This window comes from Rhodococcus sp. PAMC28707 (assembly GCF_004795915.1).
In the GTDB taxonomy this organism is placed as follows: domain Bacteria; phylum Actinomycetota; class Actinomycetes; order Mycobacteriales; family Mycobacteriaceae; genus Rhodococcoides.
Genome location: NZ_CP039253.1, coordinates 4648601 through 4706271, shown reverse-complemented (window position 1 = coordinate 4706271; position 57671 = coordinate 4648601). Strand labels below are relative to the sequence as shown.

The window sequence follows — 57671 nt, the reverse complement described above, 5'->3', positions numbered from 1 at the left end:
CAGATTTTAACCCTTGAGGACCTGCCGAGAATGTGGATCAGGAATCGAGAAGCGGGATAGCGCGACCCGCAGCTACTGTGACGACACATACGCCGCGACAGCTACCTGCTCTGGAGATGGAGAACCGAACGCATGGTCACGAAGAGAGGTGCGAATTCGCATGGACTGCATGCCGCCGATGCTCACGATCTCATCCGAGTTCAGGGCGCTCGAGTGAACAATCTCAAGGGCATCAGCGTCGATATACCCAAGCGCAGGCTGACCGTCTTCACCGGCGTTTCAGGCTCGGGCAAAAGCTCGTTGGTGTTCAACACGATTGCCGCGGAGTCACAGCGGATGATCAACGAAACCTACAGCGCGTTCGTTCAGGGCTTCATGCCCACACTTGCTCGGCCCGACGTCGATGTCCTCGACGGTCTGACGACGGCGATCATCGTCGATCAACAGCGAATGGGTGTGGATCCTCGATCGACTGTGGGCACCGCCACAGACGCCAACGCAATGCTTCGTATCCTTTTCAGCCGGCTCGGCAAGCCACACATCGGTTCGGCGCAGGCGTACTCCTTCAACGTTGCCTCGATTTCCGGTGCGGGCGCCGTCACCGTCGAGCGTGGTGGCCGACAGACGAAAGAACGGCGCAGTTTCAGCATCACCGGCGGAATGTGCCCACGGTGCGAAGGCCGAGGGTCGGTCTCCGACTTCGATTTGTCTGCGTTGTTCGACGCGGCCAAATCCTTGAACGAGAACGCAATTACCGTTCCCGGCTACAGCATGGACGGTTGGTACGGCCGCATCTACCGCGGCTGCGGCTTCTTCGATCCGGACAAACCGATCGGCAAATACACCAAGAGAGAAATGAACGATCTGCTCTACAAGGAGCCGACCAAAATCAAGGCAGAAGGCATCAACCTGACGTACACAGGACTGATCCCACAGATTAAAAAGTCCTTCCTGGCCAAGGACGTCGACGCGATGCAACCCCACATTCGTGCTTTCGTGGATCGCGCAATCACTTTCGCCACCTGCCCAGACTGCGACGGCACCAGGCTCAGCGAGGCTGCTCGATCATCGAAGATCAAGGGCAAGAACATCGCCGACCTGTGCGCGATGCAAATCAGCGATCTCGCCGAATGGGTCGGTAGTGTGAAAGAACCGACGATGACGCCGCTGCTGACGTCCTTGAGCGGGATCCTCGACTCGTTCGTCGAGATCGGGCTCGGGTACCTGAGTCTGGACCGGCCGTCCGGCACCTTGTCCGGTGGTGAAGCGCAGCGCACCAAGATGATTCGTCACCTCGGTTCCTCGCTCACCGACGTCACCTATGTCTTCGACGAGCCCACGATCGGCCTGCATCCACACGACATCGCTCGGATGAACGATCTCCTCCTGAGGCTTCGCGACAAAGGCAACACGGTGCTGGTTGTCGAGCACAAACCGGAAACGATAGCGATCGGTGACCACATCGTCGACCTCGGTCCCGGCGCCGGCAGCGGGGGAGGCGAGCTCTGTTTCGAAGGGACGGTCGAAGGACTCCGCGCAAGTCGAACCATCACGGGCAGGCATTTCGACGACCGGGCAGCACTGAAGGATTCCGTTCGGGCTTTCACCGAGGTGGTGGAAATCCGCGGTGCGACGTCCCACAACCTTCGATCCGTCGACGTCGATGTGCCGCTCGGAGTTCTCGTCGTCGTCACCGGCGTCGCCGGTTCGGGCAAGAGTTCGCTGATCCACGGATCGCTCTCCGGACTGGAGGACGTTATCGCGGTCGATCAGGGATCGATCCGCGGATCCCGACGCAGTAATCCAGCTACGTACGCCGGGGTTCTCGATCCGATTCGGAAAGCGTTCGCCAAGGCCAACGACGTCAAGCCTGCTTTGTTCAGTGCCAACTCCGAAGGTGCATGCGCGAACTGCAACGGTGCAGGCGTCATCTACAGCGACCTCGCAATGATGGCTGGGGTCGCCACCGTATGTGAAGTGTGTGAGGGCAAGCGTTTTCAGGCATCGGTGCTGGAGTACTTCCTCGGTGGCCGCAATATCAGCGAAGTTCTCGAAATGCCGGTGGCCGAAGCCGAGGCATTCTTCGGCGAAGGCGATGCGAAGATACTGTCCGCACACAAGATACTGAGCAGACTCTGCGATGTCGGCCTCGGTTACGTCAAGCTGGGTCAGCCTCTGACCACGCTGTCCGGTGGTGAACGGCAGCGCCTCAAGCTCGCGACCCACTTGAGCGAAAAGGGCCGAATCTACGTACTCGACGAACCGACCACCGGTCTCCATCTCGCCGACGTCGAGCAGTTTCTCGGCCTACTCGATCGCCTCGTCGACTCCGGTAAATCGGTAGTGGTGATCGAACACCATCAAGCTGTGATGGCGCATGCGGACTGGATCATCGATCTCGGACCCGGAGCCGGACACGACGGCGGCAAGATCGTTTTCGAAGGTACGCCCGCAGATCTCATCGCCCACCGAACCACGCTCACCGGCGACTACCTGGCGCGGTACGTCGGCAACTGACCGACGGCAGAAAAAGATGCGCAGTTCTCAGGGGATATCAGGCCAGCCACGCTCGGATGGGATGGAGCCATCAGCGACGGCTTTGGCCAGTTGAGCGTGGTCTGTGGTGTTCTGGTCGGCGTAGGCACTAGCAAACGTGACCATTGCTTCCTCGACCTTACTGCCACCGCCGAGATAGTCCGCGATAGCTGCAGCGTCACCGCTGCGAGCGTGAGCGCGCGCCAGGACGTTGCCGCAGGCTGCTGCAAATTGCGCAAGGCTAAGAGCAACGACCTCACCTTTGGGGATTACTTTGCCGTCGCGGAACTGCCTGACGTAGAAGTCCAAATCGAGGTTCAAATTCGCGTCCTGAAAAGATGTCCATCCCACGAACATATCGGTGGCGCTTTGGATCATTCGCTGTCCGTGCACCACGCGTGATCCGTGATTCTCGTACCTGCTCTTACCCAGAAATTGTTCGTACACCGATGGCCCTGCTTGTTTGATCTGGAGCAGCAATGGGTCACCGCTTCGGCGTTCCTCCAGCAAGGTCAGGAACACCCGCATGCCGACACTTCCGACGCCGACGACTTGACGTACGGCGTCGACCACGTCGTAACGGGTGAGCAGGTTGTCGAGGTGGTCGGGGATGGAGTCGTAATACTTGCGCATCACGTCGTGCAAGATTTGATCCGCCGCGTCGCCGAGCCGGTGTACTCGATACGGAGGATCCTCGGTTATCACCCGGTGGCCGTCGACCAGAGTGGTGAGCTTCTTCGAGGCCACCCGGCCTGTCCGCTTTTTGGCACGCTTCTCGATGAGCGCATCCATTTTACCCTCATTGTCGGTGGTCGCATACTCGACCAACTGGTCGACATCGATTTTGTCGTACCAGACGTCGATCTGCGGCATCGTTGCGTAAGCTTTCATGTGCTTGCGATAGCTGCGGTACCCCGCTCGAACCGACTCTCGTGCACGCTTTTCCGTCACGCCGTTGTCTCGGGCAAGCACGACGACGCTCGCGAGAAAACGTTTGAGGTCCCACTCGAACGGCCCGGGTAAGGTCTCGTCGAAGTCCCGCAGATCGAAGAGGAGATTTCGCTCGGGAGAGGTCCACAGACCGTAGTTGAGAATGTGTGCATCGCCGCACATCTGGACCATGATCCCGGTATTTGCGGTGGAGGCGAGGTCGGCGGCCATCACGGCCGCGGCCCCACGGTAATACGTCCAAGGAGAATGGCTCATTCGCCCATGTCGGATGGGGAGGAGGTCCGGTGCTCGAATATCGCTCTGCGCCAGTATTGTCTGCAGAGGGTCATGGCCGCGAGTTGTCGAATTCCAGCTTCCAAGCTCCCGGCGCGATACCGAGGCACGCGCAGCACGCCCTGAACCCGAATGCTCGGGTGACGGTGCATCTACTACTGCGGGAGTCCGGCTCGGCGTTGACCGTGTGCTCACGGGCACTCCTTCGTCATCATGTGCGGTGGCATCGTTCAGGCGTATCGAGTTCACCAGAGACCGAGATACTGCCTCGGCATTCGAGCATGGTCCTGTTCCGGTCCAGGCAGCATCACCCGCCCAGGATGATTCTGCTTCACCACCCGCGGTGGCGTGGCGGGGCATAATGAACCGATGGCCCTTGCCTCACACGGACGCTTCGAATATTCGGCAATCACAGATCGTCCACAGTTCGAGTGGCCTGGTGGCGCTCGCCTTGCGGTGTACGTCGCTGTCAACTGCGAGCACTTTCCCTACGACGACGGCCCCCCAGGCCTCGGCTACACCCCGGATATGGATCAACCGAACACCTATAATTGGGGGTGGCGTGAGTACGGTAACCGTGTAGGCGGACTCCGTATTGCAGAAACTCTGGAGCGGTGCGGGCTACGGCCCACACTGTTGCTCAACACCGAAACATACGATCACGCACCTGAGTTGCTCGACGCATTTCGTGAACTCGACGCTGACTTCGTAGCCCACGGTCGAACCAACGCGGTCCAACCGAACCAACAGGACGAGACCGACGAGCGCCAGACCATCGACGAGGTCTATCGCACGATCGAACGACTCGAAGGGATACCGCCCAGAGGGTGGATGAGTCCCGGCGCCAATCCGAGTCGCGTAACCGAGGACCTCCTTGCCGAGCGCGGATTCGACTACACACTCGACTGGCCGATCGATGATCAGCCGGTCTGGCTTTCCACCCGCGGCGGACCGTTGCTCAGCGTTCCGTACCCCCACGAGGCCAACGATCTACCGGCATTCGTTCACCATCACGGCACAGCGGACGACTTCGAGAGAACGATCATCGATTCATTCGAAGAGCTCAAGGACAATTCAGCCGATCAGTCCGTGGTGCTGGCCATCTCGATTCACACGTTCCTGACCGGACAACCGTATCGACTCCGTCGTTTTCGCGCTGCACTCGAACACATGACGGCGAATTCCGACGGCGTTTGGTTCACGACGGCAGGTGACATCGCTGATCACTTTCGCAGCGTCATGCCCCCGAAATAGCACTGAACCTTGTCGAACCGGTGGAGGAAACCGATCCGACAAGGTTCAGATGTCGAGAACAAGCCTGGTGCTACTGGCGCGATACTGCGACTCTGGCGATATCGGCGGGGTCGATCTTCACGACCATCGTAGAAGACGGTGACGGTACTGCCCTTGGCGAGACCGCCTCCGTCATAGGCAAACTCTGCGCGCGTCTGGTGGTTGCCTGATCTGATTGCTTGTTTGTTTGTGGTGGAGGCAAATTCGGTCATTCGAGCAAGTTGCAGACCAAGGATGCGTGCCCGTTCTTGATGTAGAGCGCCCAGCCACCGAATCCGCCACCTCGAGCGATGATCACGCACTCGATGGATCCGTCAGATGGTGTCTCTGTCGAGCCCGTGACACTGAACGAGCGGTTCTTGATGTCGAGGACGTTGGAGAATTGTCGAATCCGATAGATGAAGTCAGCACACAGGTTTGCCAGTGGGGGATAGGTGACCCCAATGGGACGCATAAAGCTATGCACACCTGCAGCCCGAGTCTGGTATATCCCGGTCTCGGGCTGACTTCCCTTGCCGTAGAGGCGTTTCAGTCAGTCCTCCAGGAAGCGACTGCCCAGATTACGACAATATCGATGGCGATCACCAAAACCGACCACCATGGGTAGTAGGGGAGCCACAGAAAATTGGCGATGATCGATAGCGCTGCGATCACAATGGCACCGACTCGGGCCCAGACAGCTCCACTGAACATGCCGATTGCAATAAGCGCACCGAGTACACCTACAATCGTGACGATCCAACCCCACGTGGTGAGATCGAATTTGTAGATGTACTCAGGTCCGGCGACAAACAATGCGTCTTTCGATATCGCCGAAATACCTTGTAGCACTGTCAAAATCGACACAGTAAGCAGCAGGATTGCGGCGGCAAATGTTGTTCCGGCTGCAAATCCTTGTTTTACGGGATGGCGATCGTGTTCAGCAGTCATCACATTCCTCTATCCTCGCGGCAGCGGTTGTCGAATTCGAGTGTGAGCCGTCCTGGGCTGAAAATACTCACCCACTGCGGATGAATCACCGCCGCGCAGTAACCCGAGGAAAGTTCACGTCTGGACCCGCGTGCTGGAAAAAGAAGATCAGAAGATCGGCTGATGACGCGTGCGCGACTCGCCAATCATAAGAAAAACGGACATTGCAACCAGTCAAATCGTCACAGTGACGATTTGAGGGCTGGGAGTCCGCTGAGGGGGATGGACTCCGAAGTAGCGCCCGGGAGATTCTATGGTGATGCGGGGTTTCATGAGACTGCACGTGGGCCATGCCGTCCGTGCGACATCATTGCCTCACGGACGGCGCGCATCGAGTGAGGTGGCCAATCCCTTTGTGCGCGTATCGTATTTGCGAGACTCGATATACGGTGCACGGGCAGCTGGTCGACGCCGCACCAATGCGGATCACCGACCCAAGCAGTTCATGCGCTGACCTGCGATTCCTGCATTTTCACCCAATTTGCCGATAATCAACATTATGTCAACTAATACGTTGGGCTTTATCCCCCGTCGAGAATGTTGTCGCTTCGTGTGCCAGTCGATACAACTCGCGAGCTCTGCATGGGTCATGCAGAGCTCGGCAGACGACGGTCGGTCGGTGGACCATCGATGCATGACCGTTGCGCGATGGCTGTACCTAGGCGCCGGGTCGGTCGGCCCAACGAATCGCTTTGCCGCGCCTGTTTCACTGCCGCCGTGCGTACCTACGGCCACAATCCCCCAGACTTGCGATTGAAACGGCTCTCATCGGAACTTCATTTCGTTGCCACTCAGGGACAGACAGCGGTCAAGAAATCTTGACGCTAGCCGTGACAAGAACAAGCAGTAGGACTCGACGGTAGTTGATACTCAACTGTCAGGCGGGGGCCGTCGGGTTCTTCACTCTTGGCCGCAAGTTATAGCCGCCGTACCACTGGTGCGCGGCCTGCTTGCTCATGCCGAGAACGTCGCCGATCTTCGACCACGGCACCGGCGGGCTTGCACTGCGTAGTCGCTCGATGATGGCGTAGCGGTCGGCGATCATCTTCGACGCCAGGAAGGCGTTGATCTCGAGCGCATCGAAATCAGAGACGGCCTCGATGCGACGCCGCTCGGCGTCGGTGATCCACTTTCCAGCATCCTTACGACCTAGATCTCGCACACCTTCAGCGAGCTCGACCGCTGCGAGGGCGGCGTTGTATTCGTCGTACATCGCGGTCAGTTCGGCTGCGGTAAGTTTCTTCTCGGAATCCATATCGTCAACATATATTGACGAATTACGTTCGCCAAGACATCTTGACGTCGGCAAGCAAGAAGTGTCTTTTACTCGAGCGGCACGGTCGCTTCCGCCGGGACGAGATAGCCGGTCCTAAGAAAACCTGGTGCCACTGGTAACAGATCGCCCTAGGCGGACGTGTTGGTGGTCGACGGCAATATTCATGCACCTTCGACGTGTCGAGTGTGTACATGGACAACACCTACACACTCGTGCGAGCATCGGAACCCACGTGCAGGCACCGAATTACCAACCCACTCCACTGGTGTAGCGGGCAATCGAAGTCACCCACTGGCCGTCCACACGTAGCCGAGGGTGGGGTCAGGGCTGATCGAGTTTGATGACCAGACCTCGGTCCCCGTCCACGCGAACCCGGTCGCCGGTCTCGAGCACCTGCGTTGCCACCAACGTATTGACGACGCACGGTAGCCCGTACTCCCTCGCCACCACAGCGCCGTGAGAAACCGCGCTGCCGATATCGGTGACCAGAGCGGCGATGACGGTGAAGTACGGCGTCCATCCCACGTCGGTGACCGGGGCGACCAGAATCTCACCACGCTGCACTTCACGCGCGTCGACTATCGACTTGGCAACACGCACGAAGCCTTCGACCGTACCCCGGCTGGCGGGCCGTCCGACGATCTCGTCGTCGGTGAAGCTGCGCTCCGTCCGGGCAATGAGAGGCGACGGCCTCCCCACAGACACATCGTCGAACTCGAGGAACCCCTGGAACGCGAGTGCTTCACGACGCTGGAGACCGCGCAGCACGAGATCGGCAACGTCGTGCGGACCGACGATGTGGTTCAACTCTGTGCGGTCGAAGAAGAACACCAGATCAGGGTCGGGTAGACGTCCAGTACAGGCCAGCAACTCCCCCAGGTGGCGGTAGCCCAGCTTTAGCGCATGGGCCATCAGAGCCATCTTCGATTTCGTCTCCTCGCGTCCCCGCGCGCCGCCCTGCGCCAGGCGGGCGAGAAGTCTGACGGTCGACGATGTGGGCGTCCGAACCTGAGAGAACATCGGTCCGCGAACAGCCTGATCGAGAGATGAGCGCAGCATGACCTGCATCATCGATCCCAGCCCTTCCGGGTCCTCGGCCCAAGATGGGTCTCTCATGCACAGCTCACGGTATCCGCGGTGACCGTAGCGAATCAAGAACTGTCGCAACGCTATACCGCCGGCGCTGTCTGTAGTCCGCAATCCGTCGACCGCATTGCCCGGCTCCGCGGCCAAGAATCTCGTGGTGGCCTCGTCGTCGGTGGCGACGGTGTTCACTACCGAGTCGAGATTCTCCAGCATGAGCGCGCTCTCGACATCGGAGGCGCCGGCCAGAAGGCGGGTTGCCTCGGCTCTGCCCTCGTCCTCACTGCCTCCCTTTTTGACCGCCTGCTTCATCAGAACGCTTTCGAGGATGTTGGCTGCAACCGCTGCGCGTGACGACGACCTCACATGAGTCAGCGTAACGTCACAGTACTGCTCGACGCCGAATTCCAACTGCCGCATCACGTCCCGTGGTTCGTCACTGGTCGGTACCCGGAATCCGGCGATCTGGTCGCCCAGGCGTCTGATCGCCGGACCGGCGGATAGTGCATACGCGGTGAGCCGGACCGTATTGCCAAGTTTGCGAAAGAAAGGCTTGGTCGGCTTGGGCTTCAATTCGTCGACCACCCGACCGCAGATCGATGTGGAGAACTGCTCCAGCGAATTTCCGAGTAGGCCCGAGCTCAGCGCCGTGCCCTCGGTCAGATTCAGGAACATGTGTCCATAAAAATATCCGACCTGAAGCCACGGTTTCTCGTAACTCGGTTGTGCCCGCGCGACCACTTGCAGCCTTTGCATCGCATGGTCGATGGTGTAGCCGGATACCGATGCGGTCAGCGGGCAGAAGGCACCCGGCATCATCTCCCCTATGTTGCAGCGCGTGTACACGTGATCGGCGCCAGCAAGTGGCGAGTCCATCTCGTCGAGTTCGCCGGGCAGCGCAGTGATCGGCCTGGCCTGCAGCCACCACAGTGTGCCGGACCGGTCGATCGCCCATTCGAGATCCATGGGCCTCCCCCAGTGTTGCTGAGCGCGTAAAGCATCGGAGCGAATGTCGGCGATCTCCCGGTGCGCCAGAACCGGCACCTCGCCAACCTCGTGCACGACGGGGATTCCGCGGGAATCCAGGAGTATGTGGTCAGGAGAAGCCGTACCGTCGACGAGCTTGTCACCGAGTCCGGCGATGGCGTCGATCACCATGACGTCGCGCCGGCCGGTGGTCGGATCCGCAGTGAACACGACGCCGGCGGCGCGCGCGTCGACCATCTGCTGAACCACCAGATGCATGATGGACGCTGACTCTCCACTGTAGGACGAGGCTCGCTCGGAATTCACCGAGGCGGTGCACGTGCACACTGCCTCGGTGAATTCATCGACGGAGTCGACACCGAGCACAGTGTCGTATTGCCCGGCGAAGGACTGGTTGGCACCGTCCTCCCCGACGGCCGAAGACCGGACTGCCACGGGGGTCGTGCCGTCGACGGTCATCTGCAAGAACCGCTGTGCTGCAATAACAACGGAACCCTCCTCGGAGGCATCGGCGACGACGAATCCCACTGGCACCGATAGTCCGAGACGCCGCAGTTCAGCGAGCCCAGCGGCCTTACCGCCGTAGCGGTCGTCGCTGACGTCATCGAACTCGACAGTTCTCAGCGTCATGGTTTTCCTCCCAATGAGTCTACGATCTCGGCGAGCGCGTCAACCTCGATGGGGCCCGGTTGATACAGGCAGATTCGGTCCGACACGCCGTCGACACGGTCGCGGATGTGCGCGGCGATTTCGGCTGGAGTGCCGCAGGCGGCGATGGTGTGCAGTATTCGATCATCGATCAATGTGGCCATCTCCTGCCAACGGCCCTGCTTGGACATAGTGTTGAGTTCCGGCTGAAGATCGCCCCAGCCGTGGGCGTCGAGCACCGGCCGGTATGCCGGGGTGGAACCGTAGAACGCCAACAGCATTCGAGTCGAGGCATGGTCGTCGTCTCTTCCAGTGTCGACCGACACGATGATCTCGGGCACCACCTCGAAGTCATCCTTGCTGCGACCGGCAGCAGCGAGCCCTTCACGTACGGCCGGCATCGTCCTCTCGTGAAGGAACCGCTTCGACCCGAAAGGCATCACCAACAGACCGTCGGCCACTTCTGCGGTGGCTTTCGTCAACCGAGGCCCGAGTGCGCCGAGGTAGATCGGCGGCGGACCGAACGGGTTCGGACCCGGTACGAAGGTCGGCGTCATCAAGGTGTGTCGGTAGTATTCACCGCGGAAGTCCAGTCGTTCACCGTCATTCCACGTTGCGAAGATCGCTCGCAGCGCCCCCACCATTTCCTTCATCCGCGCGACCGGCCGATCGAACTCGGCCCCATAGCGCTTCTCGATCTGCGCGCGTACCTGCGTGCCGAGCCCCAGGATGAAACGCCCCTCACTGAGCAGTTGCAGATCGTTGGCTTGGTGGGCGAGCTGAATCGGGTTGCGGGGAAACGCGATCGCGACGTTCGACATCACGTCGAGACCCTTCACCGACGAAGCCAGCACCAGCGGGGTGAACACGTCGAAAGGCCCTTCGAAGGTGAACACGCCGGATGCACCGGCTTCCTGCAACACTTGTGCGCGCTCGACCGCGTCGGTGGGCCCGAACAGCGCTGTCATGATTTTCATCGACGTCGCCTAGTTCGCTACGTCTGTCCAGTCGGAAAAACCTGACGGGTGGTGCGGGCCGATCACCCCGTGCTCGAACAAACCCGCGCCCTCACGGGTAGTCCCATCTTCTTCCGTGCACACGGCATGGCCGACATGGTCGATGAGACTGAACGGCGCGCGGGCGATCACCTCTGGGTCCGACAGGTCGAAGCTGACGCGTTCGGCGAACGGCCCGTCCTTCCAGCTGCCATGTGACCACGAAGAGTCCCCACCGTAGCCCGACCCGAAAGCGATGGGCGCAAACAGCTTCGATTCGACATCAAGTCGGATTCGCTCTCCGGCACGATTCATGAACTCGACGTGGACGCCCTTCGGAATCCTCGTCCCGGACAGGTAATCGACGGTGGCTCGCACTCCGTCGAGTTGTTCGACGCGGCCGTCTCGCCAGCGTCGCGTGCAGTCGTACAGGTTGCGATGGCCATCGGGATCCTCTTGCAGGATCAGGAACAGTTGGTTGTCGTCGAAGGCCAGTGGAAGGTAGAGCCACCACAGTCCACGGAAAGTGGCGTCCGGCCGACCGGACGGCTCGGTCTCACCGACAGGTCGGATCCCCCAGGATCGGTCGCGACTGGCCACACTGCTGTCATGATCGACTTCCAACCGTTCGCCGTCGACATCGATCCAGCCTTGCCAGGAGCCGACCTGCGCGAAGCGGCACGCCTGCAACGTCACCCGCCGCTCGGTGAGCATCTCGTGCGGCTTTTCCAGGGCGGCAGGGAAGAGCCCGCGCCACGTGAGATCTGCGGAAATGCCCTCAGTCGGCGCCAGTGTCAGGTGCATCTCCTGCAACGGCTCGATGACGTCGAGACGGTAGCCGTTGACGTTCTGGTTAAGGCGGTCATCGTCGATGCTGTCGCTGAGGTGTACTGCGGTCTGAGTCTCGCCGCGCCGGACGACGAAGTAGGCGTCCTTGACGCCTAGTCGCGGGTAGTAGCCGATTCCGGTCAGAGCCATGAAGCGGCCACTTCGGTCGAGCACGTTGAAGTACGAGCGATCGTAGAAGTTTCGATCGGACGTGGCCGGCCAGTTCATCGGCGCAGGGGTTTGGTGAATTGGGTATTCGTCGAGCGGGCTCAGTTTCACAAGTCTCCCTCAAATACGATACGCACTGTATTGGAACTATGCTGAAGTCATGACAGCAGAAAACCGCATGGAAGGCAATAGCACAGCGCAGATCGCACCGGGTCGTCCGCGCGACGGCAGGATCGATGCCGCGATCATTGCGGCGACCCGCGAATTGATACTCGAGACGGGCTATTCCGCGTTGTCACTGTCGGCGATTGCCGCGCACGCCGGGACCACCACTGCTGCCATCTACCGGCGGTGGTCGGGCAAAGCACAGCTTGTCCACGAGGCAGTGCTACCCGCCGAATCCATCCCCTCGCCGGACGGTTCCGGCGATGTTCGTCAGGACATTCGGGCGTTGGTCGAAACGATCCGCACGATGTTCGACGCTCCTGAGGTGCGTATGGCGTTGCCGGGCCTGATTTCCGACACCGTCGCCAACCCTGAAGTGCACAGCACAATGATCGCCCGGTTGGCCGGCAATCTGACAGCTTTCGAATCTCGCTTCCGTCAGGAGCGCCGAGGCGATGACGAGCTGCCGATGCTCGCCGAGGTTGTGGCGGGTACTGCAATCTTCCGCATCCTCATTCGCCGCGACTCCGCTCTCGACGAGACCTGGGTGGACGAGATGACCGAGATGATCACCGAGCGCTGGCCCTCCGGTGAGACGTCCTAGCCGCTGGTGTCGGCAGGTCGTCGCTCGATGGTCAGCGAGTGGCCATCGAGCGACTGCACAGACTGCGTCGAAAGTGCACTATCGGGTCGAGAATCCCTATGTCGTGGGCGGCGCAAACGCCTCTAGGCCGCGCCGCACGATTTTGCCTGTGGCGTTGCGCGGCAACTCGACCTGAGTGAGAACCCAGCGAGTCGGGACCTTGTACCGCGCAATGCGCTCGGACATGAAGGCCTTCAGGTCTGCTTCCGTCGTGTCGCTCGCGGTCACTACTACGGCGACTACCTCTTGACCAAGGTCTTCGTGCGCCACGCCTAACACTGCACATTCCTGCACCGCGGGATGCTCCGTGAGTGCGGCTTCGACCTCAGCTGGATAGATGTTCTCGCCGCCTCTGATGATGAGGTCGGATCGGCGACTGCGCAGACGAAGATGCCCGTCGAGCATCACACCGATGTCCCCCGTGTGCAGCCATCCGTCAGCATCGATAGCAGCATCTGTCGCGTTGGCGTCGTTCCAGTAGCCGAGCATCACCAATGGCCCTCTCAAGCAGATTTCGCCTTCGACGCCGTCCGTGACCTGGATTCCGCTGATCTCCTGGATCTGCACCTGCATAGTCATAACCGGGGTGCCTACAGAGTCTTCGTAGAGCGCTATGTCGGCGGCGGTCGCGATTGTCGCCGCTGAACTGGATTCGGTGAGCCCGTAGGTGGTACCCAGCGATTTCGCTGCGTCAGGAAGAACTTTGCGAAGCGCAGTTTTCAGTGACGGTGAGGACGGTGCCGACCCCAGAGAAATTGTGGTGAGGGAGGACAAATCATAACCCGAGATGTCATCGAGCTGAACGAGGCGGTTGGCCATGGTCGGCACCATCCCCCACTGGGTCACTTGTTCCTTTTCGACCAGCTGGAGCGCCTTGTCTATGTCGAACCTTCCAACGTAGATCACCACCGCGTCCCCGAAGACCAAACGTGGAACCACCAAGTTGTGCAGCGACATCATGTGGAACAGCGGCGCGGCGAGAAGTACGCGGCGTTGTTCCGGACGTGAAATTCCCATCTCGGTAGCTGCCGCGTCATTGACGGCGAAGTAGTCGACTGCAGCAATCACGTTTCGATGCGAGTGCGTAGCTCCCTTCGCTCTTCCGGTGGTGCCGCTGGTGAAGATGATGATCGCCGGGTCGTCCTCTTCGATCACAGCAGGCGGCAATTCGGCGCCCGAGTATTCGAGGCTGAGTCGAGGAATGTCCTCCTCGATCGTCAGCACGGGAATTTTCGGATCGTCGAGCATTGCTCGACGTTTTTCATCGGCTACGACGAGCATGGGTGTGCAGAGTTCGATGGCATCTGTGGTTTCGCGCGCCGACCACATCGAGTTCATCCCGACTGCTATCGCTCCCAGTGCGGTCACAGCCCAGAACGAGAGGACCCATTCCGCGCTGTTGGCCGCCAAGAGCGCCACTCTGTCGCCTTTGCCGACACCGTACTTCTCCTGTAGCACCCGACTCAGCGAGGCCACCCGGTCGTGGTGCTCGGAAAAGGTCAATCGAAGATCGCCACATACCAGGTACTCGCGATCAGCGCGGGCTGCCGACGCAGCGAGAATCTCGCTCAGCGATCGCGCCCGGTTTTTGAACACCTGCATTCGATGCCCGCGAACGTCCTCGTAGACAAGCTCGAATTGCCGCCCCGGGGCGGTGACCGCCGCAAGTGCCTGCGTTCGTCGCTCTTGGATGGTCAACTCTGTAGTCATCATTCGTCCTCTTTTGAGATGTTCACGCTCGATCCAACGACCGATTGTCTGATAACGCCCGGTCCATCGACTGGATCCGTGTTCCGCCAAACAAAATTCACTCGCAACTCATGTATGTATATCAAGGGCCATCAACGGCGAGCGACCGTCACAGGCAGCACGCGCGAAATTCACCTCGTGCTAGTTCTGCCGCTTAGCTCAGGGCAGGTAGCCAATGTGCCGAATTGGTTCGACCGGTGCGGGCTCACGACCTCGGGCCATTCGCAGACCTCCCAGCAATGCGTTCCGCAACTGGCGCGGATCGATAACCTCGTCGTAGGTGACCGTGCCGGCCAAACGCCAGGGGCCCGAGTTTTCGTTCTCGATCAGTGCCGCTCGTGTCTGCTCATCCTCCTTGGCAGTATCGCCGCCGACACCGGCCGGAATCCCACCGAGCATGGCACCGGGAAACGCCAGCGAAACAGTTTGCCCGCCGAACGCGTTCTGCCCCATCACCGAACTGCCGAAACCGAAGGCCTTACGCACGGTCACATGCAGCTTTGGAACCTGCGCACGATGCTGAGCGGCGAACATCCGGGCCGAGGCCCGAAGGATTCCGGCGCGCTCCGACACGCTACCGGCCAGTACACCCGGATTATCCGCCAGCTGCACCAGTGGCAGGTGGAATGCGCTGGTCATCGAAATGAAGCGAGCCGCTTTCTCTGCGGCCGCCCTATCGATCGCACCGGCAAGTACCAGTGGTTGGTTGGCGACGATCGCCACCACATGTCCGCCGATGCGGGCAAGGGCTGTGATGATCGAACCACCATGCTCGGGCTGGATCTCCAACAGTGACCCGGCGTCTACAAGCCGCTCCAGCACTTCCCGCATGTCGTAGCTTTTCCGCGGATTCGGCGGGATGATGTCCAACAAGTCATCGAGATCGCGCTCGTCGAGATCGTGCCCGGATACCGCTGTCGTCGCGGGCGGGCGATTCCAAGCGCTGCTCGGGAAATACGACAAATAGCGTCGCACCAGCGCGAGTGCCTCATCGACGTCAGCAACAACGTTGTGGACGACTCCACTCTCCACCGCATGTATTGCGGGCCCACCTAGTTCGCTCTTGGTGACCTGCTCGCCTGTCGACGCACGGACCAGTGGAGGGCCCGCGGTGAACAGCGCGGCATCCGCGTCGACCATCACCACGAAGTCCGACAGCGGCGCGGTCAGTGCCCCATGCCCGGCGGACGGGCCGGTAACCACAGCCACAGTGGGAACCAGACCAGCCAATTCGCTCATCGCCTGCAGATCATTGGGTGCCGGTCGGTGTGGGAGGAGGCCGTTGACGGCTCGGTGCCCCGCACCCTCGAGCATCATCACCACAGGGAGTCGCTCCTGCTTTGCGAGGATCGCGATCCGGGCGCGCTTCGTGGCGGCGGCGGTGCCGATGGAACCACCGCTGACCGAAAAGTCTTCGGACCCGACCAGAAGAGGCCGGCCATCGATGAGGCCGGAGCCTGCGACGAAAGCGTCCGCGGGAGTGAAACCGTCGCCGGCCAGGGTGCCGATTTCGATGAAGCTACCCGGATCGAGCAGTTCATCGATTCTGGTGCGGGCGTCGACTCGACCGGCGGCCCGGTGGCGGGCGAGTTTCTCAGGCCCGCCCATGGACCGTGCGGCTTCACGGCGTCCGGCCAGCGTTTGCAGGAGGGGGGCCCAATCCTGGCGGTTTTGGGACTTCACGTCCAACGCCCGTCGACCACTTCACACATGAGGACATCCTCTCAGCGAAACCCGCATTTCTCGCTATCGGGGTCCACCATCCAGGGCAATATCGTCCATGAACGGGCCACCGAGAATGCTCAACAGTTGGTCAGCTGCCCGGCAGCGAATTTTTTGGCCAGTTCGGATCTCGCCCGACGAAGCCGGCCAGTCGCGTCACAGGGTCTGCGTCGGCAGCCACGGCGACGGCCGGACCGTATTGGCCCGAGGACCGCAGCAGGTCTTGTATTGCGGCCATACCGACGAGCAACTGTGTGGCGAATGCAGGGTCCAGGTTCGGCGCTCGACCGATGGCGGTTGCTAGGTCCCAAGTGTGCATGAAGACATCCGAGGTGTAGAACTGGTCGATCGCGTCGGCGAGTCGGTGGGTGCCCACCATCGGGTGGCTGAACTCGCTCTCCTCGGTGGCTTCGTCGAGTAGGGCCTGCACACTATCGACGTGCGCCTGCCAAGCGGCTGCAGGATCGAACTGTATGTCCGGTCCAGGTGGTAACTTCTGACCGCCGACACTGAGGAAGTCAGTTGACCAGTTGATCAGATGCGCAACGACATCCCGGACGACCCAGCCCTCGACCGGAGTGGGCAAATCCCAATCACGCACCAGCACAACATTTTCGGTGAAGTCGGCGGCTATCACTCGATGTCGATCAGCGGGGGTCAGCTCAGCGAGGAGCCTCATCGAGTTCATCGCTTGTACGGCTGCATTGTGTTCATGATGCGGTGCCCTTTCATTGGTTCGACAAGTGTGCGTCCCGCCCCCTCGTCGCCAACCATGAGGTCATGGGCAGCGAAGAAACACCACATCCGATCCCGACAACCCGTCGCATGCTCGTCCATGGCGACGGGTGTCGACCACGACTACCGATAACAGCGTCCCTGCGAGAGCACGCTGCAAGTCCAGCTAAGGTAGCCGGTGTGATTCTCGGTCCCGGTGACACTCTGAGAGGTCGGCCTGCGCGAATCATCGTCGCCGGTACCTCAGGCGCGGGGAAGACGACTCTCTCCGCAGCGATCTCGCGCACGCTCGGTATCGAACACGTCGAAATCGACGCCCTCTACCACGGTCCGGACTGGACTCGTCGCGAATCTTTCGAAGCAGACGTGGCGGAATTCAGTTCGCGAGCGGAGTGGGTGACCGAATGGCAGTACGGCGTAGTTCGGGACCAACTAGCGGATCGCGCTGACCTCGTTGTCTGGCTCGACCTGCCGCGGCGAAGTGTGATGCGGCAGGTCGTCACGCGGACCGTCCGCCGTCGCTTCAGGCGAGAAGTCCTGTGGAATGACAACATCGAGCCGCCGCTGCACCGAATTCTTTTCGAAGCCGACCATATTGTTCGTTGGGCGTGGACCACGCACCACAAGACCTCTACGCGAATCGACGAACTGTCCGAACGCCTGCCTCACCTCGATATCGTTCGACTTCGCTCGCGGGCCGAGATCGACAAATGGGTGGCTTTCTCGCTGCCTGGCTGGTGTCCACGTCGATGACCGAGTGGAGTGGATGTCCGCCGTCGACGACAGCACAACGCTGGTTGGGTGGATCTCGACGTATCGTTCAAAGATATCCCCCCATCGACGAGAGATAGGTACCACATGCAGGAGCGCGCTGTTCTTACGCGCCAGGCCGCCATCTTGGGGGCTGCGAAGAGCTTCGAGAAGTTCGGCTACTCCGCCAGTCTGGGCACCATCCTGCAGCACGCCGGTGTGAGTAAAGGTGCGATGTATTTCCACTTCGCGTCCAAGGAAGAGCTCGCGCACGCGGTCATCGAAGCGCAACACGCTATGGCCATGGAAGGCACCCGACTCGTGGGCACTCAGTCCGACACCGCGGTCGAGATGCTGGTGCTGGTGTCGCAAGAGATGGCGCGGCAGCTCGTGACCGAGCCTATCGCGCGAGGCGGCATGCGCTTGACGATGGAAATCGGGAGTATCCAGGGTCCCATAGAAAAACCGTACTTGGACTGGATCGACGCCATCAAAGAGATTGCGCTGCAAGCAGCCGAGGACGGCGACATCGTCAAGGGCACCGACATCGACGCGCTGGCCCGGTTCATCGTGGGCTCGTTCACCGGAGTGCAGATTCTCTCGGAGATGTTGACCGGCAGAACCGACCTGTACGAGCGGTTGAACCAGATGTGGAACCTAGTGTTGCCGACAATTGTTCACAAGAGCACATTGGCTCACGTCATGAGATTGGCCGGGCTTCCACCCCGTAAATCGGAAGCAGCGACCGCCTGACACAGTCGATGCGACGCTGCGGATATCACCGACCACTCTCCCCTTGCGCGAGCGCGCTGCACCGGGCGATGTCCCGTACGTTGTTCGTCAGCATTCCCGAGAAGTCGATGTCTGAGACTGCTCCGTGGCGGTGGGTGACGTCGTTGACTTCCACGTCAAAGGTGAGTGGTGCTGCTCTCGACTGCATTCGAAGCGTGTCGAGCACCTCCAAACTGAATTTCTCCATGAAGGATCGGTAATGCAGCGGAATGTCGTAGTTGGTGTGGCAGCGAAGCACCACAGTGTGGTGAAACGCTTCTGCGACACCCAGCGGGTCGTATTCGTCGTTCGAAACGTCGAAAACCCGGTGTGAGAACGGCAGCTGAACAACAACAACTACGTACGCGGGACCCGGTCCAATGCTGTAGTCGGTCAAAAAACCTCGGCGACAGCCTGTCGATGGACGAGCTGGCGCGGAGTCTGATTCCGTGCGACCCGATACGATCTCGGCGGTACTCACGCCCATGAGGGTGTGGGTACACGGGTGCACTTACCCGCGCAGATGACCAGGCCCGCCCGCTCATGTGGTGGCGGTCTGGCGGGTAGTTGGCGATCAAATGTTCCTCCGCACGCGAAGGCGGGAGCGTGTTGATCGCCGAGATCGACAGAGAATTGCGTGAACGAACCGCGGAGCAGTTGCGTAAGCAGTACAACGGGCGGGTCTAGTTCGTGCGCACCGACGTGACAGACCGGCAGCAAGTGCACGACATGGTCGGGGCCGCCGTCTCGAACTTCGGCCGGGTGGATGAGTTGATCAACAATGCCTGGGGCGGGATCCCCTACGCACGTCTGGAGAAGACACCGGAGGAGTCAGTACGCGCCGGATTCGATATGCGGTTGATGGCTGCGTTTTGGGCGATACAGTATGCGTTCGACGAACTGAAGAGGCACGGAACCGGCCGGGTAATCAACATCGCCTCGTTCAACGGCGTGAACGCGCACATGTACTCAGTCGCCTACAACATGGCGAAAGAGGCTCTACGCACACTCACCCGCACAGCTGCGCGGGAATGGGCTCGGCATGGGCGACCCGTTGGAGGATATCGGGCCGGTGTCGCTCTTCCTGGGTAGCGATGATTGCCGGTACATGACGGGGCAACACCCTCTTCGTCGACGGCGGGAGCCAATATCAACGGTGTGCAGTGGGGGCCGAACCTCGACTGACAACCCCGCGCTCGCCGATACTGCGGCACGGATGGCTAACGCGAGTGTCGGGCGAAGAACTGAGCCCCACCGGTGACCTCGGATTGTGGGACTCCAGCGTGCCCGCCCATGTTCGCGTGCAACGCCTTTTCCTCGGAGCCGAAGGCGTCGAACAGTTTCAAAGTGGCCTGCCGGTCGTTCATTTCATCGTCCCACTGCAGGAGAACCTGTAGCGGAATGGTGACCTGACGGGCCTCGTCGAACATGGCGGCGGGCACGAAGCTACCCGCGAACAACACGGCGGCAGTGATACGCGGCTCGACCACCGCCAGCCGGATACCGATGGCTATCGGTCCTCCCGAGAACCCGACCGGTCCGCGAACCTCAGGTAGCGCAAGGAGAGCATCCAAAGCGGCCTGCCATTCCGGAACTGCCTTGTCCACCAGCGGAAGTACGAGCCGATCGACTATCTCGTCGACCGGCTCACCGGTCGCAAGCGCCCGCCGCAGATCGCTGCGGGCTTGCTCCACGGCGGCGGAACGGGTCCGCTCACCGCCGCCAGGAAGCTCGATGGTGGCCGCGGCAAAGCCGTGCTCCAGAACTGAAGCCCGGGCGCGCCCTGCCAACCGGGAATGCATCGCGTGCAATCCCCCAGGGTGGCCGAGCAAAACCAGCGGGACCGGCCCGGGTGCGGACTCGGGAGTCCACAGAATGCCGGGGATCCCGTTGAGAGTGAACGCGCGCTCGAGAACGCCATCGTCAAGCCACGTAGAAGTGAATTTCATGGTCGAACCTTTCGGGAGTGCTCGTGAACGGCGCTCCCGGACTATCTTTTCGTCCGACCGCAATAAGAAGAAGGAGCACCCATGTCGATACAGCGTTCACAGGTACCACCTCCTTGTTCTCGTGCACGGTCTCCGGCAACGTAGCAGGACTGATCGGAATCCAGCAATGGGGTTTTCTGGCAACCCCACAGTCTGGCAACCCCACAGTCTGGATTGACCACAGGCAGATTGCCTTTGCGATAAGGCGATGAGTTTCGATCGCGGCGGCAGCCTGAACGACATGACTCGAACTACCGCACACGTGTCGATCTCCCTTGACGGCTTCGTCACCGGCCCCGACCAGGACAAGGTCAACCCCGTGGGTGTCGGAGGCCTCCAACTGCACACATGACATATCGGTGAGGCCACGAACGAGGCCGATGCCGCCCTCACCGCTGAACTACTGCGGCCCCGCGGATCATTAATCCTGGGCTGCAACATGTTTGGTCCCATCCGCGGTGAATGGGATGAGGACTGGAGCGGGTGGTGGGGTGACAATCCCCCGTACCGCGCACCGGTGTTCGTACTCACCCACTACCAACACGAACCAATCGAGATGGCAGGCGGCACTACTTTTCACTTTGTGACCGATGGTTTCGATTCCGCGTACGCCCAGGCCCAGGCCGTGGCAGGCGAAAACGACATCTCCATCGCCGGCGGCGCGTCGACCATTCGTCAGGCCCTCGCCGCAGGGGTGATCGACGAACTCGTCCTCGACATCACTCCAGTCTTGCTCGGAAGCGATGAATCACCGTTCGAAGGCCTGACAAACTCGAGCCTCGAACCACTCGAAGCCATCCACTCTCCGTTCGCGACACACGTGCGGTATCGCGTGAAGCACTGACCGGGGCGTCGACGAAGGCTCAGAATTTTGCCGACGCCCGGGTGATCAGGGGGCTACGTCACCGACCCCGGTGAACCCATATTGCTCGTGGGGTCCGATGACCGCCACCTCGAAGAGTCCTGCACCCGTGAGGGAGACGCCGTCTTCGATGATGGTGAATCGCGCGAGATTGTCGACAGGGCTGAACATCTTCTTCCAGGGCTCGATCTCGGACACTTTCTCGCGAAACCCCTGGACTACCAGCTCGCCCTGCCACATTCCGTGACGCCAATCCTGCTCGAGGCCGTACCCGGTACCGACCCCCAGATAGTGCGGCAGCACTGGTTCGCAGGTCACGGTGAGGACGTGGTCCGACTTGCCGGGCGAACCCGGTCTACGGAAGTACAGTGTCCCGGTCTCGACCTCGCGGGTACCCGGAACGAAGGTCAGCTCGTGATCCGGTCGGCCCAGCCACTCCCGTTCACGAGTTCGATCGGCGAAGACCCGAGTCGAGTCCTCGACGATGCGCCGACCGTACCTGTCCTCCTGGATGACCGTGACGATGGTGAAGTCTTCGAACTGCATGATCGAGTAGATCCAGAAGAAGTTCTGCTCGGCGGCGATCACCGGATCGGCCTTGCGTCCAGGTGGTTCCGCCTCGCCCACTGGCCGTACGCCCCAGGAACGGTCACGGTTGCCACGCCACGTGTCCGGCGTGACGGGGATGGCCTCGCCGTCGAGCGTCAGTGTCCCCGCCCACGTCCCGGTTTGGACGAACCGCTGGGTGTCGAAGGTAACCCGCTCGAGTTGCCGGTGGAAGTGCCTCGCCTCGAGGTTCGCCGGCACGTCGGACTCGAATTCGAGATCGAAACTGAGGTCGGGAGCCTCCAGACTCGGTTCGAGAACGACTCGCAGACGGTGCAATCCCTCGATGATCTCGATCCGCAACGGTCCGACGGACAGATCCATGCGGTCCTCCCCCAGTGCTCGGGAAGCTCGAAAGACGAGGTGATCGTCTCCGCGTCGCAATACCGCAAACCCGTCGCACACACCGAGATTGGGATACTGGCCGAGTCCGATGATGAGGAACAGTGGATCGGCCCTGTCGACCCCGGCGTGACAATTGAAGTAGTAACGGTCGTAAAAGTTGCGGTCCGAGGTGCCGACATGTCGGATGGGCTCTGCGATTTGGTGGACTGGATAGTCGTCGAGCGGAGACAGAGTCATAGCGCGGCTCCTGCCGTGACGCCGGCCCAGTAGGTGCCGTCCAGCATGGCTTCGAGACTCGCTCGGTGCATGATCATGTCATCTGGGTTCTCCGGTAGCTGAGCTTGACCGAAAGCGACGGCACGGCTCTGCACTCGGAACATGATGACGGCGTGACGAACAGCCGCGTACAGCGTGTAGAAGTCCAGATCGGCCGGTCGGTGCCCGGTCAGCTCTCGATATGTGTCGGCGACGTCCTCGCGACGGAGAAGGTCGGGTAACCCGGGGAGCCCGGCCATCGTGGCGAGATCCTCGAAGAACCTGTGCAAGTAGATCATCCAGCCGAGGTCCAACTCGCGCGGACCGAGCGTGGCCATTTCCCAATCGAGTACCGCTGCAGGCCGGAAGTCCTGATACATGACGTTGCCTATGCGGGAGTCGCCCCAACACAGCACCGCCGGTCGGTCGTCGGTGGGCAGGTTCGCCTCGATCCAGTCGAGTCCGCGTTCGATCAGCGGAGACCGTGGTCCGTCAGCGGTAGCCCACTCGTAGTAGCGCCGTTGACCCGCCACATGCGCACGCAACGCCGTCTCTCCGGTGGGCTCTTCGTCGCCGTCGGTACATCTCAAGCTCGGGCAGACGCGGTGGGGTTCGGCTATGGCATGAAGGTCGACGAGAATCTGGATAGAGGAAAGTTGGAGTCGGGAACGTTCTTCCACCGTGCCCTCGGACAGCCAGGATCCGAAGTTGTACGGCATCACGTCGGGAGGGACGTCGCCCTTGATCCGCTCCATGACGAAGAATTCGCCACCGAGTACCTCAGGCGAGGACTCCGACCAGTAGACACGGGGAATCGGAACCGAGGTGTGGGTCGCTACTGCCCGCATGACATGGAACTGCTGGTCCAAATTGTAGGTCGGGAAGATCGGCACCCCGATGACGGCAGGCGCGATCCTCGCAACCAACTGGTGCTCCGAGCGGCATCCGTCCTCGGTCCACACAGCATCGAACAGCACCGTCTCGTTGGACATGCCTGTCCCGGCCGGAATTTCGGTCGAGGTCACCTCCGGTTCGGATTCGACGTCGAGAACTGTGGCCAGCCAGCGCTCGAGTCGCGCCCGCAAGACAGCGGGATCGCTCCGGGACTCACCTGGTCGGGCGAGCTCGGCAAAGTCGGGATCTGCTCCCATGGATTCAGAAGTCATAACCACTCCTAGTGGTTCGGGAGACACTGATGGCACGCGCTAGTCGTTACACTTTGTATCGACTGAAGTCGTGACAGAATGTAACGGACGTCACACCGAAACCACAAGGGGTTCGTAGAATATGCCGAAGGAACCCGAGGCCCAGCATCGGCTCGGCCCACAGCGGAACCCGACGATCGACGCAGCCGTGCTGGATGCCACCCGACAATTGCTGACAGACAAGGGATATGCCGGCACCACGATCGACGCAATCGCCGCCCTCGCGGGCGTCGGACGCCCCGCCATCTATCGTCGTTGGCCGTCGAAGGCCCACATAGTCAACGAGGCCGTCTACCCGGTTCTGGACACGGATCTGGGCGCCGATATCGACTCGACTCTGGGCGTCACCGGCACGATGGCCGATCAGGTCCACGCACTGGTGCAGGGTGCGGTCACACTTTTCGCCTCCCCTGCCACCCGGGCAGCAGCCCCCGGGCTGATGAGCGAGGTGCGTACCGACGGAGCATTACGTGAAGTGCTGGTCGTACGCCAGCTCGCAGGAGTGCGGGCGGAACTGGAGCGCCGACTGGTTGCAGGCCGCGAACAGGGCGAAATTCGTGCAGGGGTCGACGTGGATACTCTCCTCGACATCCTCGCGGGTGCCGCGATCTTCGCAATGTCAGTCCGCGATATCGCCGATCCTGGACCGGTCGCCGACGCACTGGCCGACATCGTCCTGCACGGCGTCCTTTCCACCGAGCAGTCGGAGGACGATACGCGGACCACCGAATAGCGCTGGTCGGCTCTTCCGCGCACCACAGTGGCCGGAGCCGTCCAGGTACAGCCAGGGCTGCTGGAGTTTCCCCCATCTGCGTCAGTTGTTCGGCACCGAGAGTGGATTCCCATTGCCGGTAGACGGCGAGAGCGCACTCTTCGGCAGCTCTCGTGGCCCGTATTCCTTTGGGTGTCAACATGATCAACGTCTACCGCTTGTCCCGAGGATTCTCGACGCGCTCGAGATATCTCGACTCGACGAGTTGGTCGGTCATCTGGCGTTCAACAATCTCGACGAACGATGCGGGTTCGAGTTCCTTCACGCAATCGAGGTTCTGTAGCGTGATCGACGTGAATTATTCTCGCGCAACCAAATCCGGCGTACTCACGGCCTGCGCCGCGGCGCTCGCTGTGGTGCTCGCAGCATGCGGCTCCGATTCGACTACCTCATCGGTCAGCGAATCTGCACCCGCATTCACCACCTGCCCGTCCCAAGCACCCGAGGCCGGCACCACACCTCAATGGACGCTTCCCGGATCCACCGGCAGCGTGGCAGTCGCCGGATCAACCGATACGACGGCTCCCCTCGTCGAGGTCACCACACCGTTCGCTGTGACCGAAACCCAGGTGCACACCCTGCAGACCGGTGGCGGACCGGTTGTGGCAGACGACGCGACGGTCTCGGTCTGCTACATGGGAGTCAACGGCCGCGATGGTTCGGTCTTCGACAGCAGCTACGAACGTGGCGCACCGGTCGAGTTCCCGCTTGCGCGAGTCGTACCAGGCTTTCAGAAGGCGATTGCAGGGCAGACTGTCGGGTCGAAGGTAGCCGTCGCGATGACATCCGCCGACGGGTACCCAAGTGGTCAGCCGTCCGCTGGCATCGAGCAAGGCGACACCTTGGTTTTCGCGATCGAGATCATCGATGTCTCGGGCTGATAGACCGTCTCGTCTGATAAACGGGGGCCGGTAGCAAGGCCATTCTCGACCTTCACCCAGCCGCTTGCAGCGTGCAACAGCTTCCCTTCCCTTTTCAAGATATAGCGCGCCCGGGGCCTTGTGGCAAGACCCCGGGTGCGGCGCAGAATTACCGGCTGAAGCCGAAAGCTGCGGAAAGGGAGGGAAACTCATGTATCTACCTGTGCCGGATCAACCTTCTTCGATCCCATCGCGAATCGAGTCGTGGGAGGCGGTGGCGTGATTGCATCGCGAAATCCACCGACTCACTGCTCGCCTTCGGTCTCTACGCCGATTCGGCCTGGACCTGTGTCGCGGCCACGTCGTCGATGCCGAAACACACGAATCGTCGTACATCGGCAGGCTAGGACTCCTGGACACGGAGGGAAATCAACTCCTCGTCGACTGGCGCTCCCCTTCAGCCGAGCCGTACTTCGTCGCGACACAGGCCAACCCGATGGGGCTGGCGCGCCGGCGTCGGTATCGCTGGACTCGCGGCCGCGTGAGCGACTACTGGGACGAGGTTTTCACTGCTGAGGAACTCGAAGGCGAGAATGGGGAGCACCGACTCGCTGCCCTCGACGATCACTCGGCATTCATGGCGAGTCTCGGCAGTGACAGGTCGCACCGGATGCGCGATGTGCTGGGAACGATCCAAGCCGATCAGGATGCGATTATTCGGGCAGGATCGCGCGGTGCGCTCGTCGTCGACGGGGGTCCCGGCACGGGTAAGACGGTCGTCGCTCTACACCGTGCTGCGTACCTTTTGTACGCCGATGCCCTGGTCGGTAGTCATCGAGGTGGTGTGCTGTTCGTCGGGCCGCACGAGCCCTACCTGGCCTACGTCGCCGACGTCTTACCGCGCCTCGGTGAGGAGGGCGTCCACATCTGCACCTTGCGGGACCTCGTGCCGGAAGGTGGGTCCGCCGCACTCGAGGATGACGCTTCGATCGCATGACTCAAAGCGTCGCGACATCTCGTGACGGCCATCGAGTCGGCCGTCAGTTTCTCCGAGCAGCCACCGACCACGGGAATGACCGTCGAGACCGACTGGGCCGGCCTTTGGATCGGTCCACGGGACTGGGTCGAAGCGTTCGGTGCACCCGAACCTGGCATCCCGCACAACGACGCCCCAGAACAAGTGTGGGAGTTGCTTCTGACGATCATGACCGACAAATACGAAGGTGACGTTTCGGCCACGACTATCCGAACGTCGTTGCACGAGAACGAGGAGTTGCGCGCTGCTCTGGAGAAGGCATGGATCTTGGTCGAAGCCGCCGACCTCGTCGCAGATCTGTGGTCGGTACCCGCTTACCTTCGGACATGTGCGCCCTCGCTCAGCGAGGACTACATCACCACGCTGCAGCGTCCGAACCCCAAGGGTTGGACAGTCTCCGACCTCCCTCTCCTCGATGCCGCGCGTAGGCGCCTCGGCGACCCGAACCTGTCTCTCCGGCGCCGCCGCCGAACTGCGGCCGCAGCGGCCGAATGTAAGCAGATGGACAGGGTTGTCGACGAGCTACTTCAATTGGACGACGACGAAGGAATGATCGGCCAACTTCGCCAAGAGGGCATTCGACATGCCCTCGCCGACGACATGGTTCTGATAGATGACGAATCCCTCGACAACGGTCACGCCGCACTAGCAGGTCCGTTCGCGCACATAGTGGTCGACGAAGCTCGAGAACTGACCGATGCGGAGTGACAGATGTTGTTGTCACGCTGCCCATCCCGGAGCTTCACCATCGTCGGAGATCGCGCCCAAGCTCGCCGAGGGTTCACGGAGTCGTGGCAGGAGCGGCTGCGACGAGTCGGGTTCGAACACGTCGAGGTGGCGTTGCTGACCATCAACTACCGAACACCCGAAGAAATCATGACGGAAGCCGAACCGATCATTCGAAACGTTCTGCCGGACGCCAACGTGCCGACCTCCATTCGTCGGAGCGGCATCCCCGTCGTCCACGGATGCACGTCGGAGTTGACTTCGATTATCGAGTCATGGCTGGCCCAGCACACCGAAGGGATCGTCTGCATCACCAGCGCCGATGCCACCGGAAGTATCGAACTCCGAGCGAATTCGCGCGTTCGCGTGCTGACTCCACAAATGTCCAAGGACCTCGAGTTCGATCTCGTAATTCTGATCCACCCCGACGCATTCGGTACAGACACCGAGGGAGCGGTCGACCGCTATGTCGCGACGACGCATGCGACGCAAAAGTTGTTCGTACTCAAGACTTCTCGATAGGAACCCGAAAGGACCACCCATGCCTCAGCCGTCGTGTTCGCTCTTACGTCGTCGAGCGCGCAAGCGACCGAACTTGATGGCGAAGGCCCCCAGAATCACCAACCACCCGGCAGCCAGGACACATAGCCCCACCGTGGTTGCCGACATAGTCTTGTGGTCGTCGGCATATACGTATCCGACACCTGCCCATATCGCAGCCACCACAACAAACAACCCCATCGCAGCCACCACAGCCCGGACCGTTCGGTTCGTGCGCATTACCTTGATCACCGGGAGAGTATGCCCCCGATTCGCGCGACGAAACGGATTCTCCGAGTCGCCTGGGCCACACGAACGTTCACGACGGCCGAGCACGCTACGTAGACTGCGACCATGGCACTCGATCATGGCGATCCCGGCGACGCTCCTTCCGTTCCTCCCCCATTGGGCGAGTTCGAGCCTGCCCGACGGATGTCGGCGGCCGAAGAGGCTCGAACCGTCGCAGCATCGACCAACATAGGCACCCTCGCAAGTTTGACTGTCGAGGGCGACCCGTGGGCTTCCTACATCACCTATGGCCTATTGGGCGGCTCACCGGTCCTGTGTGTTTCGAAAATGGCCGAGCATGGACGGAACCTCGATCACGACCCTAGGGCGAGTTTGTCGGTGGTCTCCCCAGCATCGGTGACCGATCCACTAGCGACATCGAGAATCACTCTGGCCGGCGTGGTGGAACGACCATCCGGCGACGAGATGGCCGCTGCGAGGCAAGCGCATCGATCGGCTGTCCCCGCCGCCAAGTACTACATCGACTACAGCGATTTCTCGGTGTGGATTCTGCGTGTGAATCGAGTCCGCTGGGTAGGCGGATACGGCCGGATGGATTCTGCAATCGGTGAGGACTACGCATCTGCGACGGCAGACCCCGTCACAATGCAGGCCGCCGGTGCGCTCACGCACTTGAACGAGGATCACAGCGAGTCGTTACTCGCAATGGCGCGCGCTATCGGTGGCTACTCGGATGCGACGGAATGTACGGTCATGTCGGCCGACCGGTACGGACTCGACCTCGCCGTGCTCACTCCACGTGGGAAGGCAACGACGCGCGTTGCATATGCCGAACCTATTACCGCCGTCTCCGACCTACGCGCGGCGACAGTGGAGTTGGCACAGCGCGCTCGCGCCCGATGATCCGACGAGACACTTCTGAAGCGATACAGAAGTAAGCGTGTCGGTTTTCGCAATCGACCACTGATCACTCGCCCAGGTCAGTGGCACTAATCGTCACGTCAGCATCCGATTCGACCTCCGACATGGGAACCTTGCCGAGACACCCCGAACCCGGACCGTTACCGTTGTGGTACATCTCAAATCTCTAGGAGCAGGTTAATGAGCATCCAACCGGTCGAATCGAAGCGTCATCACGTCGTTGTCATCGGTTCCGGATTCGGTGGCTTGTTCGGCGTCAAGGCACTCAAGAAGGCCGACGTCGACGTCACTCTGGTCGCTAAGACCACCCACCACCTATTTCAGCCTCTTCTCTACCAGGTAGCCACCGGCATCCTGTCCGTGGGCGAAATTGCTCCCACGACAAGGGTCATCCTGCGTAAGCAAAAGAATGCAGAGGTACTCCTCGGTGACGTTCTAGCCATCGATCTGACCGCCAAGACGGTCACCTCCAAGCTGCTCGAACGCGTCACCGTCACCCACTTCGACAGTCTCATCGTCGCGGCCGGAGCGCAGCAGTCGTACTTCGGCAACGACCACTTCGCCGAGTTCGCACCTGGCATGAAGACGATCGACGACGCTCTCGAACTTCGTGGTCGTATTCTCGGCGCATTCGAGCAGGCCGAATTGTCGGACGATCAGGAAGAGAAGGACCGTCTGATGACCTTCGTGGTTGTCGGCGCAGGACCCACCGGCGTCGAACTCGCCGGTCAGATAGCAGAACTGGCAGATCGCACCCTCGACGGCGCATTCCGAAACATCGACCCTCGTGACGCGCGTGTCATTCTGCTCGACGCGGCCCCAGCCGTGCTGCCACCCATGGGCGAAAAGCTCGGCCACAAAGCCGCAGCACGTCTCGAGAAGCTCGGCGTCGAGATTCAGCTGAATGCCATGGTCACCGATGTGGACATCGATGGCCTGACCGTCAAGGAAAAGGACGGTACGACCCGTCGCATCGACGCACAGTGCAAGGTCTGGTCCGCCGGAGTGCAGGGCAGCCCGCTCGGGAAGCAACTCACTGATCAGTCCGGATCCGAGACCGATCGCGCCGGGAGGGTCATCGTCGAACCCGATCTGACGGTCAAAGGCCATCCCAATGTCTTCGTGGTCGGCGACCTGATGTCCGTCGAAGATGTTCCCGGTATGGCACAGGGCGCAATCCAGGGGGCCAACTACGCCGCCAAGCAAATCAAGGCGTCACTGACCGGTGCTGATCCGGCAGAACGTAAGCCGTTCAAGTACTTCGACAAGGGCTCCATGGCCACGGTGTCGCGTTTCAATGCGGTGGCCAAGGTCGGAAAGTTCGAGTTCGGCGGGTTCATCGCTTGGGTCATGTGGCTCGCATTGCACCTGTACTACCTGGTCGGTTACCGCAGCCGCCTCACCACGGTCATTTCTTGGTTCGTCACCTTCCTCGGCAAGGGACGTGCACAGATGGCGTCTACCGAGCAGCAGGTGTTCGCACGATTGGCCATCGAACAGTTGAACTCGATGGAATCGAAACGCTCGTCGAAGAGGGTGGAAAAGCAGGAGCAGAAAGCCGCAGGCTGACCGCTTCACCGATGGTGATCACTCGGCGTCATTCGTGCATATTTCGTGCATGGGTGGCGCCGAGTTCGTGCAACATGCCGTGCACGACGTCGTCGTCGAGTCGGTAGGTCATCTTCTTGCCGTCTCGCTGAACGGCAACCCATCCCTGGTTGCGAAGAAGGCGTAGAGCGTGCGAGACGGCGGTCGGCGCCATCTCCAGCGCCGACGCCAGATCGGTGACGCAAATGCCGGGCGCCCGGTGCATACACAGCAGAATGCGCAGCCGAGTCGGATCGCCCAACAGGTCGAAGCGTTGGACCCATACCCCGATGTCCTCGACAGCGGCGATTGCCGCACGTGCCTGGGCGACATGCTCGAGATCGAACGCTCCGGCCCCCGGAGACGACATACCGCTGCCGGCCGATTCACTCATGACTGCAAAGGTAGTGCGTCGAGTCGGAGGAGAATCATCGACGCGGCAACGCGGTGCACACAGCAGCGGTCACACCGCGCCGACAATCTCCTCGTCGTCTCATGTCGCGGCGTTTCCCAGAATTGCCGTGTCGACGATATTGGCGAGTCGAACTTTGCCTTGCGCAACCAACTTTCCTGCTTCGTCGGATATGTCCACCTGCCAGATCTGCTGAGTGCGGCCCCGATGGACCGGGGTGGCGACGCCGGTGAGTCGTCCCGAACGCGTTGCGCGGAGGAAGTCCGTGTTGTTGTTGACGCCCACGACGTGTCCGCGGTCGCCGAGCCACACGCTTCCACCGATACTCGCAAGCGACTCGACCACGGCACAGAGAACCCCACCATGCATGATTCCTGCTGGCTGGTGGAGCTTGGGCGTCACATCCCAGGACGCACGGACTCGATCGCCCGAGACCTCGTGATACTCGAGTCCTAGTGTGCCGTCGAAGCCCGGTGCGACCATCTCGGTGATGTCGGCTGGATCGACATTCGTGTCAGAGGGAGTTGTTGCCTTCGGTTCGTTCTGGCTCATCGGGCCCTCCTAATGTGTGGTGGCCGCGCGTGGCGTGCGGCGTGTGATCTCCCCAGGACTACACGAGACCCAGCCGAGAAAAATCGGCGGGCCCCACATCCGAATGGATGTAGAGCCCGCCGCGGCAAGGACCGGGAGTCACTGCAGCCCTCAGGACTCCGGCGCGATCCGTTGGTTTCCACAACAGCCTAGGCTACCCTTACTTTATCTGCAAGCTGTGTTCACGACGCTCGCAAGCGAAGTCGTCCGATCGACGCGGGACGCGAACGGACCGGAGCTCCGGCAGCAACAAATGCGTCGAGAAGCGCTTGTCCTCGACGCGCACTCGACACTCCGAGCGATCTCGACAACATGGGCACGTGCGTAGATGCACCGAGCACTGCATCACCTACCAACGACCAGAAGACCCGCAAGTCGAGGGGCGCACGATCAGCGATCGACCGAGCAACGACATCGAGGGAAGTGATGCATCGGTGAGCCGACCAGATCAGCAGTGCTTCCTCACATGGGAGAGTGACCGTCCCCGAAGCCCCATCGAGGCTGTCGCCGGGCAAGACTCTCAGCACGGGCGAAGTGAGCCCCGCCCAGTCGATACCGCCGTCGCTGTCCATGTGAATCCACAGATTGTCGATGCCCGGATCCCACGCACGCCCCTGGAGAACCAACAAGGCGACGACGCGGCCCACGGTTGCATGAATCAGCGCGGTTGCCACCTGAATCGCTGCCACGTCGGGAGTCTTCACGTCCTCGAGGGAACGAGTGATCATCTGCTCCGCTCGACCATTTTCGAGGCCTACTGCCAACTGCCACCAGCGACGTTTGGCCTCGTTCGCCATCGATGCAACCGCATACATGCGGGGGTAGTCCGAGTTCAGCGCACGAAGGCCGACGCACGCCTCGCCCAGTGGACCGCCCTCGTCGCTGCACGTAAGCGAACGATGCACATCGGCCCAGGCATCGGACGTCGTTGTTGCAACTGACACCAGAACACTCCCTTGTTCGAACGACATAGCCCTGAAGGGCCACAATCAATAGGTTAGCCTAACCAATATGCCGAGTCGACACCGCGGCTTTGGATTTCATGTGCCGGTACGGATTGGCTAGCCTTCCCGGACGCAGAGACGGACAAAGGGTTCCGTAACCTAAGCAGCAGCACCTTCGAACAAAGTGAGGAGTCACAACAACTGTGACGACGGCCCCATCACTCGGATCGAAAAGTCCCCGTCCACCTTCGGACGTGGACTTTTCGAGAGAGCAGATACCACGCGGCCCTGCCCCGTGGTATCTCCGCGTCGTGGCAGCGTTCGTCGACCTTGCGATCGTGCTGTTACCTCTGGGGATCGGGTGGTCGATCGTCGACTCTCTCCGTGACGACAATGGTGGTGGTGAGGCGGACAGATTCGTCTTCGGAGCCATCTCAGTGATCGTTGCAATCGGGCTGTTGCTGTGGAATCAAGGTTTCCGCACTGGGCGCGACGGTCAAAGCACTGGCAGGCGATGGACCGGACTCGTAGTCCGCGACTCCGCGACCGGAGGACCGATCGGTGTCCGTCGGGGACTCTGCAGGCAGTTCGCTCTCGGCCGCTCGAGCACCGAGGTGGTACGCGACAAGACCGCATACGCCGAAAAGTTCGCACCTGTCCCCCGCGACACCTCGGTGCAGGCCATCCGTAGACGTCGACTGTTCGGACTTCTCGTTCTGACCGTCGCGCTTGCAGCCGCGATTCTCGCAAGCATCGCCATCGGAGCGAGGCCGCTGACATTCGAGGAGATCGGCAACGCACTGGTACATTCGACCGGCACCGATACCGACATCATCGTTCGGACCCTGCGCGTCCCGCGCACCCTCCTTGCACTTGTCGTCGGAATCGCACTCGGGATCGCAGGAGCCTTGATTCAAGGCCATACGAGAAACCCCTTGGCCGACGCCGGTTTGCTGGGCCTGAATGCAGGCGCAGCCTTTTTCGTCGTGCTCGCTATATATCTGTTCGGATTCAACTCCCCCAGCCAGTACCTCTGGTTCGCCTTCGCCGGTTCGGCATTGGCAAGCATCGTGGTGTTCGGGTTGTCCTCGATCGGGACCGGGACGGCGAGTCCGCTCAACCTTGCGCTCGCAGGTGCCGCTGTCGCGTTCTTCCTGGCCGCCATGACCAATGCAGTGGTGCTGATAGACCAAACCACCTTGGACGGTTACCGGTTCTGGTCGGTCGGCTCGGTTGCCGGCCGAGGGCTCGACGTCTTCTGGCAGGTTCTGCCGTTCCTCGCGCTCGGCGTGGTCATCGCTCTCGTCAGTACTCCGGGTCTCAACGTCATGAGCCTCGGCGAGGACGTCGCACGCTCGTTGGGTGTCAACGTCGCACTCAGCAGAACTGTCGGCATCATCGCCATTACGCTGCTGACGGGTGCGGCGACGGCAGCGTGTGGACCGATCGCGTTCATCGGACTGGTGGTTCCGCACGTCGCCCGCGTCGTCACCGGACCGGACTATCGATGGCTCGTCCCCTATGCAGGTTTGATGGGCGGCGTGATGCTGCTGATGGCCGATGTCATCGGACGCGTCGTCGTGCGACCCGGTGAACTACAAGTAGGCATCGTCCTGGCACTGTTCGGGGCCCCATTCTTCATTGCGCTTGTCCGTCGGCGAAAGCTGGCGAGCCTGTGACCACAGTGGAATCGAAGACCACGTCGGCAGAGGCAACGAAGCTGACAGTTCCGTCCAGGCCCGGTTTCCGGATCGGTCGCCTTTCGTTGGTACGACGCCCCTTCATGGTGCTCGTCAATCTCGTTCTGCTGGTGGCCCTGTTGTTGTTGGTGTGCCTCAACATCGGACGTGGTGACTTCCCCCTGTCGATAGGGCACGTCATCGACGTTCTGCTCGGTGGCGGCACGCGAATCGAGCGTTTCATCGTGATGGACCTACGATTGCCGCGCTCTCTTACCGGAGTGCTCGTCGGCATGGCACTCGGTATGTCCGGTGCTGTGACGCAATCCATTTCGCGAAACTCACTCGCGAGTCCGGACATCCTCGGTATCACCGCCGGCGCCAGTGCTGCAGCCGTGGCACTCATCGTCCTCGGTGGCGGTAGCACCTTCGCCGGTATTCTCGCGACCCTCGGGTTGCCGCTGGCCGCGCTCATCGGTGGAATCACCACCGCGGCGGTCATCTACGCACTCGCATGGAAGCGCGGCGTCCAGGGATTTCGGTTGATCCTCGTCGGAATCGCGATCAATGCCATGCTGACAGCATCGATCGGATGGCTTCTCATCAGTGCCGACATCAACGACGTGTCCCGAGCTCAACTGTGGCTCAACGGCTCACTGAACGGTGCAGACTGGAGTTCGGTGTGGCCGGTCATGAGCGCGGTGCTCATAGTCGGCGGCCTGACCGTCGTATCGACTTTCACCCTCGGCGCCCTCCGCCTCGGCGACGACAATGCTCGATCCCTCGGCGTGCGACTGCAATTGCGTCAGGCAGCATTGCTTCTCGCTGCGGTAGCGCTCGCGGCCATCGCGACAGCCGCTGCCGGTCCGATCGGGTTCGTGGCGTTGGCAGCCCCCCAGATCGCACTGCGGCTAGTGAGAACACCCGGGCCGCCGATCATTGCGTCGGCGATCTTGGGTGGGCTACTCGTCGTCGGCAGCGATCTCATCGCGCGAACGATCCTGCCGGTAGAGCTCCCCGTCGGCATCGTGACCTCCGCACTCGGCGGACCGTTTCTTCTGTACCTTCTCGTCCGCAGCAATCGAAAGGCCTCCGCATGACCGCCACCGATCTGCCACGTCTCGTCGCGGAGGATCTCACTCTCGGGTACGGAGACCGCATCGTCGTAGAGAATCTCGGACTCGAGGTTCGGACCGGTGTGATCACCACGGTGATCGGGCCCAACGGGTGCGGTAAATCGACTTTGTTGCGCGCTCTCGGCCGGTTGCTCAAACCCAAGTCGGGCAGGGTTGTTCTCGACGGAAAAGCGATCTCGTCGATGCGCACAAAAGACGTCGCGCAGGTCCTCGGGATGTTGCCGCAGGCACCCGTTGCGCCGGAAGGCTTGACTGTCGCCGACCTCGTCTCGAGAGGCCGCCACCCCCATCAGTCCTGGATTCGACAGTGGAGTTCGGACGACGAGTCCGAGGTCGCGAACGCCCTCGAGCTGACCGGAGTCGGTGATCTTGCCGATCGTCCGGTCGACGAACTATCCGGTGGTCAGCGCCAGCGGGCTTGGATTTCCATGGCGCTCGCGCAGGGCACGGATATTCTGTTGCTCGACGAACCGACCACCTATCTCGACCTGGCGCACTCGCTGGAGGTTCTCGACTTGATCGACCGACTCCACGAAGACCTGGGCCGCACCGTGATCATGGTGCTGCACGACCTCAATTTGGCCGTTCGGTACAGCGACCAGATCATCGTCATGTCACAAGGCAAAATCGTCGAAGCAGGTCGCCCCCAGGACGTGATCTCGGAGAAGCTTCTACTCGACGTGTTCGGCCTCGAAGCAAAAGTGATCGAGGACCCCGTGTCCGATCGCCCTCTCATCGTTCCTATCGGTACTCGACATGTCTACGGCGCCATAGGCGGCCCACAGAGGCAAGCGGTCGCCACGGCCACGTTCTCCTCGGAGAGCTAACGCTCGATCATCGTTCGAACCAGGCGATACCCCTGCCCCAGCGAGACTTCGGGTAGATACGCCCGCCCGACTGCATTTCCGATACTCGGCAAAGCCGCTGGATCGGCGAACGTCATATGCATGGACTCGTACCTGGGCTGGAATTTCGATTTGAAGGCAAGCAAGGACCTGAATCCGTACACAGGTTCCAGGGTCCTGCCCAGCACATCGAGCAAGCGATCGAGCAGAGTCGAGAACGTCGACGCATCCGGCGAAGTTTCCGTGCCTCGGCCGTCGTCGATCTTCGCCAAGGGTGCACCGGACAGGCTCAAGAACCTCACGCCCTCTTGTTCGAGGAGCAGAGCGGCCGATGCAATGAGGAATTCCATCGCCGGTCGAAAACCTTCGGCACGGCGACGCATGAAATCGAGAGTCCAGCCGACGATTTCGCCGTTCTCGTATACCGGCATCCACGAGGTGATTCCGTGAACGGTCCGATGCTCGTCCACAGCGATCAGGCATCGGACATGTGGATCGTCGACTTCTTCCAGTCCTCCCAGTGTGAAGCCCATTTCGGGCATCCCTTTATCGGCGACCCATTCCTCCGAGATCGCCGTGATCTGGTCGGTGATGGCGAGCGGAGCTTCGGGGAAGCTGATCCACTCAGCGACCACACCCGCCTTCTTCGCTCGGTTCAACGCGGTCCGAACGTCTTGGAATCGTTTACCGGTGAATGCCAAACTCTCGAGGTCGAGGATCGTCTCCTCACCCACCTGAATGCCACCCCACCCGATGCTGTCGGTGATCTCCCGCACCTGAGGTGTCACTGAGTAGAAGCACGGAATCCAACCGTTCTTGGAAGCAAACTCTGCGAAGTCGACGACGTTGTCTCGCAGTCTTTCTCGTGGCCCCACTGGATCGCCGGTGGTCAGGGCTACGCCGGAAATGACGCGATACGCAACATAGCTCCGCTCATCGGGTGAGAACCAGTACTTGTTGCCACGCCAGGTCGTCATCCACGACAGCGCGCTGCCGCTGCTGGTTGTCAGCAATTCCTTTGCCCGTTCGGTGGCGTCGGTATCGACACCGTATGCAGGGGTCAGAAAGGTATTGAGGACAAGTACGCACAGTGCCGCCCAGAACACGACCCCGGTCCATTCGAAGAGCAACGTGGTCGGAATGCTCTCGGGCAAGAACCGTGGCTCCAGCCACTGGAGATACACCGGTGGCACCAACCTCTGCGGGAAGTCCGCGAGCAATCCGAGGATCGAGGGTTCGTTGTCGAATCCCCCGCGCGCCACGAGGCCGCCCAGAACGTACAGAACAGCCAGACCCACTGCTGATCCGACGACGGCAAACCCCCATGTGCGGTACGTCCCCTTAGGCGCCGACACATCGAAGAACTTGCGCGTCAACAGCAGGAGAACGAGAACCGCAAGTGGCAGAAGGAACGGAACAATCGTGCGGTACGCGGTCGGCGAGTCGAGGCCGTAGAAGACGGACTGGTCGTCGCCAGATTCCACGAATCTGATCGCAAAGTTGGCCACCGACAGAACCAGAAGAACGATCTGGGCGAAAACTGTTGCAGTCCAGGCGAATTTACGACCTCGTCGCAGGCCGTCGGCCAGAAACAGTAAGAAGATCGATGGCATGAGAGAGAGTATCGTCGGGCCCACTCCACCCAGGCGCAACTCCAGAAGGCCGGTACGACATTCCGGATCGGCAGGTGAATCGGCACAGATTTCGCGTACCTCGGCTGCGGTGTAGGGAACCCCACGCACGACGTCGCGGAGCACCGCGAACGGGCCAACGGCGTCGGGACTCAATGCGGCGATCACCGGACCGAGTGCACTTGCAGCCACGATAAGCGCAACAAGCACACGACCTTCGCGCTGCGTACCAGCGAGCCGCGGACCCCGCGCAGATCTGCCCACGATCACAGGACCGAGCAGCAGTCCGACCACAGCGGACGCGAGGCGAACGACATCCTGCAAATGACCACTGAACAGCGCCAGCGTGACCAACAACGCAAGTAATCCCACGCGGATACGACGTCGCCACAAGGTGTCCATGCGAGCGCTTGCCACCATGACGACACCCACGATCCACGTCGTAGGCCCGATAGCAGTTCCGACATGCAGCCGAAAACCCCAGTCCGCGTCGAACATCTTGGCCAACGCTGCGACTCCGAGGCCTAGCAATGCACCCAGTATCTGCGTGAGAAACGCAGCTACCGCAAACTTGACCGAACCTATCCTTCGTTCGATCGGAGCTGCGGCCACCAAAATCGCAACGATCGCTACCGCGTACCCAAGAACACCCGGCGCGACAAGGCCAGAGGTCAACGCTGTCCATACGCGGAATTCCTCGAACGGCATGATCCCGACGGCGAAGTCACGATGAATCGTGTTGTGCCCGATGCTTGCCCCGAGGATGCCGAATATCAAGACGGCGGTCAGCAAACCGAAGCTGACGGGCGCTCCCTTGGCGCCGAATACGATCAGCGCCCGTAGTCGCACAAGTTGTCTTATCGCTTTGTGCCACGCCGTCACTGCCCGAAGTCTTCGCAGATCGAGCCAGGACGGGGTCGAGGGAGTCGTGTCCGGCGCTGACGCATCTGCCGATGGGACCTGTTGGTTGCCTTCGGAAAATTTGTTCACGAGATCAGTCCCACTCTCTGCATCAGCCAAGGCAATTGTTCTTTCAAACCTTCGGACCAGACGGCAAAACTGTGACCGCCTGGAACTTCGGCGTAACGGACGTCCATCCCTGCTGCCTGAGCAGCTTCGTACACCGCCTTCTGTCCGGGCTTGTAATCGTTGTCGTCGGCTCCGACGACGAACGCGCCACCAGAATCGGGAAACTGCCTCGTCTTCAGCAGATCCATCGGATTCACCGCCACGAAAGCGGCCTCGTTCCCCCCGAACACTTCGTTCACTGTTCGGTTTCTATCGCCGAGCGTCGGCTCGAGCTGGCCCGACAGATCGAGAAATGTCGGATAGACATCAGGAAAATTTGTTGCCATCTGAAGTGCGCAGGTGCCGCCGTACGACAGTCCTCCGATCGTCCGACTGCGCGGGTTCGGATCGATTTGGAGCGCGGATGTGAACCAGCTCGGCACGTCCTTGGACAGATATGTCGCTACATTGCCCAGGGGTGAATCCACGCAGAGCGGATTGGCAAGGGCTGAGCCGGTGGCGTCCGCAACCACGACCACCGGTGCAAGGCCGTCGTGGTCGTGCGCAAATGCATCCATCGTTTCGATCAGCTTGCCCCCGTTCAACCAATCTTCGGGCGCCCCCGGTTGGCCGGCCAGGAGCACCAGAACCGGCAGCAGTGGGCGCGGGTCGACGAAATAGGCCGGCGGCAGGTACACCTGAGCCTCTCGCGCGCTGAAACCCGAAGCAGTTGCCGGAATGGACACCGAGGTCACTTTGCCGGCGGATGGCATGTCGGCCGGAGGATGCCAGTACTTGTCGAGTGGATCGCCGGTGACCACGCCGGATTCTGGTCCGGGTAGATCCGCGAGGCGTATTCGATCGGCCGAATCGACACCGAACACTGTGCCAACAGTGGGATACGCCGAGAACACCAGGTTTACCTGTACGGACGCCACCAGAACGACGAGTAACGCAGCGAGAATCGATAGGGCTCGACCCAAGAATCCCGAGGCCACCATCGTTCTGGGCACCATCAGAAGCAATGCGGATGCTCCGACTGCGATCCATACGTAGATCTCGACCTCGATCGGATCTGGAAACGGTCGCCACACTTTCTCGACTACGTAATAGAGAGACAACCCGAAGACAGAGGCCACCACTAGCGCGATCGGTACCGCGAGTAGGAGGTACCGCCGTCGCCTCGACACCAGTAACCACAGGGCACCGAGGAGGCCGAGGATCGACACCAAGATCGGCGTGGTGCCGCTGATCAGTGAAAGAGACACGATCGAGTGCACTCCGCCCCTTCCTGCACGTCGAAGACTGGACTTCGATGAAGTTCTGACATCACTGCAGGATAGGCATGTCGGCGTACGAAATTGGGTCTGTCGATGAATTCCCCGCGCAACAAGTCGACCATGAGGCAATCGAAATCACAGATTTACTACATAGAGTAGTACGCATTCGTGTCGGACTACCCGTAGAGTTTACAGAATGGCTGGTCTAGGCGAACTCGAGCGTGCAGTAATGGATCATCTGTGGGATTCCACGGAATCACAGACTGTTCGACAGGTGCACGAAGCTCTCGCCACACATCGTGAGCTGGCGTACACAACGGTGATGACTGTGCTCCAACGGCTCGCCAAGAAGCAGTTGGTAGTTCAACAGCGCGATGATCGGGCACACCGCTATGCCCCGCTTCACAGCCGTGACGAACTGGTTGCGAGCCTCATGGTGGACGCTCTCGCGCAAGCTCCCAAGTCCGGTGGACGCGCAGCAGCATTGGTTCACTTCGTCGGCCAAGTGGGCGCAGACGAAGCCGCGGCCCTTCGAGAAGCGCTGGCGGATCTGGAACTGGCACAATCGGATGTACATTCGACGTCACACGTCGGAGTGCCGCAATCCGATTGACCCCTGCCATCGGTTAGTGAGGACATGAACTCCACCACTGCGCTGGTCTTCGCCGTACTCGCGTTGCTTCTTGCAGGTCCCGTTCCTGCTGTGTTCAGTCGTGCTACCTGGCCCTACCGCGCGCCGCGTGCAGCTCTTGTTCTCTGGCAAGCAATAGCCATCGCTGCGGTGCTCTCCGCGTTCAGCTCGGGGCTGGCCATCGGTGGCCTGCTGCTGGTCCCCGGTGCGGACGGCCGTCCAACCACAGCCCCGACGGACGAAATCGAAGCACTTGGCTTGCCGCTGTGGATTCTGTACGTCGTCGTGCTGGCAACCACCTTGAGCATCGGCGCCAAGCTGGTGTTCTCCTTCGTTCAAGTATTCGTCCGAACCCGACGTCGGCGGGCTCGCCATCGCATTTTGGTCGACCTGCTCGATCGCAGCAGTGACTCCGATCGACCGTTCCCCGGCGTGCGAGACGCGGATATCCGTGTTCTCGATGCCGTAGAACCGATCGCCTATTGCCTCCCAGGTCTTCGTCAACGCGTGGTACTCAGCGAGGGCGTATTGACCAATCTCAACAGATCGGAGCTAAAGGCGATCCTCAGTCACGAACGGTCACATTTACGTTCTCGTCACGATCTCGTCCTCGAAGCGTTCACCGCGGTCAACGAGGCTTTTCCTCGCATAGTCCGAAGTCGATCCGCACTCGGAAGCGTGCAGTTACTGGTCGAACTGCTGGCCGACGACTCTGCCGTCAAGGTCACCGGGGCGACACCGCTGGCTCGGGCACTAGTGACGTGTGCGGGATCAACCGCTCCGCGCGGTGCACTCGCGGCAGGCGGCTCCACCACGCTGATCAGAGTTCGCCGTCTGAATGGCCCTCGCACCGATATCCGCACCAGTATCGCGGCATATCTCGCCGCCGCCGTCATTTTGGTTCTGCCGACGATTTTCGTCGCAGTGCCGTGGCTCGACGAACTCGGTCGACTACTCGGCCCAAGTTAGCCTTTCGATTCGGTCACGGGAGTAGGACAGCTCACACATTTCGAGTCGATGAATCGAAGACCGGTCGCGTACAGTAGTCCTAGGTCGCCATCGCGGCCTAGTAATTCGATAAGGCACAAACAGCCCCACTCTGCGCGAAGTTCAACCGCGCAAGGATGGCCAGGTGACAGTGCCCTGGCTCGTCTCTATGTGATCTAGCTGTTTTATGTGCCCTTCTCCTGCGGGTCTTTCTCAGCTGTGGCTTCGTGGCGTGCCCGTAATCCGGAGAGGTTCAACTGCGTGACTCACGCTGTTTCGACTAGTACATCAACAACACCCGCCTCAGAAGAAGTGCCGACCACGGTCGTTACCTTCGCCGAACTCGGACTTCCCGAGGCGGTAGTGGCCGCTTTGGCCCGCAACTCCATCACTGTGCCTTCGCCGATCCAGGCCAAGGCGCTTCCCGACGCGATTGCCGGGAAGAACGTCCTCGGACGTGCACAGACTGGTTCGGGTAAGACCCTGGCATTCGGTCTTCCAATTCTCGCTCGCCTCGCACAGCACACGGACAGGCCCGCAGCCAAGCGTCCTCGCGCGTTGGTACTGGTTCCGACCCGTGAGCTCGCTTTCCAGGTCGTGGACTCTCTGCTCCCCTACGCCAACGCTCAGGGTCTTCGGTTGCTCGCTGCGGTTGGCGGCACGCCGTTCAACAAGCAGGTCGAGCAGCTGCGCCGAGGAGTCGACGTTCTCGTCGCGACACCAGGGCGACTTGCCGATCATCTACGCCAGAGCACCTGCATTCTCGACTCCATCGAGATCACTGCCCTCGACGAGGCCGACCAGATGGCCGACATGGGTTTCCTTCCAGAGGTGCGCGCCGTTCTGGCAGACACACCGGCCGATGGGCAGAGAATGCTGTTCTCTGCCACCCTCGATCGTGAAGTCCAATCACTCGTTCGCCAGTTCCTTCCCGATCACGTCGAGCACTCGACGCAGGACGGCAAGGCCAGTGTCAACACGATGGATCACTACATGCTGATGGTCGATCGCGGCCAGAAGGACGTCGTTCTCTCCGAGATCGGTGCCCGCGACGGCAGGACGATCATGTTCGCTCGCACCAAACTCGGATGCGATGGCATCACCGACCGCCTTCGCGCTCTCGGCATCGCTGCAGAGTCGCTACACGGCGGCAAGGCACAGAACCAGCGCACCCGCGTTCTCGAGCGTTTCAAGGCCGGGCGCACGCCTGTCTTGGTTGCAACGGACGTCGCAGCCCGTGGAATTCACGTCGACGGTATCGATCTGGTCGTTCACGTCGATCCGCCCGCCGATCACAAGGACTACCTTCACCGCGCGGGCCGTACCGCCCGTGCAGGCGAAAAGGGCACAGTCGTCGCGATCGTCCTGCCGAACCAACGTCGACAGGTTCAGCGTCTGACCGGCATGGCTGGAGTCAAGGCGACTTCGGTCAACGTCGCACCAGGTTCGGCCGAGCTCAACAGCATCACCGGAGCGAAGAAGCCGACGGGCGACCCATTGCGCGCCGAAAGCAGTGCGCCGAGGGACCGGCGCGACAGCCGTCCTCGCTCGGGTGGCTACCAGGGTGACCGCCCCCGTACCGGCGGCTACCAAGGTGACCGGTCGACTTCAGGTGGATACCAGGGCGATCGGTCGAGCTCGGGTGGATACCAGGGCGACCGTCCTCGTACCGGCGGCTACCAAGGTGACCGCCCCCGTACCGGCGGCTACCAAGGTGACCGCCCCCGTACCGGCGGCTACCAAGGTGACCGCCCGAGTTCGGGTGGCTACCAGGGTGACCGTCCCCGTACACAGTCGACATTCGTCCGCGAAGAGTCGAAGACAAGCGGATTTCGTAGCCGCACAGATCGACGCTCGTACGACGGCTTCGATGGGCCTGCACGCGATCACTGATAGTTGATCGGCACAGTTCATTCGACAATGTAGGGCACTGCTTCGCAAGAAGCAGTGCCCTACATTTTTGGTTGCTGCGTCCGCCTGAGCCCTGTCCGGCAACAAATTTCGCTGACCGGATCGACGCGATGCGCGTGCCCGGCTTTCGTTTGTGCGCTTGGCAAGGAAAGCTGTACTCATGACCTCAGCAGAACTCGCCCAGATCGGTGTCACCGGCCTTGCAGTGATGGGCTCGAACATCGCCAGGAACTTTGCGCATCACGGACATACGGTTGCGCTTCACAATCGCAGTATTTCCAAAACGGATGCACTCCTCGAAGCGCACGGTAGCGAAGGCAAGTTCATTCGCACGGAGACGATCGAAGAATTCGTCGCCGCACTGCAGAAGCCTCGCCGAGTCTTGATCATGGTCAAAGCCGGCGAGCCTACCGACGCTGTGATCGAAGAACTCGCCGGTGCCATGGAGCAGGGCGACATCATCATCGACGGTGGAAACGCACTCTACACAGACACGATCAGACGCGAAGCTTCACTGAAGGAGCGTGGACTGCTGTTCGTCGGCGCAGGAATTTCCGGTGGCGAAGAAGGCGCACTCAACGGTCCGTCGATCATGCCCGGTGGTCCAGTCGAGTCCTACAAGGCACTCGGCCCGCTCCTCGAATCCATTGCGGCACAGGTGGACGGAACACCGTGTTGCACGCACATCGGTCCGGACGGTTCCGGCCACTTCGTCAAGATGGTGCACAACGGCATCGAGTACGCCGATATGCAGTTGATCGGCGAGGCGTACAACCTGTTCCGTGATGCGCTGGACTACTCACCCGCCCAGGTTGCGGACGTATTCACCGAGTGGAACAAGGGTGACCTCGAAAGCTACCTCGTCGAGATCACAGCGGAGGTCCTTCGACAGGTCGACGCGAAAACAGGCGAGCCGTTGGTCGACGTCATCGTCGACGCTGCCGAGCAGAAGGGCACCGGCCGTTGGACGGTCAAGGCCGCGCTCGACCTCGGTGTGCCGGTGACAGGTATCGCCGAAGCCGTGTTTGCACGCGCACTCTCCGGCTCGCGTGCGCAGCGTGAGGCCGCTGTCGGGTTGGCGTCGGGCGTACTCGCAGACAAGCCGACCGATGCCGAGCAGTTCACGCACGACATCAGTCGGGCGTTGTACGCATCCAAGATCGTTGCGTACGCGCAGGGGTTCGATCAGATCGCGGCAGGCAGCACCGAGTACGACTGGAACCTTCACCCGGGTGATCTCGCCACGATCTGGCGCGGAGGCTGCATCATCCGTGCACGCTTCCTCAACCGAATCAAAGATGCGTACGAAGATAATTCCGCGCTTCCGAGCTTGATTGTCGCGCCGTACTTCCGTGACGCGATCGAAGACGCAATCGACAGCTGGCGCCGCGTCGTCATCACCGCGGCGTCACTCGGCATTCCGGTGCCTGCCTTCGCCTCTTCGCTGGCGTACTACGACGCACTTCGCGCCGAACGGCTCCCTGCCGCATTGACTCAGGGCCAGCGAGATTTCTTCGGCGCGCACACCTACGAGCGAATCGATTCCGAGGGCCAGTTCCACACGCTCTGGAGCGGTGACCGAAGCGAAGTTCAAGCCTGAGTTCAACCGAACACGGCCATAGGGTGCGGTGGCAACCATCATATGTCGATGGTTGCCACCGCACCGTCGCCCAACATGATCCAAAATTTGTATTCAGTCGTACAGACCCCAGCCCAGCGGTGTTCCGAGGATCGGTTGCACGATCGTCGACGACACGTCGCCTTCCCATGGCAAGTCCCCCTGGGAGTCACGCCACACGGCCTGGATCGCGCTGATCCGATCCGATGGATACACCTGCGAAGCCATGAGAAGCCACTCTTCGCAGTACGTCACGTCGAGGAAGTGGAAGTCGAAACCAGCTGCCATACACTCCATGCCGGGCTCGAACGCCCGTCCTCCGAGGATCACCCGCCTGGCCAGCGTGTTCAGTGCGGCAGCAGATTCCCCGGGTGATCGCCCCGTCACGATCAACTCGGGGTGTCCGAGAGCCGTCAAACCGACTGTGTAGCAAAATGCCGGTTCGATCACTCCGGCATCGTCCGGATCGAAGTTCGAATTCATCTCCGAGTTGACATACTGCAAAGCCCAGCCATGGCGGTCTACGAGACTGTGTACGTTCCGTACATAGTCCTCCATCGACTGCCCGTCACACATTGCACACATAGCTCCCCCAAGCTTGTCGGGATCCAACAGCGAAAATGCCGGCCGGATCAATGATCTCGAACGTATGTTCGTATCGAGAATGATCGCCTATGACACCGACAGAAAGTTCCCGGGCGGTACTGTTCCGCTATGCCCCGTTCCGAAACGTCGTTCGCCGATTTGGGACTCCGACCTGTCCTTGTCCATGCCCTGCGTCGGATCGGTATCGATGTTCCGTTCGACATTCAGACGGCAGCGATCCCCGATGCCCTTGCCGGACAAGACATTCTCGGTCGCGCGCCGACCGGATCGGGAAAAACCCTTGCATTCGGATTGCCGATGCTCCAGCGACTGTCGGGTGCGAGTAGCCGCCCGAAGTGTCCCCGCGGATTGGTACTTGTTCCTACACGCGAGCTGGCCTTGCAAATCGAAAGGGCGCTGGAGGAACCCGCACTCGCGTTGGGCGTCCGAGTGATGGGAATCGTCGGCGGGGTGCCGATGAAGCGCCAGTCCGAACGCCTCATGCGCGGCGTCGACGTCGTTGTGGCTACCCCAGGTCGACTCGAGGATCTCCTCCAGCACGCCGCGCTCTCGCTCGCCGACATCGACATCACGGTGGTGGACGAAGCTGATCGGATGGCCGATCTCGGCTTTATGCCGCAGGTTCGAAAGCTTGTGGACCGCACCCCGAAAGATGGACAGCGCATGCTGTTCTCAGCGACCCTCGATGGAGATGTCGACGACTTGGTGCAGCGGTACTTCGACTCCCCCGCCATTCACTCCGCCGAGCCACCCCCACTCGCCCAGGCGACAATGAAACACCTCTTCTTCCGAGTGGCCGACACCGACAAGAATTCGATCGCATTGCGGATCGCGGCGCGAACAGGGCGAACCATGATCTTTCTGCGCACCAAGCATGCGGTGGATCGATTCACCGCAGCCCTGCGCGAAGTGGGTGTGCCTGCACTCGCGTTGCACGGTGACAAATCTCAGGCCAATCGAACCAGAACGCTCGCTGAATTTGCGGACGGTTCGGTTCCTGTCCTGGTCGCCACCGACGTCGCGGCCCGTGGCCTGCACGTGGACGGAATTACCCTTGTCGTGCACGTGGACCCGCCGGCTGATGCGAAGGACTACACGCATCGCGCCGGGCGTACAGCGCGCGCAGGCAAGATCGGCACCGTCGTCACGCTGGTCACCGACAGACAGCAATCGCACGTCGAGACACTCGCCGCCGAGGCTGGAATCGTGGCGGAGTTCACCGATATGACGCCGTCGAGTCCTGCACTGTCCGAATCCACGGGTGCGCAGGCACCTCCGGGGTCACCGATCGTCGAAGTGACACCGACAAGCGACCAGAGCGGGCGCACACGCGAGGTCGGGCGCCGCAATCGCCCGGTGCCTCGGCGTACCCGGGACAAGCCAGGTCGATCGGGTCGACGATGAACGGACTTCCGGTGTTGTCGATAGTGCTGGCACTGATTGCAGCATTCCTGTTCGCTTGCGCATCGGTCGCTCAACAAAGTGCCGCCTCAGCGGTGCCCGAGGGCCAATCACTGATCACCACACTCATCCGAAGCCCACGGTGGTGGGCCGGTCTCTGCGGCGACATCGGCGGTTACGGATTTCAGGTTGCCGCACTGTGGGTCGGCTCGGTTCTTATCGTGCAACCCTTGATCGTCTCGATGCTGCTGTTCGCACTGCCTCTGTCTGCAAAATTCGCCGGCTACCGGATGACGCGTTCGACATGGGTGTGGGCGGTGGCGTTGGCAGCCGCGCTCGCGTTGTTCATAGTCGTCGGTGATCCGACGGAGGGAAACTCCGATGCACCGTTCTCCGACTGGATGATTCCGTTGGCCATTGCATCGGGCGTCGTGCTGGCCGCCACTGTTGCTGGGTTGTTGTCGACAAACCCGGGTTGGCGGGCACTGCTGTTGGGTGCGGCAGGAGGAGTGCTCTTCGGGATGGCCGTTGCGTTGACGAAGTATGTCACCGATCTTTTGGGAACCGGTCTTACCGAAGCAGTTACTGCCTGGCAGACGTACGCACTCGTCGGGTGCGGAATCCTCGGCTTCTACCTCCAGCAACGTGCTTTTCAGTCCGGTCCGTTGTCCGCTTCACTTCCTGCTATCACCATCGGGGAACCGTTCGGAGCCGCGTTTCTCGGAATCACCGTCCTGGACGAACGCGTTCGCGACGACGCGTTCTCCCTGGTGGTCATTGCGGTCTGCGCGACAGTGATGATCGTTGCAACCGTGGCCCTCTCGCGAGCGCAAGCAAAGGTAACGGGACACCCTGTTGCGCGATGACGGGTACGCTGACCCAACGTGCAGTTCCTCGATGGCCAACATCCGCCCCATGACCTGACATACGACGATGTTTTTCTCGTCCCGAACCGAACCGATGTCACTTCTCGGTTCGATGTCGATCTCTCCACTGTCGACGGATCGGGTACGACCATCCCTATCGTCGTCTCGAACATGACCGCAGTCTCGGGCCGCAGAATGGCCGAGACTGTTGCTCGTCGGGGTGGCATTGCCGTTCTTCCCCAGGATCTACCGACCGCAGCCGTGGCCGAGACCGTCGCGTTTGTCAAGAGCCGTGATCTGACCGCAGACACTCCGGTCGTACTCGGTCCGGATGCGTCGGTATCCGACGCACTCGCTTTGATGCACAAGAGGGCCCACGGTGCGGTAGTCGTCGTGGAAGGCGGCCGACCCATCGGTGTCGTCACCGAGTCGACCTGTGCGGATGTCGACCGGTTCGCCAGACTGCAATCTGTCGCCGCGACCGACTTCATCACGGTGCCGTCCGATGCGTCCCCTCGTGCGATCTTCGATGCGTTGGATGCCGCTCATGAGGGACTTGCCGTTCTGATCGGACCGAATGGGACACTCGCCGGTGTGTTGACGCGCACCGGGGCAATCCGTACCGGTATTTACGCGCCCGCTGTGGACAGTTCGGGGCGTCTGCGCGTCGCGGCCGCTGTCGGAATCAACGGCGATGTCGCGGCGAAGGCGCAGGCGCTCGTCGAGGCCGGTGCTGACCTACTCGTGATCGACACTGCTCACGGCCACCAGAAGAAGATGCTCGACGCTTTGGCTTCGGTCCGGTCCCTCGATCTCGGTGTTCCACTCGCGGCAGGCAATGTCGTTTCCGCTACAGCGACTCGAGATCTTGTGGCCGCCGGCGCGAACATCGTCAAGGTCGGCGTCGGGCCCGGGGCGATGTGCACGACACGGATGATGACTGGAGTAGGCAGACCACAGTTCTCGGCCGTCGCCGAGTGTTCGGCGGCTGCCGCCGAAGTGGGTGCCTCGGTCTGGGCAGACGGAGGGGTCCGCCATCCGCGAGATGTCGCACTTGCGTTGGCAGCGGGCGCGGCGAACGTGATGATCGGGTCATGGTTCGCCGGTACTTACGAGTCGCCTGGCGATCTTCGGTTCGATTCAGCGGGCAACGCGTACAAGGAGAGCTTCGGAATGGCGTCCAAGCGCGCCGTCGCGGCACGCACGGTGGCTGACAGTGCGTTCGATCGAGCAAGGAAGGCGCTGTTCGAAGAGGGAATCTCCAGTTCGCGGATGCGATTGGACCCGGATCGCCCCGGCGTCGAGGATCTCATCGATTACATCTGTTCCGGAGTTCGAAGCACCTGTACCTATGCAGGTGCCCGCACCCTTCCAGAACTTCATGAGCTCGCAGTGCTCGGTGTACAGTCGGCGGCCGGCTTCGCCGAAGGTCGCCCGCTCCCATCCGGTTGGTGACCTGTAACGGCGGTCGGTTCGGCCCGTGATCCGACCTCGTGCCCGACTGCCGGTAGAATGGTGGCTCACGCTTACAACTCACTTCCGCCGATAGATTTCTAGCGGAACAACAGAAGGGAACCAGGTGCCTGAGGCACCCGTCATCACCAGCACCGAGACTGCTCCGACCGAGTCCGGTGACGAGGGCTCCACTTCGGAGGGCTCCTCTATCGAGCCGGGAGACAAACCCGGCGATCCACCATCGTTCAAGCTGACTCCACACCGCGGCGGGGTGACATTCGGCCGTGGCGCAATTGCTTCCGGCCAGGGTGCGATGCTCCTCTCGGAACTTCGGCGGCGGTAGCGGGTGGACATATTGATCAGCGTCGCCGGCCTCATCGGGTTCGTGGCGCTTACCGCAGGTACCGCATTGTTCGTGGCAGCCGAATTCTCTCTGACAGCGCTCGAGAAGAGCACAGTCGACTCGTCGGTGAGCACCGTCGGAGATGCGCGCTCACGCCAGGTCCAACGTGCACACCGAACGCTGTCGTTCCAGCTCTCCGGGGCCCAGCTGGGCATAACCATCACCACACTCATCACCGGCTATCTCGCTGAACCCGTCCTCGCCGGCTTCTTCGTCCCGGTTTTGACTGCGCTCGGCGCATCCACTTCCGTTGCATCCGCTGTGTCGTTGGCCGCGGCGCTGATCATCGCGACGTCGTTTTCGATGATCTTCGGTGAACTGGTCCCGAAAAACATCGCAATCGCGATGCCGATGGGGACCGCGAGGGCGACAGCAGGCGCAATGTCCGGGTTCTCGATGGTATTTCGCTGGGCGATCAACGGACTCAACGGCTCTGCCAACTGGTTGGTGCGCAGACTCGGACTCGAACCTGCCGAAGAATTACGCTCGGCGAGATCAGCGAGTGAGCTGGGATCGCTCGTGCGCACGTCTGCGCGGCAAGGATCCTTGGATGAGGGCACGGCCAGACTCGTCGGCCGATCATTGAAGTTCGGCGAGCGATCCGCGGAGGAATTGATGACACCCCGGGTCAAAGTCGAGTCACTGTCGGTGTCCGACTCGGTATCCGACCTCATTGAAACGGCAGCTAGAACTGGCTTTTCGCGTTTCCCGGTCGTCGACGGAGACCTCGACAACACTGTCGGTGTCGTACACATCAAACATGCTTTCACCGTGCCGATAGGCAAGCGTGCCGGGACTCGTCTGGACTCTCTGGCGCAGGATGTGCCGGTCGTGCCGTCCAGTCTCGACGGGGATTCGGTGATGGAGCGCGTTCGGTCGGACGGCATGCAAGTTGCCCTTGTAGTCGATGAATACGGTGGCACGGCGGGTTTGGTGACCATGGAAGACCTGATCGAGGAGATCATCGGCGACGTCCGGGACGAGCATGACGAGCCGGAGATCGACGTCCAGCGGTTCGGTGACAGTTGGCTGTGCTCGGGACTGCTTCGAATCGACGAAGTGGCAGCCGCGACCGGGTATCGGGCGCCGGAAGGCGAGTACGACACCATCGGCGGACTTGTATTGACCGAACTGGGACGTATTCCTGTCGAAGGTGACCGCGTGATCATGCCCGATCCACCCGAGGAAGACCCTGCCGATACGCACGGTGGGTGGGCGGGCCGAGTCACCAGAATGGATGGCAGACGAATCGATCGAGTGATGTTGCAACCGGTCGGCCCCGACGTAATTGAGCAGATTCGATCGGAGGAGCGGACTCGTGGGTGACTACCTCTCCGTACTTCTCGCCGTCCTCCTCCTCGGCGGCAATGCGTTTTTCGTGGGCGCCGAGTTCTCACTGATTTCGGCGCGCCGCGACCGACTGGAATCCTTGCTGGCGCAAGGAAAAAAGAAGGCAAGGTCGGTAATCGAGGCCAGTCAGAATCTGTCCCTCATGCTTGCTGCTGCACAGCTGGGAATCACGATCTGTTCCATCCTCCTTGGCCGTGTCGGCGAACCGGCCGTGGCACACCTGATCGAGAAGCCACTCGATCTCGTCGGAATCCCGGACAGCCTGCTGCACCCGATCGCCTTCGCCATTGCACTGGCGTTGGTCGTGGTGTTGCACATCCTTATCGGCGAAATGGTCCCGAAGAACATCGCGATCGCGGGCCCGGAGAAGACGGCGATGCTGCTCGTTCCGATCCATCTGATGTTCATCAAGCTCGCCAAACCGCTGATTTCGTTTTACAACATGTGTGCCAATCTCACCTTGCGTGCACTGCGCATCGAGCCCAAAGACGAGTTGGATTCGTCGGTGTCCGCCGTCGAGCTCTCGCAGATGATCGGTGAGTCACGATCGGAAGGTCTCATCGACGAGGATGAGCACCGGCGCCTCACCCAGGCGCTGGACATCTCCGGGCGCACGGTGGCGGAAGTGCTCATTCCATCCGCCAAGGTCCGCAGCGTACGGCTCTCCGGCCTCGAACCCGGCTCGGGTCCCACGCTCGGCTCCGTCGAGGAGGCAGTGATCGCCACAGGCTTCTCGCGATACCCGGTGCAAGCCGAGGATGGATCGATGGTCGGATATCTCCATCTGAAGGACGTTCTGAGCTACATGCTCGACGATGCTGCTGGTCCGGAGACGGTCATACCGCGTTCCGAGGTTCGAAGACTGCCGGTCGTCACCTCCGAGACAATGCTGGACGACGCGTTGACTCGACTTCGGCGTGCCAGCAGTCACCTGGGCGCGGTGAGCGATTCGTCAGGCACGACGATTGGGATCGTGGCACTGGAAGACTTGGTAGAGGAGTTCGTCGGAACAGTCCGTGACGGCACGCACCGCATCGCAGGGCCGTCACCGGGACAGTCTTCGCCGGCACGTTCCGGTGGCGAGAACTGAAAGATGACGAGCCTCGACCGATGATGCAGACCTCAGCAACCGAGAAGTCGGTGACGTTGACGGAGCCGGAGTGGACGAGCAGACGTGCGGACCACTCGGCTCGGGTCAACCGCTTGATCGGCGCCTATCTGCACGATCGGGCACAGGGCATCTCACACCCAGTACTCGATTTCTTGTTCACCTACTACAGCTACAAACCCGGCCACCTGAAGCGTTGGAACCCAGGTTTCGAGGTAGTCCTGACCGGCGAAGCCGCTCAGGACTACGCTGCGTTCGCGTCCTACGAATCCGTCGCCGAACCGGACTTCGGGTATCGGGTACGGCGCTCTCTGATCGAGCAGCGTCGTTCGGCCATCGTGTTCACCCGGGACCTCCTCGAGGCGACCATGACACGCCAACCCAATCTGGGTTGTTTCGGGCTCCATGAGTGGGCGATGGTCTATCGGGGCGGACAGCCTGCCTTGCGACACGGGTCGGTGCCGCTTCGGCTCGGCCATGACGGCACTGATGCAGTGGTCGAGTCGATGAAGATTCGCTGCACGCATTACGACGCGTTCAGGTTCTTCACCCCGGACGCCGCCCCCAAGAATTTTCTCGATCTGTCCCCGGCAAGTAGGACCGAACGAGAGCAACCTGGTTGTGTGCACGCGAGCATGGATCTGTACAAGTGGAGCTACAAACTCTCACCGTTGATCGACTCGAAACTTGTGCTCGACTGTTTCGAGCTTGCGCTCGATGCTCGAACGATCGATATGCGCGCCAGTCCGTACGACCTCTCCGCCTACAGCCTCTCGCCTATCGCGATCGAAACACCGTCCGGTCGGGCAGAGTATGTGCGCGCGCAAACCGACCTGTCGGCCAGGGCTGCCCCTCTCCGTTCGGAGCTGGCGATGCGATGCGAGAATCTACTGGTGAGCGGCGGGTACGGCGTCCGACATACTGCCGAGTAACATTGAAGCCGATGTCGTTTTACCGCCCTTCTGGGCGCCCAGACCGGAAAGAGTGAGGGATTCATGACTGAGCGAGTTCGTGTCGGTGGTCTTCAAGTCGCCAAGGTTCTGTACGACTTCGTACAGAACGAGGCACTTCCGGGTACAGGTGTGCAATCGGAGGCGTTCTGGTCGGGTGCCGAAGCGGTAATCACCGATCTCTCCCCCAAGAACAAGGCGCTCTTGGCCGTTCGCGAAGAGATTCAGGGCAAGGTCGACGCCTGGCACGGTGAGCATGCCGGAATCGACTACGACCGTGCGGCGTACAAGTCGTTCCTGAAGGAAATCGGCTACCTCGTCGACGAACCCGCCGACTTCGACGTCGCCACCACAGGCGTCGACACTGAAATCACGTCGACGGCCGGACCGCAGCTCGTCGTTCCCGTTCTCAACGCACGTTTCGCGATCAATGCATCGAATGCCCGCTGGGGCTCGTTGTACGACGCGTTGTACGGCACGGATGCCATCCCCGAAACGGACGGCGCCGAGAAGGGCAGCTCCTACAACAAGGTTCGCGGCGACAAGGTCATCGCCTTCGCTCGCGATTTCCTCGACGAGGCAGCCCCATTGGCGTTTGGATCACATGTCGGATCGACCGCATATGTCGTCGACGCGGTTTCGCTGACAGTCACCCTCGCCGACGGAACCACCACCGGCCTCAAAGATCCGGCGCAGCTGCTCGGATACCATGGGACGCCGGATGCACCCACAGCAATTCTGTTCGTGCACAACGGCTTGCATTTCGAGATTCAGATCGATTCGAACAGCCCGATCGGCGCCACCGACACGGCGGGTGTGAAAGACGTGCTGCTCGAATCGGCAGTAACGACCATCATGGACTTCGAGGACTCGGTCGCGGCTGTGGACGCCGACGACAAGGTTCTCGGCTACCGCAACTGGCTCGGATTGATGAGGGGCGATCTCGCTGAGAACGTTTCCAAGGGCGGGAAGACGTTCACTCGCGTTCTCAACGCTGATCGCACGTACACCGGAGTCGACGGGTCACCTGTCACACTCCACGGACGCTCACTGTTGTTCGTCCGCAACGTCGGACATCTGATGACCTCGGATGCCATTCTCGACGCCGACGGCAACGAAGTTCCCGAGGGCATCCTCGATGCGCTGTTCACCTCGCTCACCGGAATGCACTCGTTGACTGCGGACAATCTCCTCTCGAACAGCCGAACCGGTTCGCTGTACATAGTCAAGCCGAAGATGCACGGACCCGATGAGGTTGCGTTCACAGCGGAACTCTTCGGTCGCGTCGAGCAGGTGCTCGGATTGCCGGAGAACACGCTCAAGGTGGGCATCATGGACGAAGAGCGTCGAACCACGGTCAACTTGAAGGCCTCGATCCTGGCAGCGAAGGAGCGGGTGGTCTTCATCAACACCGGCTTCCTCGACCGCACCGGCGACGAGATCCATACCTCGATGGAGGCCGGCGCAATGGTCCCCAAGGGCGAGATGAAGGCCCAGAAGTGGATCTCGGCGTACGAGGACTTCAACGTCGATACCGGCCTTGCGGCGGGAATGAAGGGTAAGGCGCAGATCGGCAAGGGCATGTGGGCGATGCCCGATCTCATGCACGACATGCTCGAGCAGAAGATCAACCACCCGAAGGCCGGCGCCAACACAGCATGGGTGCCTTCTCCCACCGCGGCCACTTTGCACGCGTTGCATTACCACAAGGTCGACGTCTTCGCCCGCCAGCTCGAATTGGCAAAGGCCAAGCGCGCGACCGTCGACGAGATCCTCGAGATTCCGCTTGCCCCCGCCACCGACTGGAGCGACGAGCAGAAGCAGAAGGAAATCGACAACAGTGCACAGTCGATTCTCGGCTACGTCGTACGGTGGATCGATCACGGTGTCGGTTGCTCCAAGGTGCCCGACATCAACGACATTGCATTGATGGAAGATCGCGCGACGCTGAGGATTTCGAGCCAATTCATCGCGAACTGGTTGCGCCACGGCATCGTCACCGAGGATCAGGTCCGTGCGAGCCTCGAACGCATGGCCCCCATCGTCGATCGCCAGAATGCGTCCGACCCGACGTACAAGAACCTGGCTCCGGACTTCGATACGAATATCGCGTTCCAGGCCGCCAGCGAGCTGATCTTCCAAGGGGCCAAGCAGCCGAGCGGATACACCGAGCCGATTCTGCATCGACGTAGACGCGAGTACAAGGCCGCGGGCAACTGACGGTCTCGTAACCCTTCGCACGTGGGTGAACATCGCAACTCCGGTGGAATACGGAGTATCAGCAAAGGCCCATTGTTCACGGTGGGCGCCATCATCGTGGTGGTGCTCGCCGTGTTCGGGTGGTTCGAATTGCGTGATCGGATAGCCGATCAGGGTGCGGCGGCGGCGGAGACCTGCGTCGAAGGTGCCGAGACTTTGTCGGTCACGGTGGATCCCGATATTGCCTCGCAAGTTACCGACCTCGCGACACGATTCGCGGCTACCGGGCCCGTCGTTCGCGACCACTGCATTTCCGTCACGGTGGAGGTGGCGGATTCGACTGCCATCGCCGGCGCACTGGCAGCAGGCGAGCCGAGCTGGGATGCCTCGGCTCTCGGACCGATCCCTGCGCTGTGGATACCACGTTCTTCCAACTCGATTACCGCGCTTCCTGCTGGAACCGTCGACGGGACGCCGAAAACGATTGCGAGCACCCCTGTTGTGCTCGCGAGTCCTCCTCAGTTGACTGCGGCACTGGACGCGAAGGGTGTCGGTTGGGCCGATCTCCCCGCGCTGCAGAGCAATCCGGAGTCGTTGCTCGGTCTCTCTCTTCCAGGATGGGGTGGGCTTCGGATGCAACTCCCCGTCGGACCGGACTCCGATGCGACGACAGCCGTTCTCGCTGCCGTCGCATCGTCGGCAACGACTTCGTCCGACGTGCCGATGACAACACTGGAGCTACCCCTGACGTCGCCGACGCGGTCTGCGTTGGCCGCTCTCGCGACCACAGACCGCGGAGTTGCGGCGGTGGTACCCGATTCGACGGATATGACGTTGTCCAGGTTGGCAGGAGGGCTATCACCTGATGCCGGCATCCATTCGGTTCCGGTGACCGAACAACAACTCGGAACGTCCGGTCAGCGTGAACTGACGGGTTATGCACCACCCGGTTCGACGGTGTCGATCGACTATCCGTCGGTCATCATGTCGGGGTCGTGGGTGAACGAGACGCTCAGGCGTGCCGGCGCCCAGTTCGTCGAGTTCATCTTGCAAGCGGAGAACTCGAAGATCTTCACCGACGCGGGATACGACCCCCCTGGATCGTCATCTCTCGGCGCCCCAACCGGACCCGACGTCCGCGCAGCATTACTCGACGCTGTGAACAATCCTGCAACAGAGCGTCGCTCGACAGTTGTCGTGGATGTATCGACATCGATGGACACCGAAGAAGGCGGTCGATCGCGTCTGCAGAACGTCGCATCTGCACTCACCGCACAGTTCGACGCAGTCATCGATTCGACCGAACTGGGTTTGTGGTCCGACAGCAAGGATCTGGACGAAGATCGTCCGTATCGGATATTGGTTCCCACCGGTATGGTGTCCGAACAGCTTCCTGCCGGTAGCAGACGGCAAGCGCTCATTGCTGCGGTACAGAGCCTGAAACCCGAGAACGTAGCCTCGACCTACCCGTCGGTGACCGCGGCATACCGTGTGGCACTCGAAGGTTTCGTCCCGGGACGACCGAACAGCATCGTCCTCGTCACCGACGGCCCGGCGGAGTCGTCCGAGAGTGCGTTGGCCGATATCACCAAGCTTGTCGATCCGGTCCGACCTGTAGCGGTCGATGTCGTATCGATCGGAACCAATGCCGATACTGTGGCCTTGGAGGCGGTGTCCACGGTTACCGGCGGCACGTTCACCTCTGTTTCGTCGTCGTCGGACGGATCCGACCTAGCTGCACTTCTCGGAAAGTTCTTGTACTGAAACATGACTCGACTTATTGCACTCGGCATCTTCCTCGCGTTGGTATGCCTGGTGATTCATCTCCGTTTCGTACGCGGGACCCGACTCACCCGACCCTATTCTTTGGTCGCAGATGCCGTTCTCGCAATCATGTGGGTTCTGGCCCTCGTGGGTATCGGTTCGGGCGAGTTGTTCGATCCGAGTTGGGCTCGCTTGCCGGGATTCCTAGGACTCACCTGGCTTGCCGTGATTCTGTATCTCGTTCTGGGCACCCCGCTCGTCGGGGTTGTCACTCTCGGGATCCGGATCGTGTCATCGCTGCGCGGACGCGAGTCCGTTGCTATCCGGTTTCGGGTGAACAGACTTGGTTCTGCACTGGTTGCCGCCGCGTCCGTCGTCGCAGTCGCATATGGAGTATTCGAAG

The 57671-nt window shown here is 61.0% G+C and carries 48 protein-coding genes and 2 pseudogenes (1 of these 50 cut by a window edge); 29 read left to right on the top strand and 21 right to left on the bottom strand.

Annotation, left to right across the window (positions count from 1 at the left end):
• Positions 1-132 precede the first annotated feature (132 nt).
• Positions 133-2517, top strand: coding sequence for an excinuclease ABC subunit UvrA (locus tag E5720_RS21495; protein ID WP_136172303.1), 2385 nt, complete (start codon positions 133-135; stop codon positions 2515-2517).
• 27 nt (positions 2518-2544) lie between these two features.
• Here the strand turns inward: E5720_RS21495 and E5720_RS21490 are convergent, their stop codons facing one another.
• Positions 2545-3954, bottom strand: a complete 1410-nt coding sequence (locus E5720_RS21490; protein WP_247596096.1) for a DUF2252 domain-containing protein — start codon at positions 3952-3954, stop codon at positions 2545-2547.
• Positions 3955-4128: 174 nt separating this feature from the next.
• Between E5720_RS21490 and E5720_RS21485 the strand changes: the two genes are divergently transcribed.
• Complete coding sequence (locus tag E5720_RS21485) at positions 4129-5013, top strand: polysaccharide deacetylase family protein (protein ID WP_136172301.1); 885 nt, start codon at positions 4129-4131, stop codon at positions 5011-5013.
• A gap of 247 nt (positions 5014-5260) precedes the next feature.
• Here the strand turns inward: E5720_RS21485 and E5720_RS21480 are convergent, their stop codons facing one another.
• The 6 genes from E5720_RS21480 to E5720_RS21455 form a co-directional block, all read right to left on the bottom strand.
• Positions 5261-5506 carry a hypothetical protein gene (locus tag E5720_RS21480; RefSeq protein ID WP_136172300.1) on the bottom strand — a complete coding sequence of 82 codons (246 nt, stop codon included), beginning with the start codon at positions 5504-5506 and terminating at the stop codon, positions 5261-5263.
• Between the two features lie 74 nt (positions 5507-5580).
• Positions 5581-5982, bottom strand: a complete 402-nt coding sequence (locus E5720_RS21475; protein WP_136172299.1) for a hypothetical protein — start codon at positions 5980-5982, stop codon at positions 5581-5583.
• Positions 5983-6898: 916 nt separating this feature from the next.
• Complete coding sequence (locus tag E5720_RS21470; protein ID WP_136172298.1) at positions 6899-7276, bottom strand: hypothetical protein; 378 nt, start codon at positions 7274-7276, stop codon at positions 6899-6901.
• Between the two features lie 342 nt (positions 7277-7618).
• Positions 7619-9997, bottom strand: coding sequence for a PEP/pyruvate-binding domain-containing protein (locus tag E5720_RS21465; protein ID WP_136172297.1), 2379 nt, complete (start codon positions 9995-9997; stop codon positions 7619-7621).
• On the bottom strand, positions 9994-10992 hold the full coding sequence (locus E5720_RS21460; RefSeq protein WP_136172296.1) for a TIGR03617 family F420-dependent LLM class oxidoreductase: 999 nt from the start codon (positions 10990-10992) through the stop codon (positions 9994-9996). The genes E5720_RS21465 and E5720_RS21460 overlap by 4 nt, the downstream gene beginning before the upstream one ends.
• Positions 10993-11001: 9 nt before the next feature.
• On the bottom strand, positions 11002-12117 hold the full coding sequence (locus E5720_RS21455) for a hypothetical protein (protein ID WP_136172295.1): 1116 nt from the start codon (positions 12115-12117) through the stop codon (positions 11002-11004).
• Positions 12118-12166: 49 nt separating this feature from the next.
• On the opposite strand from E5720_RS21455, the gene E5720_RS21450 reads away from it, so the two are divergent.
• On the top strand, positions 12167-12775 hold the full coding sequence (locus E5720_RS21450; RefSeq protein WP_210729920.1) for a TetR-like C-terminal domain-containing protein: 609 nt from the start codon (positions 12167-12169) through the stop codon (positions 12773-12775).
• A gap of 96 nt (positions 12776-12871) precedes the next feature.
• Here the strand turns inward: E5720_RS21450 and E5720_RS21445 are convergent, their stop codons facing one another.
• From E5720_RS21445 to E5720_RS21435, 3 genes are all read right to left on the bottom strand, one after another.
• Positions 12872-14527: a class I adenylate-forming enzyme family protein gene (locus E5720_RS21445; RefSeq protein ID WP_136172294.1), complete on the bottom strand. Its 1656-nt coding sequence runs from the start codon at positions 14525-14527 to the stop codon at positions 12872-12874.
• A gap of 195 nt (positions 14528-14722) precedes the next feature.
• Positions 14723-16246 carry a carboxyl transferase domain-containing protein gene (locus E5720_RS21440; protein WP_247596095.1) on the bottom strand — a complete coding sequence of 508 codons (1524 nt, stop codon included), beginning with the start codon at positions 16244-16246 and terminating at the stop codon, positions 14723-14725.
• Between the two features lie 130 nt (positions 16247-16376).
• Positions 16377-16973, bottom strand: coding sequence for a TIGR03086 family metal-binding protein (locus E5720_RS21435; RefSeq protein WP_247596094.1), 597 nt, complete (start codon positions 16971-16973; stop codon positions 16377-16379).
• A 227-nt stretch (positions 16974-17200) separates the two neighbouring features.
• Here E5720_RS21435 and E5720_RS21430 point away from each other — a divergent pair, with 227 nt between their 5' ends.
• Positions 17201-17773: an AAA family ATPase gene (locus tag E5720_RS21430; protein WP_084345129.1), complete on the top strand. Its 573-nt coding sequence runs from the start codon at positions 17201-17203 to the stop codon at positions 17771-17773.
• Between the two features lie 105 nt (positions 17774-17878).
• Positions 17879-18523 carry a ScbR family autoregulator-binding transcription factor gene (locus tag E5720_RS21425; RefSeq protein ID WP_136172881.1) on the top strand — a complete coding sequence of 215 codons (645 nt, stop codon included), beginning with the start codon at positions 17879-17881 and terminating at the stop codon, positions 18521-18523.
• A 25-nt stretch (positions 18524-18548) separates the two neighbouring features.
• Here the strand turns inward: E5720_RS21425 and E5720_RS21420 are convergent, their stop codons facing one another.
• The gene (locus E5720_RS21420) at positions 18549-18938 is read right to left on the bottom strand and encodes an AfsA-related hotdog domain-containing protein (protein ID WP_168708400.1); all 390 of its coding nucleotides are present in this window, start codon (positions 18936-18938) and stop codon (positions 18549-18551) included.
• Positions 18939-19108: 170 nt separating this feature from the next.
• Between E5720_RS21420 and E5720_RS21415 the strand changes: the two are divergent.
• Positions 19109-19726: pseudogene (locus tag E5720_RS21415) on the top strand (SDR family oxidoreductase).
• A gap of 35 nt (positions 19727-19761) precedes the next feature.
• Here E5720_RS21415 and E5720_RS21410 read toward each other — a convergent pair.
• Complete coding sequence (locus E5720_RS21410; RefSeq protein ID WP_136172292.1) at positions 19762-20490, bottom strand: alpha/beta hydrolase; 729 nt, start codon at positions 20488-20490, stop codon at positions 19762-19764.
• 394 nt (positions 20491-20884) lie between these two features.
• Between E5720_RS21410 and E5720_RS21405 the strand changes: the two genes are divergently transcribed.
• Positions 20885-21373 carry a dihydrofolate reductase family protein gene (locus tag E5720_RS21405; protein ID WP_348769862.1) on the top strand — a complete coding sequence of 163 codons (489 nt, stop codon included), beginning with the start codon at positions 20885-20887 and terminating at the stop codon, positions 21371-21373.
• Positions 21374-21418: 45 nt separating this feature from the next.
• Here the strand turns inward: E5720_RS21405 and E5720_RS21400 are convergent, their stop codons facing one another.
• Together E5720_RS21400 and E5720_RS21395 are read right to left on the bottom strand one after the other, a co-directional pair.
• Positions 21419-22579: a hypothetical protein gene (locus E5720_RS21400; RefSeq protein WP_136172291.1), complete on the bottom strand. Its 1161-nt coding sequence runs from the start codon at positions 22577-22579 to the stop codon at positions 21419-21421.
• Positions 22576-23763: a phosphotransferase family protein gene (locus E5720_RS21395; RefSeq protein WP_136172290.1), complete on the bottom strand. Its 1188-nt coding sequence runs from the start codon at positions 23761-23763 to the stop codon at positions 22576-22578. The genes E5720_RS21400 and E5720_RS21395 overlap by 4 nt, the downstream gene beginning before the upstream one ends.
• A 121-nt stretch (positions 23764-23884) precedes the next feature.
• Here E5720_RS21395 and E5720_RS21390 point away from each other — a divergent pair, with 121 nt between their 5' ends.
• The 3 genes and pseudogenes from E5720_RS21390 to helR form a co-directional block, all read left to right on the top strand.
• Positions 23885-24535, top strand: a complete 651-nt coding sequence (locus tag E5720_RS21390) for a TetR/AcrR family transcriptional regulator (RefSeq protein ID WP_136172289.1) — start codon at positions 23885-23887, stop codon at positions 24533-24535.
• A 332-nt stretch (positions 24536-24867) separates the two neighbouring features.
• A complete protein-coding gene (locus tag E5720_RS21385) occupies positions 24868-25455 on the top strand; it encodes an FKBP-type peptidyl-prolyl cis-trans isomerase (protein ID WP_247596093.1) in 588 nt (195 codons plus the stop codon).
• A gap of 271 nt (positions 25456-25726) precedes the next feature.
• Positions 25727-27718: pseudogene (gene helR, locus E5720_RS21875) on the top strand (RNA polymerase recycling motor ATPase HelR); the annotation flags it as partial.
• 24 nt (positions 27719-27742) lie between these two features.
• Here helR and E5720_RS21365 read toward each other — a convergent pair.
• Positions 27743-27988, bottom strand: coding sequence for a hypothetical protein (locus E5720_RS21365; protein ID WP_247596092.1), 246 nt, complete (start codon positions 27986-27988; stop codon positions 27743-27745).
• Positions 27989-28090: 102 nt separating this feature from the next.
• Here E5720_RS21365 and E5720_RS21360 point away from each other — a divergent pair, with 102 nt between their 5' ends.
• Both E5720_RS21360 and E5720_RS21355 read left to right on the top strand, forming a co-directional pair.
• Positions 28091-28888 (top strand): DUF2470 domain-containing protein, encoded by a 798-nt coding sequence (locus E5720_RS21360; protein ID WP_136172285.1) that lies wholly within the window; start codon positions 28091-28093, stop codon positions 28886-28888.
• A gap of 198 nt (positions 28889-29086) precedes the next feature.
• On the top strand, positions 29087-30475 hold the full coding sequence (locus tag E5720_RS21355) for an NAD(P)/FAD-dependent oxidoreductase (RefSeq protein WP_136172284.1): 1389 nt from the start codon (positions 29087-29089) through the stop codon (positions 30473-30475).
• 28 nt (positions 30476-30503) lie between these two features.
• On the opposite strand, the gene E5720_RS21350 is transcribed toward E5720_RS21355, so the two are convergent.
• The 3 genes from E5720_RS21350 to E5720_RS21340 form a co-directional block, all read right to left on the bottom strand.
• Positions 30504-30863 carry a metalloregulator ArsR/SmtB family transcription factor gene (locus E5720_RS21350; protein WP_136172878.1) on the bottom strand — a complete coding sequence of 120 codons (360 nt, stop codon included), beginning with the start codon at positions 30861-30863 and terminating at the stop codon, positions 30504-30506.
• A gap of 123 nt (positions 30864-30986) precedes the next feature.
• Positions 30987-31388 carry a PaaI family thioesterase gene (locus E5720_RS21345; protein WP_247596370.1) on the bottom strand — a complete coding sequence of 134 codons (402 nt, stop codon included), beginning with the start codon at positions 31386-31388 and terminating at the stop codon, positions 30987-30989.
• Between the two features lie 290 nt (positions 31389-31678).
• Entirely contained in the window at positions 31679-32440 is a 762-nt protein-coding gene (locus E5720_RS21340) for a hypothetical protein (protein WP_136172282.1), read from the bottom strand.
• A gap of 254 nt (positions 32441-32694) precedes the next feature.
• On the opposite strand from E5720_RS21340, the gene E5720_RS21335 reads away from it, so the two are divergent.
• The 3 genes from E5720_RS21335 to E5720_RS21325 are packed head-to-tail and all read left to right on the top strand — an operon-like array spanning position 32695 to position 36082.
• Positions 32695-34119, top strand: a complete 1425-nt coding sequence (locus E5720_RS21335; RefSeq protein ID WP_247596091.1) for an iron chelate uptake ABC transporter family permease subunit — start codon at positions 32695-32697, stop codon at positions 34117-34119.
• Positions 34116-35219 (top strand): iron chelate uptake ABC transporter family permease subunit, encoded by a 1104-nt coding sequence (locus E5720_RS21330; RefSeq protein WP_247596090.1) that lies wholly within the window; start codon positions 34116-34118, stop codon positions 35217-35219. Before E5720_RS21335 ends, E5720_RS21330 begins: the two co-directional genes overlap by 4 nt.
• Entirely contained in the window at positions 35216-36082 is an 867-nt protein-coding gene (locus tag E5720_RS21325) for an ABC transporter ATP-binding protein (RefSeq protein WP_136172280.1), read from the top strand. The genes E5720_RS21330 and E5720_RS21325 overlap by 4 nt, the downstream gene beginning before the upstream one ends.
• Here E5720_RS21325 and E5720_RS21320 read toward each other — a convergent pair.
• Positions 36079-38613 (bottom strand): rhomboid family intramembrane serine protease, encoded by a 2535-nt coding sequence (locus E5720_RS21320; protein ID WP_136172876.1) that lies wholly within the window; start codon positions 38611-38613, stop codon positions 36079-36081. The genes E5720_RS21325 and E5720_RS21320 overlap by 4 nt on opposite strands.
• Before the next feature lie 104 nt (positions 38614-38717).
• Positions 38718-40019 (bottom strand): alpha/beta hydrolase-fold protein, encoded by a 1302-nt coding sequence (locus E5720_RS21315; protein WP_136172279.1) that lies wholly within the window; start codon positions 40017-40019, stop codon positions 38718-38720.
• A gap of 196 nt (positions 40020-40215) precedes the next feature.
• Between E5720_RS21315 and E5720_RS21310 the strand changes: the two genes are divergently transcribed.
• The 4 genes from E5720_RS21310 (at position 40216) to gndA (ending at position 45148) form a co-directional block, all read left to right on the top strand.
• A complete protein-coding gene (locus E5720_RS21310; RefSeq protein WP_136172278.1) occupies positions 40216-40632 on the top strand; it encodes a BlaI/MecI/CopY family transcriptional regulator in 417 nt (138 codons plus the stop codon).
• 24 nt (positions 40633-40656) lie between these two features.
• The gene (locus E5720_RS21305) at positions 40657-41619 is read left to right on the top strand and encodes a M56 family metallopeptidase (RefSeq protein ID WP_136172277.1); all 963 of its coding nucleotides are present in this window, start codon (positions 40657-40659) and stop codon (positions 41617-41619) included.
• Positions 41620-41949: 330 nt separating this feature from the next.
• Positions 41950-43530, top strand: a complete 1581-nt coding sequence (locus tag E5720_RS21300; protein WP_247596089.1) for a DEAD/DEAH box helicase — start codon at positions 41950-41952, stop codon at positions 43528-43530.
• A gap of 178 nt (positions 43531-43708) precedes the next feature.
• The gene (gene gndA, locus E5720_RS21295) at positions 43709-45148 is read left to right on the top strand and encodes an NADP-dependent phosphogluconate dehydrogenase (RefSeq protein WP_136172275.1); all 1440 of its coding nucleotides are present in this window, start codon (positions 43709-43711) and stop codon (positions 45146-45148) included.
• Positions 45149-45241: 93 nt separating this feature from the next.
• Here gndA and E5720_RS21290 read toward each other — a convergent pair whose 3' ends face one another.
• A complete protein-coding gene (locus E5720_RS21290) occupies positions 45242-45742 on the bottom strand; it encodes a DUF4262 domain-containing protein (RefSeq protein ID WP_247596088.1) in 501 nt (166 codons plus the stop codon).
• Between the two features lie 138 nt (positions 45743-45880).
• Here E5720_RS21290 and E5720_RS21285 point away from each other — a divergent pair, with 138 nt between their 5' ends.
• The 10 genes from E5720_RS21285 to E5720_RS21240 all read left to right on the top strand — a co-directional run.
• Positions 45881-47176 carry a DEAD/DEAH box helicase gene (locus tag E5720_RS21285; RefSeq protein ID WP_136172273.1) on the top strand — a complete coding sequence of 432 codons (1296 nt, stop codon included), beginning with the start codon at positions 45881-45883 and terminating at the stop codon, positions 47174-47176.
• Positions 47173-48039, top strand: a complete 867-nt coding sequence (locus tag E5720_RS21280) for a DMT family transporter (protein ID WP_136172272.1) — start codon at positions 47173-47175, stop codon at positions 48037-48039. Before E5720_RS21285 ends, E5720_RS21280 begins: the two co-directional genes overlap by 4 nt.
• Before the next feature lie 18 nt (positions 48040-48057).
• Entirely contained in the window at positions 48058-49494 is a 1437-nt protein-coding gene (locus tag E5720_RS21275; protein ID WP_136172271.1) for a GuaB1 family IMP dehydrogenase-related protein, read from the top strand.
• Between the two features lie 124 nt (positions 49495-49618).
• Positions 49619-49837 carry a hypothetical protein gene (locus E5720_RS21270; protein ID WP_136172270.1) on the top strand — a complete coding sequence of 73 codons (219 nt, stop codon included), beginning with the start codon at positions 49619-49621 and terminating at the stop codon, positions 49835-49837.
• 3 nt (positions 49838-49840) lie between these two features.
• Positions 49841-51223 carry a hemolysin family protein gene (locus tag E5720_RS21265; protein ID WP_136172269.1) on the top strand — a complete coding sequence of 461 codons (1383 nt, stop codon included), beginning with the start codon at positions 49841-49843 and terminating at the stop codon, positions 51221-51223.
• Positions 51216-52337, top strand: a complete 1122-nt coding sequence (locus tag E5720_RS21260; protein ID WP_136172268.1) for a hemolysin family protein — start codon at positions 51216-51218, stop codon at positions 52335-52337. Before E5720_RS21265 ends, E5720_RS21260 begins: the two co-directional genes overlap by 8 nt.
• A 20-nt stretch (positions 52338-52357) precedes the next feature.
• On the top strand, positions 52358-53287 hold the full coding sequence (locus tag E5720_RS21255) for a 3-methyladenine DNA glycosylase (RefSeq protein WP_247596087.1): 930 nt from the start codon (positions 52358-52360) through the stop codon (positions 53285-53287).
• A 63-nt stretch (positions 53288-53350) separates the two neighbouring features.
• Complete coding sequence (locus E5720_RS21250) at positions 53351-55525, top strand: malate synthase G (RefSeq protein WP_136172267.1); 2175 nt, start codon at positions 53351-53353, stop codon at positions 55523-55525.
• Positions 55526-55546: 21 nt separating this feature from the next.
• On the top strand, positions 55547-57268 hold the full coding sequence (locus E5720_RS21245) for a substrate-binding domain-containing protein (protein ID WP_247596086.1): 1722 nt from the start codon (positions 55547-55549) through the stop codon (positions 57266-57268).
• A 3-nt stretch (positions 57269-57271) separates the two neighbouring features.
• Positions 57272-57671: the 5' end (the start) of a metallophosphoesterase gene (locus tag E5720_RS21240; RefSeq protein WP_136172266.1), read on the top strand. 740 nt of this gene lie beyond the right edge of the window; only the first 400 of its 1140 coding nucleotides appear in the window; it begins with the start codon at positions 57272-57274; its stop codon lies beyond the right edge, outside the window.

What these genes read in the sequence shown, in the direction of transcription:
- E5720_RS21355 (WP_136172284.1), top strand. Translation starts at nt 29,087, where the DNA reads ATGAGCATCCAACCGGTCGAATCGAAGCGTCATCACGTCGTTGTCATC.
- E5720_RS21250 (WP_136172267.1), top strand. Translation starts at nt 53,351, where the DNA reads ATGACTGAGCGAGTTCGTGTCGGTGGTCTTCAAGTCGCCAAGGTTCTG.
- E5720_RS21255 (WP_247596087.1), top strand. Translation starts at nt 52,358, where the DNA reads ATGATGCAGACCTCAGCAACCGAGAAGTCGGTGACGTTGACGGAGCCG.
- E5720_RS21280 (WP_136172272.1), top strand. Translation starts at nt 47,173, where the DNA reads ATGAACGGACTTCCGGTGTTGTCGATAGTGCTGGCACTGATTGCAGCA.
- E5720_RS21465 (WP_136172297.1), bottom strand. Translation starts at nt 9,997, where the DNA reads ATGACGCTGAGAACTGTCGAGTTCGATGACGTCAGCGACGACCGCTAC.
- E5720_RS21435 (WP_247596094.1), bottom strand. Translation starts at nt 16,973, where the DNA reads ATGAACTCGATGAGGCTCCTCGCTGAGCTGACCCCCGCTGATCGACAT.
- E5720_RS21445 (WP_136172294.1), bottom strand. Translation starts at nt 14,527, where the DNA reads ATGATGACTACAGAGTTGACCATCCAAGAGCGACGAACGCAGGCACTT.
- E5720_RS21390 (WP_136172289.1), top strand. Translation starts at nt 23,885, where the DNA reads ATGCCGAAGGAACCCGAGGCCCAGCATCGGCTCGGCCCACAGCGGAAC.
- E5720_RS21425 (WP_136172881.1), top strand. Translation starts at nt 17,879, where the DNA reads ATGCAGGAGCGCGCTGTTCTTACGCGCCAGGCCGCCATCTTGGGGGCT.
- E5720_RS21305 (WP_136172277.1), top strand. Translation starts at nt 40,657, where the DNA reads ATGAACTCCACCACTGCGCTGGTCTTCGCCGTACTCGCGTTGCTTCTT.
- E5720_RS21480 (WP_136172300.1), bottom strand. Translation starts at nt 5,506, where the DNA reads ATGCGTCCCATTGGGGTCACCTATCCCCCACTGGCAAACCTGTGTGCT.
- E5720_RS21345 (WP_247596370.1), bottom strand. Translation starts at nt 31,388, where the DNA reads ATGGTCGCACCGGGCTTCGACGGCACACTAGGACTCGAGTATCACGAG.
- E5720_RS21400 (WP_136172291.1), bottom strand. Translation starts at nt 22,579, where the DNA reads ATGACTCTGTCTCCGCTCGACGACTATCCAGTCCACCAAATCGCAGAG.
- E5720_RS21360 (WP_136172285.1), top strand. Translation starts at nt 28,091, where the DNA reads ATGGCACTCGATCATGGCGATCCCGGCGACGCTCCTTCCGTTCCTCCC.
- E5720_RS21285 (WP_136172273.1), top strand. Translation starts at nt 45,881, where the DNA reads ATGCCCCGTTCCGAAACGTCGTTCGCCGATTTGGGACTCCGACCTGTC.
- E5720_RS21310 (WP_136172278.1), top strand. Translation starts at nt 40,216, where the DNA reads ATGGCTGGTCTAGGCGAACTCGAGCGTGCAGTAATGGATCATCTGTGG.
- E5720_RS21470 (WP_136172298.1), bottom strand. Translation starts at nt 7,276, where the DNA reads ATGGATTCCGAGAAGAAACTTACCGCAGCCGAACTGACCGCGATGTAC.
- E5720_RS21495 (WP_136172303.1), top strand. Translation starts at nt 133, where the DNA reads ATGGTCACGAAGAGAGGTGCGAATTCGCATGGACTGCATGCCGCCGAT.
- E5720_RS21485 (WP_136172301.1), top strand. Translation starts at nt 4,129, where the DNA reads ATGGCCCTTGCCTCACACGGACGCTTCGAATATTCGGCAATCACAGAT.
- E5720_RS21290 (WP_247596088.1), bottom strand. Translation starts at nt 45,742, where the DNA reads ATGTGTGACGGGCAGTCGATGGAGGACTATGTACGGAACGTACACAGT.
- E5720_RS21475 (WP_136172299.1), bottom strand. Translation starts at nt 5,982, where the DNA reads ATGACTGCTGAACACGATCGCCATCCCGTAAAACAAGGATTTGCAGCC.
- gndA (WP_136172275.1), top strand. Translation starts at nt 43,709, where the DNA reads ATGACCTCAGCAGAACTCGCCCAGATCGGTGTCACCGGCCTTGCAGTG.
- E5720_RS21350 (WP_136172878.1), bottom strand. Translation starts at nt 30,863, where the DNA reads ATGTCGTCTCCGGGGGCCGGAGCGTTCGATCTCGAGCATGTCGCCCAG.
- E5720_RS21395 (WP_136172290.1), bottom strand. Translation starts at nt 23,763, where the DNA reads ATGACTTCTGAATCCATGGGAGCAGATCCCGACTTTGCCGAGCTCGCC.
- E5720_RS21450 (WP_210729920.1), top strand. Translation starts at nt 12,167, where the DNA reads ATGACAGCAGAAAACCGCATGGAAGGCAATAGCACAGCGCAGATCGCA.
- E5720_RS21325 (WP_136172280.1), top strand. Translation starts at nt 35,216, where the DNA reads ATGACCGCCACCGATCTGCCACGTCTCGTCGCGGAGGATCTCACTCTC.
- E5720_RS21410 (WP_136172292.1), bottom strand. Translation starts at nt 20,490, where the DNA reads ATGAAATTCACTTCTACGTGGCTTGACGATGGCGTTCTCGAGCGCGCG.
- E5720_RS21460 (WP_136172296.1), bottom strand. Translation starts at nt 10,992, where the DNA reads ATGAAAATCATGACAGCGCTGTTCGGGCCCACCGACGCGGTCGAGCGC.